Origin of the sequence: Sorangium sp. So ce406 (genome assembly GCF_051474675.1) — a bacterium.
Lineage (GTDB): Bacteria > Myxococcota_A > Polyangia > Polyangiales > Polyangiaceae > Sorangium > Sorangium cellulosum_G.
This window is the reverse complement of the sequence record NZ_CP150340.1, coordinates 2,825,001-2,882,671: the sequence shown is the minus strand read 5'-3', so window position 1 is coordinate 2,882,671 and position 57,671 is coordinate 2,825,001. Positions and strand designations below refer to the sequence as shown.

At 71.5% G+C, this 57,671-nt stretch carries 44 protein-coding genes and 1 rRNA gene (1 of these 45 only partly in view); 28 read left to right on the top strand and 17 right to left on the bottom strand.

Going from position 1 to position 57,671, the window contains the following annotated elements; all coding sequences use genetic code 11:
• Window positions 1-94 precede the first annotated feature (94 nt).
• Genes WME96_RS10830 through WME96_RS10820 form a run of 3 tightly spaced genes read left to right on the top strand, consistent with a single transcriptional unit; the run spans window position 95 to window position 3,478 of the window.
• Complete coding sequence (locus tag WME96_RS10830) at window positions 95-619, top strand: hypothetical protein (RefSeq protein WP_061617816.1); 525 nt, start codon at window positions 95-97, stop codon at window positions 617-619.
• A complete protein-coding gene (locus tag WME96_RS10825; RefSeq protein ID WP_433935323.1) occupies window positions 600-983 on the top strand; it encodes a hypothetical protein in 384 nt (127 codons plus the stop codon). Before WME96_RS10830 ends, WME96_RS10825 begins: the two co-directional genes overlap by 20 nt.
• An 11-nt stretch (window positions 984-994) precedes the next feature.
• Window positions 995-3,478 carry a SpoIIE family protein phosphatase gene (locus WME96_RS10820; protein WP_437290069.1) on the top strand — a complete coding sequence of 828 codons (2,484 nt, stop codon included), beginning with the start codon at window positions 995-997 and terminating at the stop codon, window positions 3,476-3,478.
• Between the two features lie 6 nt (window positions 3,479-3,484).
• On the opposite strand, the gene WME96_RS10815 is transcribed toward WME96_RS10820, so the two are convergent.
• Both WME96_RS10815 and WME96_RS10810 read right to left on the bottom strand, forming a co-directional pair.
• A complete protein-coding gene (locus WME96_RS10815) occupies window positions 3,485-4,132 on the bottom strand; it encodes a hypothetical protein (RefSeq protein WP_437290068.1) in 648 nt (215 codons plus the stop codon).
• Between the two features lie 33 nt (window positions 4,133-4,165).
• A complete protein-coding gene (locus WME96_RS10810) occupies window positions 4,166-6,337 on the bottom strand; it encodes a serine/threonine protein kinase (RefSeq protein WP_437290067.1) in 2,172 nt (723 codons plus the stop codon).
• Between the two features lie 144 nt (window positions 6,338-6,481).
• Here WME96_RS10810 and WME96_RS10805 point away from each other — a divergent pair, with 144 nt between their 5' ends.
• The 4 genes from WME96_RS10805 (at window position 6,482) to WME96_RS10790 (ending at window position 10,173) form a co-directional block, all read left to right on the top strand.
• Window positions 6,482-7,417: an SIMPL domain-containing protein gene (locus WME96_RS10805; RefSeq protein ID WP_437290066.1), complete on the top strand. Its 936-nt coding sequence runs from the start codon at window positions 6,482-6,484 to the stop codon at window positions 7,415-7,417.
• Window positions 7,418-7,603: 186 nt separating this feature from the next.
• Window positions 7,604-8,278: a hypothetical protein gene (locus WME96_RS10800; protein WP_437290065.1), complete on the top strand. Its 675-nt coding sequence runs from the start codon at window positions 7,604-7,606 to the stop codon at window positions 8,276-8,278.
• A gap of 29 nt (window positions 8,279-8,307) precedes the next feature.
• Window positions 8,308-9,204, top strand: a complete 897-nt coding sequence (locus WME96_RS10795) for a tRNA1(Val) (adenine(37)-N6)-methyltransferase (RefSeq protein ID WP_437290064.1) — start codon at window positions 8,308-8,310, stop codon at window positions 9,202-9,204.
• 105 nt (window positions 9,205-9,309) lie between these two features.
• Window positions 9,310-10,173 (top strand): PhzF family phenazine biosynthesis protein, encoded by an 864-nt coding sequence (locus tag WME96_RS10790; RefSeq protein ID WP_437290063.1) that lies wholly within the window; start codon window positions 9,310-9,312, stop codon window positions 10,171-10,173.
• Window positions 10,174-10,194: 21 nt separating this feature from the next.
• Here WME96_RS10790 and WME96_RS10785 read toward each other — a convergent pair whose 3' ends face one another.
• Window positions 10,195-10,890, bottom strand: a complete 696-nt coding sequence (locus WME96_RS10785) for a hypothetical protein (RefSeq protein ID WP_437290062.1) — start codon at window positions 10,888-10,890, stop codon at window positions 10,195-10,197.
• Window positions 10,891-11,070: 180 nt separating this feature from the next.
• Here WME96_RS10785 and WME96_RS10780 point away from each other — a divergent pair, with 180 nt between their 5' ends.
• From WME96_RS10780 to WME96_RS10765, 4 genes are all read left to right on the top strand, one after another.
• Entirely contained in the window at window positions 11,071-11,508 is a 438-nt protein-coding gene (locus WME96_RS10780) for a nucleotide triphosphate diphosphatase NUDT15 (protein WP_437290061.1), read from the top strand.
• Between the two features lie 218 nt (window positions 11,509-11,726).
• Entirely contained in the window at window positions 11,727-12,533 is an 807-nt protein-coding gene (locus WME96_RS10775; RefSeq protein WP_437290060.1) for a metal-dependent hydrolase, read from the top strand.
• 399 nt (window positions 12,534-12,932) lie between these two features.
• Window positions 12,933-14,429 carry a protein kinase domain-containing protein gene (locus tag WME96_RS10770; RefSeq protein WP_437290059.1) on the top strand — a complete coding sequence of 499 codons (1,497 nt, stop codon included), beginning with the start codon at window positions 12,933-12,935 and terminating at the stop codon, window positions 14,427-14,429.
• Between the two features lie 115 nt (window positions 14,430-14,544).
• Entirely contained in the window at window positions 14,545-15,795 is a 1,251-nt protein-coding gene (locus tag WME96_RS10765; protein ID WP_437290058.1) for an ATP-binding protein, read from the top strand.
• 58 nt (window positions 15,796-15,853) lie between these two features.
• Here WME96_RS10765 and WME96_RS10760 read toward each other — a convergent pair whose 3' ends face one another.
• The gene (locus tag WME96_RS10760; protein WP_437290057.1) at window positions 15,854-17,458 is read right to left on the bottom strand and encodes a glycoside hydrolase family 43 protein; all 1,605 of its coding nucleotides are present in this window, start codon (window positions 17,456-17,458) and stop codon (window positions 15,854-15,856) included.
• A 609-nt stretch (window positions 17,459-18,067) separates the two neighbouring features.
• Here WME96_RS10760 and WME96_RS10755 point away from each other — a divergent pair.
• Together WME96_RS10755 and WME96_RS10750 are read left to right on the top strand one after the other, a co-directional pair.
• Window positions 18,068-21,385, top strand: coding sequence for a beta-propeller domain-containing protein (locus WME96_RS10755; protein WP_437290056.1), 3,318 nt, complete (start codon window positions 18,068-18,070; stop codon window positions 21,383-21,385).
• Window positions 21,386-21,933: 548 nt separating this feature from the next.
• Window positions 21,934-22,998, top strand: a complete 1,065-nt coding sequence (locus tag WME96_RS10750) for an SUMF1/EgtB/PvdO family nonheme iron enzyme (RefSeq protein WP_437290055.1) — start codon at window positions 21,934-21,936, stop codon at window positions 22,996-22,998.
• A gap of 177 nt (window positions 22,999-23,175) precedes the next feature.
• Here WME96_RS10750 and WME96_RS10745 read toward each other — a convergent pair whose 3' ends face one another.
• Entirely contained in the window at window positions 23,176-23,862 is a 687-nt protein-coding gene (locus WME96_RS10745; RefSeq protein WP_437292300.1) for a TetR/AcrR family transcriptional regulator, read from the bottom strand.
• Between the two features lie 71 nt (window positions 23,863-23,933).
• On the opposite strand from WME96_RS10745, the gene WME96_RS10740 reads away from it, so the two are divergent.
• Window positions 23,934-24,716 (top strand): TVP38/TMEM64 family protein, encoded by a 783-nt coding sequence (locus WME96_RS10740; protein ID WP_437290054.1) that lies wholly within the window; start codon window positions 23,934-23,936, stop codon window positions 24,714-24,716.
• Window positions 24,713-25,753 (top strand): MBL fold metallo-hydrolase, encoded by a 1,041-nt coding sequence (locus WME96_RS10735; RefSeq protein WP_437290053.1) that lies wholly within the window; start codon window positions 24,713-24,715, stop codon window positions 25,751-25,753. The genes WME96_RS10740 and WME96_RS10735 overlap by 4 nt, the downstream gene beginning before the upstream one ends.
• Before the next feature lie 49 nt (window positions 25,754-25,802).
• On the opposite strand, the gene WME96_RS10730 is transcribed toward WME96_RS10735, so the two are convergent.
• Window positions 25,803-26,651, bottom strand: coding sequence for an SDR family NAD(P)-dependent oxidoreductase (locus WME96_RS10730; RefSeq protein ID WP_437290052.1), 849 nt, complete (start codon window positions 26,649-26,651; stop codon window positions 25,803-25,805).
• Window positions 26,652-26,986: 335 nt separating this feature from the next.
• Between WME96_RS10730 and WME96_RS10725 the strand changes: the two genes are divergently transcribed.
• From WME96_RS10725 to WME96_RS10715, 3 genes are all read left to right on the top strand, one after another.
• Window positions 26,987-27,595: an acyl-CoA-like ligand-binding transcription factor gene (locus WME96_RS10725; RefSeq protein WP_437290051.1), complete on the top strand. Its 609-nt coding sequence runs from the start codon at window positions 26,987-26,989 to the stop codon at window positions 27,593-27,595.
• 93 nt (window positions 27,596-27,688) lie between these two features.
• On the top strand, window positions 27,689-28,990 hold the full coding sequence (locus tag WME96_RS10720; protein WP_437290050.1) for a hypothetical protein: 1,302 nt from the start codon (window positions 27,689-27,691) through the stop codon (window positions 28,988-28,990).
• A gap of 201 nt (window positions 28,991-29,191) precedes the next feature.
• Window positions 29,192-29,671 (top strand): DUF2383 domain-containing protein, encoded by a 480-nt coding sequence (locus WME96_RS10715; RefSeq protein ID WP_437290049.1) that lies wholly within the window; start codon window positions 29,192-29,194, stop codon window positions 29,669-29,671.
• 68 nt (window positions 29,672-29,739) lie between these two features.
• Here WME96_RS10715 and WME96_RS10710 read toward each other — a convergent pair whose 3' ends face one another.
• The 3 genes from WME96_RS10710 to WME96_RS10700 form a co-directional block, all read right to left on the bottom strand.
• A complete protein-coding gene (locus WME96_RS10710; RefSeq protein WP_437290048.1) occupies window positions 29,740-31,110 on the bottom strand; it encodes a hypothetical protein in 1,371 nt (456 codons plus the stop codon).
• A gap of 168 nt (window positions 31,111-31,278) precedes the next feature.
• Window positions 31,279-31,752, bottom strand: a complete 474-nt coding sequence (locus tag WME96_RS10705; RefSeq protein WP_437290047.1) for a DUF6691 family protein — start codon at window positions 31,750-31,752, stop codon at window positions 31,279-31,281.
• Entirely contained in the window at window positions 31,749-32,189 is a 441-nt protein-coding gene (locus tag WME96_RS10700; protein ID WP_437290046.1) for a YeeE/YedE family protein, read from the bottom strand. Before WME96_RS10700 ends, WME96_RS10705 begins: the two co-directional genes overlap by 4 nt.
• 226 nt (window positions 32,190-32,415) lie before the next feature.
• Here WME96_RS10700 and WME96_RS10695 point away from each other — a divergent pair, with 226 nt between their 5' ends.
• Both WME96_RS10695 and WME96_RS10690 read left to right on the top strand, forming a co-directional pair.
• Window positions 32,416-34,218 (top strand): protein kinase domain-containing protein, encoded by a 1,803-nt coding sequence (locus WME96_RS10695; protein ID WP_437290045.1) that lies wholly within the window; start codon window positions 32,416-32,418, stop codon window positions 34,216-34,218.
• Between the two features lie 73 nt (window positions 34,219-34,291).
• Window positions 34,292-37,144: a TonB-dependent receptor domain-containing protein gene (locus WME96_RS10690; protein ID WP_437290044.1), complete on the top strand. Its 2,853-nt coding sequence runs from the start codon at window positions 34,292-34,294 to the stop codon at window positions 37,142-37,144.
• 119 nt (window positions 37,145-37,263) lie between these two features.
• Here WME96_RS10690 and WME96_RS10685 read toward each other — a convergent pair whose 3' ends face one another.
• Window positions 37,264-38,484: a methyltransferase gene (locus tag WME96_RS10685; protein WP_437290043.1), complete on the bottom strand. Its 1,221-nt coding sequence runs from the start codon at window positions 38,482-38,484 to the stop codon at window positions 37,264-37,266.
• Window positions 38,485-38,679: 195 nt separating this feature from the next.
• Between WME96_RS10685 and WME96_RS10680 the strand changes: the two genes are divergently transcribed.
• Together WME96_RS10680 and WME96_RS10675 are read left to right on the top strand one after the other, a co-directional pair.
• Window positions 38,680-39,516 (top strand): hypothetical protein, encoded by an 837-nt coding sequence (locus WME96_RS10680; RefSeq protein WP_437290042.1) that lies wholly within the window; start codon window positions 38,680-38,682, stop codon window positions 39,514-39,516.
• Between the two features lie 473 nt (window positions 39,517-39,989).
• On the top strand, window positions 39,990-41,438 hold the full coding sequence (locus WME96_RS10675; protein WP_437290041.1) for a PA14 domain-containing protein: 1,449 nt from the start codon (window positions 39,990-39,992) through the stop codon (window positions 41,436-41,438).
• Window positions 41,439-41,472: 34 nt separating this feature from the next.
• On the opposite strand, the gene WME96_RS10670 is transcribed toward WME96_RS10675, so the two are convergent.
• Window positions 41,473-42,339 (bottom strand): GNAT family N-acetyltransferase, encoded by an 867-nt coding sequence (locus tag WME96_RS10670; RefSeq protein WP_437290040.1) that lies wholly within the window; start codon window positions 42,337-42,339, stop codon window positions 41,473-41,475.
• Between the two features lie 258 nt (window positions 42,340-42,597).
• On the opposite strand from WME96_RS10670, the gene WME96_RS10665 reads away from it, so the two are divergent.
• Window positions 42,598-43,917, top strand: coding sequence for an ATP-dependent 6-phosphofructokinase (locus WME96_RS10665; RefSeq protein WP_437290039.1), 1,320 nt, complete (start codon window positions 42,598-42,600; stop codon window positions 43,915-43,917).
• On the opposite strand, the gene WME96_RS10660 is transcribed toward WME96_RS10665, so the two are convergent.
• Window positions 43,914-44,732 carry a TetR/AcrR family transcriptional regulator gene (locus WME96_RS10660; RefSeq protein WP_437290038.1) on the bottom strand — a complete coding sequence of 273 codons (819 nt, stop codon included), beginning with the start codon at window positions 44,730-44,732 and terminating at the stop codon, window positions 43,914-43,916. The genes WME96_RS10665 and WME96_RS10660 overlap by 4 nt on opposite strands.
• 71 nt (window positions 44,733-44,803) lie before the next feature.
• On the opposite strand from WME96_RS10660, the gene WME96_RS10655 reads away from it, so the two are divergent.
• From WME96_RS10655 to WME96_RS10635, 5 genes are all read left to right on the top strand, one after another.
• Entirely contained in the window at window positions 44,804-45,895 is a 1,092-nt protein-coding gene (locus tag WME96_RS10655; protein ID WP_437290037.1) for an alpha/beta fold hydrolase, read from the top strand.
• 92 nt (window positions 45,896-45,987) lie between these two features.
• Window positions 45,988-46,431, top strand: a complete 444-nt coding sequence (locus WME96_RS10650) for a hypothetical protein (protein ID WP_437290036.1) — start codon at window positions 45,988-45,990, stop codon at window positions 46,429-46,431.
• Between the two features lie 305 nt (window positions 46,432-46,736).
• A complete protein-coding gene (locus tag WME96_RS10645; RefSeq protein ID WP_437290035.1) occupies window positions 46,737-48,242 on the top strand; it encodes a glutamate-cysteine ligase family protein in 1,506 nt (501 codons plus the stop codon).
• 7 nt (window positions 48,243-48,249) lie between these two features.
• Complete coding sequence (locus tag WME96_RS10640) at window positions 48,250-49,632, top strand: hypothetical protein (protein ID WP_437290034.1); 1,383 nt, start codon at window positions 48,250-48,252, stop codon at window positions 49,630-49,632.
• Window positions 49,625-50,467, top strand: a complete 843-nt coding sequence (locus WME96_RS10635) for a class II glutamine amidotransferase (RefSeq protein WP_437290033.1) — start codon at window positions 49,625-49,627, stop codon at window positions 50,465-50,467. Before WME96_RS10640 ends, WME96_RS10635 begins: the two co-directional genes overlap by 8 nt.
• 62 nt (window positions 50,468-50,529) lie before the next feature.
• Here WME96_RS10635 and WME96_RS10630 read toward each other — a convergent pair whose 3' ends face one another.
• The 5 genes from WME96_RS10630 to WME96_RS10610 all read right to left on the bottom strand — a co-directional run.
• A complete protein-coding gene (locus WME96_RS10630; protein ID WP_437290032.1) occupies window positions 50,530-50,904 on the bottom strand; it encodes a zf-TFIIB domain-containing protein in 375 nt (124 codons plus the stop codon).
• A gap of 137 nt (window positions 50,905-51,041) precedes the next feature.
• Entirely contained in the window at window positions 51,042-51,821 is a 780-nt protein-coding gene (locus tag WME96_RS10625; RefSeq protein ID WP_437290031.1) for an N-acyl homoserine lactonase family protein, read from the bottom strand.
• A 49-nt stretch (window positions 51,822-51,870) separates the two neighbouring features.
• Window positions 51,871-52,701: a DUF1206 domain-containing protein gene (locus tag WME96_RS10620; RefSeq protein WP_437290030.1), complete on the bottom strand. Its 831-nt coding sequence runs from the start codon at window positions 52,699-52,701 to the stop codon at window positions 51,871-51,873.
• Between the two features lie 182 nt (window positions 52,702-52,883).
• On the bottom strand, window positions 52,884-54,665 hold the full coding sequence (locus WME96_RS10615) for a hypothetical protein (protein ID WP_437290029.1): 1,782 nt from the start codon (window positions 54,663-54,665) through the stop codon (window positions 52,884-52,886).
• A 622-nt stretch (window positions 54,666-55,287) separates the two neighbouring features.
• Window positions 55,288-57,671: ribosomal RNA gene (locus WME96_RS10610) — 23S ribosomal RNA — on the bottom strand (it continues 624 nt past the right edge of the window).

Genomic DNA, 57,671 nt, shown 5'->3' with positions numbered 1-57,671 from the left:
GTCGATGGACACCACCCTACATGAGCGCCGAGATCACGCCGCCCGCGGAAGTAGTGGTTGGATCCAGCGCGGGAGCAGCGTAGGATAACAGGTTGTGTCATCTCCCGAACCGACGCAGGGTGCCTCGCTGTTCCTCTGCATCACCTTCTTTCCGAGCGAGCGCCTGGCGACGGCGGTGCTGCGGCTGGTGTCCAGCTTCTGCGGCGCGGTCCTGGACGACGCGAACGTGAGCTCGCGGTTCTACATGGCCGCACACGAGCTCGCCGAGAACATCACCAAGTACTCCACCGGCCCTCGCGTGAGCCTCGAGCTCGCGCTCGAGGAGGACGAGCGGTCGCACATCATGAAGATCCGCGCGCGCAACGAGGCGTCCCCGGAGCGCCTGAGGGAGGTCGAGAAGCGCCTGCTCGACCTCAAGACCGCGAGCGATCCGCTGAAGCACTACGACGAGCTCATCACCGGGACGGCGATGATCGAGGGAGTCTCCGGCCTGGGGCTCGCCCGCGTCCGCGCCGAGGGGGGGCTCGACGTCGATTACAAGATCGAGGGCAACGAGCTCACGATCATCGCGCACGCGCCGCTCGAGCGGTGGAGGACGAATGAGCAGCTTAAGGGTTGATCACGTCGTCACGGACAGCTTCGGCATCGAGCCGGCGCTCCTCGGAGACCGCCTCAGCATCAAGCTGACCGGCACCGGCGATATGGCGGCGGCCGCGCCGCTCGGCGGCTATTGCAAGGAGGTCCAGGAGGAGGTGAGGCGCCTCTCCCTGGCCGCCGTCGAGTTCGACATACGGGCACTCTACTTCCTGAACTCGAGCTGCCTGAAGGCGTTCATCGCCTTCATCTGCGGCGTCGCCGCCCAGGGCCTCAAGTGCGAGATTCGCTTCGTCACGGACGCGCGGCTCGCGTGGCAGCGGCGGAGCCTGACGGCCCTCGAGCGCATGTCCCCGAGCCTCGTGTCGATCGACGAGAAGGTGCGCTGAGAGCGACGCGCATGGCGGCGAAGCGCCCAACGATCGCGCTCTTGGTCGATTATCTCACCGGCGAATACCAGTCCGAAGTGCGCTTCGGGGTCGAGCGGGCCGCCGAGGAGCACGACGTCAACCTGCTCGTCGTCTTCGGGGAGACGCACGCTCGCTCGGGCTACTCGATGATGCCGACAACCAGCATCTACCCGCTCATCAGCGCGGAGACGGTCGACGGCCTGGTGATCCTCTCGTCGGCGCTCACGAACCACTTCGGCACCGAGCGCACCCACGCGTTCTGCCGGTCGTACGCGCCCCTGCCCATGTGCAGCGTGGGGCTCGCGCTGGACGGCGTCCCGAGCGTCATCGTCGACAACGCGCGCGGGGCCGAGACGATCGTCGCGCACATGCTCGACGACCACGCCTGCCAGCGCGTCGCGTACATCAGCGGGCCGCCGAGCAACGAGGAGGCGACGCTGCGCGCCGACGCGTACAGGAGGGCGCTCGCGGCGCGCTCGATCCCCTACGACGAGCGGCTCTTCGTGTCCGGCGATTTCCTGATCGAGAGCGGCCGCCGCGCGATGCGCGAGCTCCTCGCGCGCAGGGTCGACTTCGACGGGGTCATCGCCGGGAACGACAACATGGCCCTCGGCGCGATGGACGAGATCAAGGCGCACGGCCTCGACGTCCCGGGCGACGTCCTCGTGTGCGGGTTCGACGACGTCGCCGTCTCGCGCGTCACGAAGCCGTCGCTCACGACCATCCGCCAGCCGATCAAGCAGCTCGGGGCGCTCGCGGTCGCGAAGGTCGTCCGCATGATCCGCGGCGAGCGCGTCCCGGAGTGCAGCCTCCTCCCGGTCGAGCTCACGCGCCGCGAGTCGTGCGGCTGCGGCTACTACGCGACGGTGCCGCGCACGTCGGCGCGCGCGTTCGCGGCGGCGCCGGCCGCGCACGGGCCCCCGTCGCTGGCCGATCAGCGCGACGCCGTCGAGCGCGCGCTCGCGAGCGCCGTGCTCTTCCCGGGCGCGCCGCGGAGGGCCTGGCCGGGCGAGCTGCTCTCGGCGCTCGAGGAGGAGCTCGCGGGGCAGGAGGGTCGCTTCCTGCAGGCGCTGAAGCGCGTGCTCGACGACGCGACGCGCGAGGGCGTCGCCCTCGACCAGTTCCAGGGCGTGGTCACGCTGCTCCGCGCGCGGCTCCGCCGGGCGTGCGCGGGCGCGCAGCACGAGGACGTCGAGCGGCTCTGGCACGCATGCCGCGCGCTGATCGCCCACGCCTCCACGCGCGCGGAGGCGGAGCGGCGGCTCCACCTGGAGCGCGCCTCGGTCCACCTGAGCTGGACGGGGAGGTGCCTGTCGACGTGCCTGAGCCTGCCCCTGCTCCGGCGCACGCTGGCGGCGGAGCTGCCCGGCCTGTCGCTCACGCGCGCCGCCGTGTCGCTCTACGACGATGCGGGGCGCGCCACCCTGAGGCCGCTCTTCCTGATGGAGGACGGCCGCGAGGTGGAGCCGCCGCGCGGGAGCTTCCCGGCGCGCCGCCTCGCCCCGCCCGGCTTCCTCGGCGCCGCCGAGCGCTGGAGCGTGTTCGCGATGCCGATCACCTTCGGGGAGGCGGAGCACTACGGCATCGTGGCGCTCGGCAGCGGCGCCAACGAGGTGGTCTACGACACCCTGCGCCTCCAGCTCGGCTCTGCGCTGAAGGCCGTGGCGATGCACCGGGAGATCGTCCGGGAGGTGGAGATACGCGAGCGGCTGGAGCAGGAGCAGCGCCGCCAGGAGAGCGTGGTCGCGCAGCACATCCAGACCAAGCTGGTGCCGCCGCGCCTCGCGATCGAGGGGCTCGATCTCTGCGCGTTCATGAGGCCCGCGGCCGAGGTGGGCGGCGACTACTACGACGTCATCGGGACGCCGGAGGGCGGCTGGATCGGGATCGGCGACGTCGCGGGGCACGGCCTCGCGGCCGGCCTGGTCATGCTGATGATCCAGAGCATGGTGGCGGCGATGGCGCGCAGGGCGGAGGTCGTGAGCCCCGCCGAGATCGTCTCGGCGCTCAACCAGGCGCTCCACGACAACATCCGCGGTCGCCTGAAGCGCGACGAGCACGCGACGCTGGTCCTGCTCCGCTACGAGCGCGGCGGGCGCGTGACGTTCGCGGGCGCGCACGACGACCTCATCGTGTGCCGCGCGAGCACGCGGCGCTGCACCTGCATCCCGAGCTCCGGCGTCTGGGTCGGCATCCTGCCCTCCATCGACGCGATGACGCGCGACGCCGAGCTCGTCCTCGAGGACGGCGACGTCCTCGTGCTCTACAGCGACGGGGTGACGGAGGCGCGCAACGTCCACCGCGAGCAGTTCGGGCTCGAGCGGCTCTGCGCCGCCATCGAGGCCACCCAGGCCGAGCCGGTGGACGCCATCCGCGACCGGATCCTGCGGGACGTCGACGGCTGGTGCCCGAGCCCGGACGACGACATCACGATCGTCGTCGCGCGCTACCACGCGCCTCCGGGCGACCGGTAAGCCGGCTCAGCGGCGCGCTGGGCCCCGGCGCACGGCGGCCCGCGCCTCGGCGACGGTGCTCTGCACCGCGGACACGAAGCGCGGCGGGAAGTGCTCGGGGTCGGTGAACCACGACGCCACGCTGCTCACGGCGCTGCGCATCCCGGAGCCCTCGTCCGCGACCGCGCCGGCGAGCAGCCACCCGGTGCCGAGGGCGAGCCGCGTCGGCGGCAGCCCCGCCTCGCGGACGAACGACCGGGAGAGCGCGCGGCAGGCCTCGTCGGGCAGGCGCGCGCGCCGCGCCTCGAGCAGCAGCCCGGCCGCCTCCACGAGACGCTCATAGGACGCGGCGCGCCTCGGGATCGCGCGGCACAGCGCACGGTGCAGCACCCGCAGGTGCTGCTCCAGGAGCACGCTGGGCATGCCGCGGTTGGAGAGCAGGCCAGCGAGCCAGAGGATCTGGCGCTCCACGACGGGGCGCGTATGCGTGGCGAGGGTCACGAGGAACGCGCTGTCGCTCCTCGTGAAGCGCCGCCCGCGCTCGCCGTAGCGAAACCCGTAGTAGGGCGTCAGCTCGAGGGAGAGCTCGCCGGCGCGCACCGCCGCGGCGACCTCGCGCGGATCGTCGGGGACCGGGGTCGATCCGGCCTCGGGGTTGAGGGGGTGTCCCGCCATCGGAGCACGAGGCGCAGCGGACGGGCGAGCCCGTCAGCCGGTGACGCGCCCCTCGATGATACCGCCGTCGGCCGTGATGGCGACGACGACCTCCGAGTCGACGAACAGCGACACGACCGGGCCGACCCAGGCGTCGTTCTCCCAGACGCACTCCCACGACCCGGCCATCGGCGGGACGCCGCCGCGCCGCACCCAGATGCGCCCGGCGCTGCCCGCCCAGGCGCGGCCCTCGCTGTCGATCGTCGCCGCCGACAGGGCGCGCCGCGGCTCGATGTTCTCCGTGAAGACGCTCTGCCCGTACCGCCAGACGACGCTCCCCTCCGCGCCGACCGCGATGCCGAGCCCCAGATCGGGCCGCCCCGCGCAGGCGACGAACGCGCGCGCCGGCGGCGCCGGGATGCGCTCCAGGTGCCAGTCGAGCGGGGCGTAGAGCGCGACCAGCCCCTCGCCCGTCGTCGACCGACCGACGAGCAGCCACCGCTCGTCCTCGACGCGCGCGACGGCCGCGAGGAGCGCGACGCCCTCGGCCGGCATCGGCCGCAGCCACCGCTTCGCGATGAACGCGTGCAGGAGCGGCCGCGGGTCGTTCTGGGTCGTCGAGACCAGGATGCCCATGTCCTCCAGGTCGCCGCTCAGCGCCACGTGGCTCTGCGGCTCGCCCGGGAGCTGGAACACGCCCGTGACGCCGCCGGTCGTGTACACCGCGAGCGTCGAGGCGTCGCCGCCGAGCAGCCAGCGGCCGGGCCCGATCCGGTGCACGAAGCGCACGCCCTGCGGGCTCGGCAGGCCTCCGGACGACGCCTCGCTCCAGCCCGTCCCGTTCCAGAACAGCAGCCCGCCCGTCCCCGCCGCGAGGCACCGGCCGTAGCCGTCCCAGGCCACGCTCCGGATGACCGAGTCGAGGCTCGGGTGGTGGAGCACGCTCCACGTCCACCGCTCGACGATCGTCGACACCCGCTGCGGCGCCTCCCGCAGCGCGCGCGGCGGCTGCACGCTGACGAGCTCGGCCTCGATCGCGCGGTCCGGGCTCGGGCGGTCGGCGCCCCTCGGCTGGCGCGGCGAGAGCATCGTCTGGCCGAGCTCCCCCGTGAGCTGCACCGGCGACTTCACGTGCGTGGACGGGATGGTCATGGGGGCCATCTCCTCCGGGGCGCGCGCGCGCTGCTCGCTCGCGTTGGCGACGAGCCGCTGCTCCAGCGCCGAGACCGGCGAGGCGGGGCGGAGGTACGGCGAGAGCATCGCGGCCACGGCCACGGCCTCCTGGAGGCGCTCCTGCGCCTCGCCCGCCGACGCCCAGCGGAGCGCGAAGTCGATCGACTTGCACGCCTGGTCGTTGCCGCGCAGCGCGGGGTGCAGCCACCTCGTATCGAGGATGCTCCGGCGCGTGCGCGCCATCGCCGCCATGAGCGCCTGCGCCTGCGACTCCGCGACGATGTACTCCTCGCCCGTGAGCACGAAGAAGATGACGCACGCGAGGTTGAAGATGTCGGTCCACGGGCCGATGGTGCTCGGATCGGCGGACAGCATCTCCGGCGGCACGACCCCGGCGTTGCCGACGACGCCGGCCATGATCGTCTCGCGGATGCCGCGCGGCCGCGCCAGGCCGAAGTCGCTGATCTTGAACAGCTCCTCGTCGCCCGACCCGCAGCACAGGATGCTCTCCGGCGTGAGCTGCCGGTGGACGACGCCCACGTCGTGCACCGCTGACAGCCCGCTCGAGATGCACTCGATCGCGCGCGTCGCGCGCGCCGGATCGAACGCATGGCCCGTGGCCTGGATGGTCCCCTGCACCCGCTGGCGGAGCGTCACGCCCTGGACGCCGCCGTGAACGTACTCGATCGTGATCCAGGGGAGATCCAGGGTCTTCGTGCCGCGCCGCACCGCGAACGTGCCGGTGTCGATGAGCCGGACCACGAACGGCGTCGGAGGGACCTGCTCGTTGAGGCGGCCGAGGGACACCGCCTCCTTCTTCACGATCACCGCCGCGGACGGACCTAGCTGCCTGAAGAGCGACGGCCGGAGGATCTTGACCACGACGGGGGTCTCGCCCTCGGGCGCCGTGCGGACCGCGTAGTACGAGACGAACATCGCCCCGGACCCGGCGCGCGACACGATCCGATAGCCGATGCTCGACGAGAGGTCGCTGCCGATCGTGGCCCCCTGCAGACCTCCGAGGGCCTCTTCATCGCTGGGTATTGTGAGCACGTGAACGACCATAGCGCACCCGGCGCGCCGTGGCGCAACTTGCCGAGGGCAGCGAGGCGCCCGCCGCGGGCGTCGCGCGGGTCGCCGCGCGCCGACCCGCGCCGCGCCCTGTAAGCCGGCGCGGGCGTCGCGCGTTGCACGGGCATGAAGAACCAGAGCTCTCTGTCACGCCGGCTATGTCTCGCCGGGTTTCTGCTGTCGACCGCGCCCCTGCTCGCCGCCTGCGCGCCTCAGGCGACGCCTCAGGCCGTGAGCCCGGAGGTCAACACCATCACGGTCGTCGGCCGGGGCGAGGTCAGCGCGAAGCCGGACGTCGCCCGCACGCAGCTCGGCATCGAGGTCATGGCGCCCACGGTCGCGGAGGCGACGAAGGCGGCCGCCGCGCGCATGAACGAGATCTTCGTGGCGCTGAGGAAGGCCGGGATCGCGGACAAGGACATCCAGACCAGCAACTACTCCATCCAGCTCGTGCGGCAGCCCGACGTGCCGCCGTGGGGGCCGGCCGCCTACGCGCAGCCCATGGCGGCCTCCGCGGCGGCGTCCGCGCCCGCCGCTCAGGCCGCCGCGCCCGCTGCGCCCGCCGCGCCCACCGCGCGCGGGCCCAAGCCGACGCCGCCGCCCGCGGCGAAGGCCCCGCCGCCGCCCGACCTCGCGCCGCCCCAGCCGGCTCCGCCGGCGCACTTCTACCGGGTGAGCAACACGGTGACGGCCGTCATCCGCAACCTCGACCAGGTCGGGGCGGTGCTCGATGCCGTCACAGCCGCTGGCGCGAACAACGTGTGGGGCGTCTCGTTCGACCTCGACAAGACCGACCCGCTCGAGGCGCAGGCGCGCGAGAAGGCGATCGCCGACGCGCGGGCGCGCGCCGAGGCGCTCGCCCGGCTGCAGGGCGTCGCGCTCGGCCGGGTCGTCGCGATCAGCGAGATCATCGATTCGGGCCCCGTCCACGGCCGCATGGCCATGGCCTCCGCTGCCTACGGCGACGCGGGCACCCCCGTCGCGCCCGGCGAGGTGCAGCTCAGCACGCAGGTGAAGGTCATCTACGCGCTGGACGGCGCGCCGGCCGGCACGCGCAAGTGACCTCGCGGCGCGACGGGGCCGCGCGTCCTCCGCACCGCGCGCCGCGGCCCCGCGCGCCGCGGCCTCGCGCGCCGCTTCCGCCGAGGCCGTCCAAATGCAGCTAGATGCACCGCGCGCCGCCCGAGCGGATACAGTTCCAGCGTCCGGCTCGGGCCCCGCGCCCTCGGCCCCCTGCACCGCGCCACCATGACCGTTCCGCCCTGCCATCCTCCCGTCCGCGCCGCCGCCCTCGCGGCGCGCCCGCGCTTCGCCGCCGCCCTCGCGCGCTCGCTCGCGACAGCGGCGCTCGCCGCGTCGGCCGCGGGCTGCCTCGTGATCTCGCCGCCGGAGTACGATCACCCCTCGAAGACCGCGCCGGTGCTCACCGAGCCCTTCCCGCCGCCGCACATCCCGATCCACATCGACGAACAGGACGTGCGCAAGTCTTTCAGCGCGTCGGTGCTGTCCGAGGACAACGGACAACCCGTGGAGGTCGCCCTCTACGTCGATTACGGCAGGCGCAGCCCTGACGGGAGCGCATATCGAAGGCTCCGCGCCCCGTGGTCGGTCGGGGCGGGGACGATCGCCGGCGGACAGCGCTCCTTCACCCTCGAGTGGAGTGTCGAAGGTATGAATCTCCCGAGCGACGGGGAGACGCCGGAGCGGGAGTGCCACACCATCACGATGATGGCGTCGCACGACTTCAACCAGTGTTATTGCCCGGCCGATCCGGAGGACATGGGCTCGATCACCTGGCAGCTCATCAAGTGTGACCCGAACGAGCCGGGGTGCCCCGGGTCGTGCCCTCCGCTGGACTGCGAGAAGACCCCGTGCCGATTCTGCGATGACCCCGATTTCCTGGAGGAGTGCAAGGACCCCTGACGCCGCGGCGGCGTGGTACATGGGGTCCGATGATCGCTCCGCCTGACGTGCAGCTCGACGCCCAGCCATCCCCCGCGCCGCGCGGCGGGGTCGTCCGGCCCGCGCGCCGGCCGCCTGGGTGGATCGCCCCCGGGCCGCGGCCCGCGACGCCGCCGGATCGCCCGGAGGTCTGGCCCGGCCCCGGCGAGGACCTCTGCTACCTCTCGGGCGATTTCCGCATCCTCCAGCGGCTCGACGGCCACCGCTGGTCGGCCGACGACCTCGTGACCGCGTGGTTCGCGGCGGAGCGGGTCGCGCACGCGCCCCCGCGCCGCGCGGTCGACCTCGGGTGCGGCATCGGCACGGTGCTGCTGTTCACCGCGTGGCGCTTCCCGGACGCGCGCTGCGCGGGCGTGGAGGCGCAGGAGGTGAGCGCCGCGATGGCGCGGCGCTCGGTCGGGTGGAACGGCCTCGACGCGCGCTGCGAGGTGCGGTGGGGGGACCTGCGCGATACGGCGTCGGTCGAGGGCCTCGGCCCCGCGGGTCTCGTGACGGGCACGCCGCCGTACCTGCCTGTCGGCACAGGCATCGAGTCCTCTCATCTCCAGCGCGGGCCGTGCCGCTTCGAGCACCGCGGCGGCGTCGAGGACTACTGCCTCACGGCGGCCCGGCTGCTCGCGCCCGGCGCGCCGTTCGTGGCCTGCGCGTCGGCGCGGCAGCGGGGGCGGGTCGAGGCGGCCGCGGCGGCCGCGGGGCTCGCGCTCGTGGCGTGGCGCGATGTCGTCCCGAAGGAGGGCAAGGCGGCGCTGTTCTCTGTCTATGCGCTGCGCCGCGCCGGGGAGGCGGCGCCGCCCAGCGACGAGCCGCCGCTCGTGCTGCGCGGCACGAACGGGCGCTTCACGGAGGAGTTCAACGCGCTCTGCCGGACGATGGGAATGCCCGTGTGACGTCTGCCCCCGTGCATCACCGTTCTCGGAGATCTCCAGGCTGCCCGTCGGAGGCCCGCCGCTTCCGCGTGGACGGTGGGGCAGGACCGCGGTAGTCGTTCGTCGATGGGCCTCCGGATCACCCAGGTGGATGCGTTCACGGGCAAGCCGTACCGCGGCAACCCGGCGGCCGTGTGCGTCCTGCCCGAGGCGCGCCCCGCGGCGTGGATGCAGGCCGTGGCGCGCGAGATGAACCTCTCGGAGACGGCCTTCCTGGTCGGCCGCGGCGACGGCGGCTACGATCTCCGCTGGTTCAGCCCGGCGGTGGAGATCGCGCTCTGCGGGCACGCCACGCTCGCGAGCGCGCACGTGCTCTGGGAGACAGGCCAGCTCGCGCCGGACGCGCAGGCACGCTTCTCGACGCAGAGCGGCCTGCTCACCGCATCTCGCCGCGACGACGGGTGGATCGAGCTCGATTTCCCGGCGAAGCGCCAGGAGCGATCGGAGCCGCCGCCGGGCCTCGAGCAGGCGCTGCGCGTGGAGCCGCTCTACATCGGCAGGAACGCGCTCGACTACCTCATCCTCGTGGGCTCGGAGGACGAGGTCCGCGCCGCCAGGCCCGATTTCGGCCAGCTCGCGACCGTGCCCGCGCGGGGCGTCATCATCACGAGCCGGAGCTCGTCCCGGGACTTCGATTTCGTGTCGCGCTTCTTCGCGCCCGCCGCCGGCGTCAACGAGGATCCGGTCACCGGCTCTGCCCATTGCTGCCTGACGCCGTTCTGGGCGGCGCGCCTCGGCAAGACCGAGATGGTGGCCTATCAGGCCTCTGCGCGAGGCGGCGTGGTGCGCGTGCGCCTGCGCGGCGATCGCGTCGATCTCGGCGGACAGGCCGTCACCATCCTGGAAGGCGAGCTCCGCGCGGAGCCGAACATCCGGCGCGAGAGCTCGCCCCCCTCCGACAGCCCCCCTCCCCGCCTGGGATCTGCCTGATTCGCCCGTTGTCGCCGGCCGTCAGCTCGGCTGGGACTGGAGCGGCAGGGGCACGGTCTGCGCCTGGAACAGCGGCCGTCCTTCGCGCGACGCGAGCGCGCCTTTCCCCGGAGCGCCCGAGGCCGCGCGCGGTCGAGCCGGGCGAGCGGGCTTGTCCCTGGGCTCGGGCGCCGGCGCGGTCGTCGACCCGTGCGCCGGCGCGTCGGAGAGGCGCTCGACCGGGGCCTCCCACGCGTTCCGGGTGCCGCCGGCCTCGTTGGCCTGGAAGAACACGGCGCGGAGCGCGCGCCCCTCGACGTCCGTCTCGATCGCCATCATCCAGAACCAGGGGCCGTCCGGCTCGACCTCGTGCCCCATGAACGAGAACGCCATCTGCCGCGGCTCCGAGCGGCGACTGTGCTCGCTGCGGGCGGCCTCGAGGTGCCTCTGCGAGGGCTTGTCGGCCGGGCCGCGGTACACGCGCACCGCCACCCCCTCGATGTGCGGCATCAGGTACAGCCCGTCGCGGTAGACCGTGAGCCAGGGGTGTTTGCCGCTCTCCGAGAGCCGGCAGAGGGCGTGACCGAACCGCTCGTGCGCCTTGCAGCCGATTCCCCAGCTCGTATCCCCCTCTTCCCGGTTCGCCTCGCTGAACGCCTTGTTGCGGACGTCGAAGGCGGTCTGCGCCAGGAGCAGGAGCCGGCTCTGGTCGAGGACTGGATTCAGCTCCCACGGCAAGGTCGCATCCATAGGGACTGGCACGGTACGCGCGTTCACTGAAAAGTCAATCGGATCCGGCCCTTGCGCGCGGATCTGCCGCCGGCGCCGCGCCGCGCGGGCGGGCGGCAGATCCGCGCGGCGCCGCCGTGGTAGAGGGCGCTCTCGCGCGCGCTTGTTCCGCCGCGCGGGAGGTGCCCTGTGGGAGGAGCGATCGTCGGAGGGAGCGCCGCGGAGCGGCCGCAGGTGGGCGTGGGCGTCATGCTGGTGCGCGACGGCCGCGTGCTGCTCGCGCGCCGGCGCGGCAGCCACGGCGACGGCAGCTACTCCTGGTGCGGAGGCCACCTCGAGCTCGGCGAGTCGTTCGAGGACTGCGCGATCCGCGAGGTGCGCGAGGAGAGCGGCCTTGTCGTCAAGAAGCTCTCCTTCCTGTGCCTCAGCAACATCGTCGCCTACGGCAAGCACTACGTGGACATCCAGCTCCTCGCCGACGAGTTCGAGGGCGAGCCGGAGGAGCGCGAGCCTCACAAGATCGCCGGCTGGGGCTGGTACCCGCTCGACGCCCTGCCCACACCCCTGTTCCGCCCGGTGGAGCTCGCCGTCGCGAGCTACCGCACCGGCCGCCGCTACAACCCCTGATCCTGCCCGCGCCGCGCCCGCGGCCCCGCCTCTCCCCTCCCCGCGACGCTATTGAACCAGGTTCAACACTATTGACTCTGGTTCAATAACTGCTATGGATGCGGCCGGCACCCGTGCCCTGGGCCGCGCTCCGACGCGCCCGGGAGGGGCTCCTCCCGCGTGGCGGATCGCCACGAAGGACGCCTCGGGAGCAAGCACCTCGGGAGAAGGAGAGCACGATGGTCACCGAGCAGCCGTCCCTCAGACCGCGCAAGCCGCCGGTGCAGTTCGAGCAGGGCCTCACGCGCTACTGGCTCGGCGGGGCGGCGGTGCCGACCCACATCGCCAACGCGGTCAACCTCCTGTTCCCCGCGGGCGAGCGCTTCTTCATCCGGAGCGTCGCCCGCTACGCCGACCGGGTCGACGACCCGGCGCTGCGCGCCCAGATGAAGGCGTTCTTCGGCCAGGAGAGCCACCACGCGAAGGCGCACGAGCGGTTCTTCGATCTGCTCCGCGGGCAGGGCTACGCGATCGACGGGTTCCTCCGCGCCTACGAGAAGGTCGCCTACGACGGCATCGAGCGCATCTGCTCTCACGAGCTGCGGCTCTCGGTCACCGCGGCGCTCGAGCACTACACCGCGATCCTCGCGGAGGACGCGCTCCAGGCGGGGACGCTCGACCTGGCCCACCCGACCGCGCGGGCGCTCCTGCTCTGGCACGCGGCCGAGGAGATCGAGCACAAGACCGTGGCCTTCGACGTGCTCAAGGTGGTCAACCCGAGCTACGGCCTCCGCATGCTCGGCTTCGCGGTCGCCACGATCACGCTCGCGATGTTCTGGCTCGCCGCCCTGCTCGTGCTGCTCTTCCAGGAGATCCCCCGCCGCGACGAGCCGGGGGAGCGCCTCCCCTTCCACAGGCCGCGGGCCATCGTGAAGGACGTGTTCCTCCGCGGAATCCGCGAGTATGTGCGCCGCGACTTCCACCCTTCCCAGAACGACAACATCCATCTCGCGAGGGCGTACCTCGCCGGGATCGGCGCGCCGTGAGCGATGGCGCTGTGACCGATGGAACGCCATGAGCGGCCACGAGCGCGAGCGCGCGCTCATCGGCGCTCCGCCAGGACGCGCGCCAGGTGCTCCGCGCGGCGCGCGTCGGCGAGCGGCGGCTGCCGAGGCTGCCACGGCTGGAGCCGCTCCCGTCGCAAGGGGCCGCGCAGCGCTCGCGAGCGCTGCGCAGCTCACAGAACCAGGCGCGCTGAGCCGCGCGTCCTCCCGACACAATCTCGACATCGCGCTTGACTCCGCGCGGTCGCGTGCTCAGCAGTGCCCGTTCACCGTGACGCTCCTGCGACACGCCCTCCGACAGCCGCGTGCACGATCCTTCGCATCGGCGATGCGTGTCGCTCGTCATTGATAGGCATGAGCAGGGCACGTATCATGCGCTCCATGGCAGACGCGGCGGGCGGCCCGCCTGGCTTCAATTCCGGAAGCGAGAACGGCGGTGATCCACCGGCGCCGCTCGTGCCCGACGTCGCGGATACGCTGCAAGGCGTGGACACGGTGGTGCGCGACCGGTCCCCCGTGCGCGTCGAGCCGCCGGTCGACCGCTACGCCGAGGGCTCGACGCTGAGCGACGAGGACCTGGCCTTGGCCGCCACGCGGTCGAGCATGCACGAGGGTGGAGGCCATGTTCAGGTGCCTCCCGACGGCACAATCCTTGGCGGGGTCTATCGCATTCTCGGACGCCTCGGAGAAGGCGCGATGGGCGTCATCCTGCTGGCGCGCGACGACCAGCTCCAGCGAGACGTGGCCATCAAGCTGCTCCGCCCCGAGCAGCTCGACAACGCGCAGATGCAGGCCCGGCTCCTCGCGGAGGCGCGGGCGATGGCGCGCGTGCACCACCCGAACGTGGTCGAGATCTACGCGTTCGGGGAGTACGAGAACGCGCCGTACTTCGTCATGCAGTACGTGCCCGGCGTCACGCTCGACACCTACGTCCACAGCAAGGGCGGCCGGCTCGGCCTCGACGAGGCGCTGAGCATCCTCGACCAGGCCTGCCTCGGCGTCTCGGCGATCCACGCCTCGGGCATCGCGCACCGCGACGTCAAGCCGAGCAACATCCTGGTCGGCCACGCCCTGCGCGTCGTGGTGGCCGATCTCGGCCTCGCGAAGCGGATCCCGCGCGGCGATCGGATCGAGCTCGCCTTCTCCGGCACCCCGGCGTACCTGGCGCCCGAGGTCGCGCTGGGCCGGCAGCTCGACCCGGCGCTCCTGCCGCGGATCGACGTCTACGCGCTCGGGGTGGTCGCCTACTACCTGCTCGCCGGCCGCCTGCCGTTCCAGAGCACGAGCACGGTCGACCTGGTCATGCAGCACGCCTATCAGCCGCCGATCCCGCCGAGCGAGCTCTGCCTCGACCTCCCGTCGTCGTTCGACGCGCCGGTGCTCGCGGCGCTGGCCAAGGAGCCGGACCAGCGCACGGCGAGCGCCGAGGCGCTGCGCGAGGCGCTGCTCGACGCGCGCAGCGCCATGCCGACGTACGCGCGCTCGACGCGCGTCATGGTCGCGGACGACAGCCCGTCCTTCCGGGCCTTCCTCGTCAGCGTCCTCGCGCAGGCGCTGCCGGGCGCGATCATCGAGACCGCGCCCGACGGCAGCGCGGCGCTGGCCGCGATCGAGGCGAACCCCCCGTCGCTCGGCGTGTTCGACCTCGACATGCCCGGCCTGGACGGCATCGCCCTCACCGCGGCGGTGAGGAAGCTGCCAAAGGGCGGAGACTTTCCGATCATCGTGGCGACAGGGACCGGGGGTGCGGCCGACTGGCAGTGCCTGTCGCGCCTCGGCGCCTCGGCGTTTCTCGTCAAGCCGTTCGACGCGGGGCAGCTCATCACCCTGGCGCGCGCGTTCGTGGGCGTCGCGGACGAGCAGAAGCGCCGGCAATGATTACTAGAGCGAGGACCATGACCACGGCCACGGCCCCGCGGCGGGCGGCGTGGCGCGGGGCGGCACGGCGCGAGGGCGACCGGGCTCCGCGGGGTCGGCGACGTCGAGGCTCCCGATGAGTGACAGCGAGATCAAGGTCCTTCTGGTGGATGACGACGAGGTCGATCATCTCGTCACGCGCCGGCTCCTCCGCGAGATATCCCGGACCCGCTATGACGTGACGTGGCTGAGCACCTCGGACGAGGCGATCGAGGCGCTGCTCGCCGGCGGCTACGACGTCTGCCTCCTCGACTTCCGGCTCGACGCCCGCACCGGGCTCGACGTCGTGCACGAGGCGAACCACCTCGGCTGCGCGATCCCGATCATCATGCTGACCGGCGTCGGCGACGAGGCGATCGACATGGCCGCGATGAGCGCGGGCGCGGCGGATTACCTGGTGAAGGGGCGGTTCGACGCGCAGATCCTCGAGCGCACGATCCGCTACGCCATCGAGCACAAGCGGAGCCAGCTCAAGCTCAAGCAGTACGCCGACACGCTCGAGGAGAGCAACCGGCAGCTCCTCCAGATGCACGAGGAGCTCGCGGCGAAGAACGCGGAGCTGGTGCGGCTGAACGAGGAGAAGAACCGCTTCGTCGGCATGGCGGCCCACGATCTCAGGAATCCGCTCGGCGTCATCCTGGGCTACAGCGACTTCATGCTGATGACGCAGCGGCGCGGGGAGCCGTCCTCGCTGCTCCGGGAGGGCGGCGTCGAGATCATCGAGATGATCCGGAGCTCGAGCAAGTTCATGCTCTCGCTCATCAACGATCTGCTCGACGTGTCGATGATCGAGCTCGGCAAGCTGAACCTCGACCGGAAGAGCACGGATATCGTCCAGCTCGTCGAGTCGAACGTGGCGCTCAACATGGTGCTCGCGGGGCAGAAGAGCATGAAGCTCGTCGTCGAGAGCGACGAGAGCGTCCCGCGGGTCGACGTGGACGTCCACAAGCTGGAGCAGGTGCTCAACAACCTCATCAGCAACGCGATCCACTACTCCCCTCCGGGCACGACCATCCGCGTCCGGGTCCAGAGCGCCAGCGCCCCGGACGGCGCGAACGGGGACGGCAGCGAGGTGATCGTGTCGGTCCAGGACGAGGGGCCCGGGATCGCGCCGGAGGACATCGGCAAGCTCTTCCGGCCGTTCGGTCGGGCCAGGACGGTCAGCACCGGCGGCGAGCGCTCGACCGGCCTCGGGCTCGCCATCGCGCAGCGCATCGTCGAGGGCCACGGCGGGCGCATCTGGGTGGAGAGCGTGCTCTCGAAGGGCGCCACGTTCTCCGTGGCGCTCCCGGCGCCGCCGTCGCCGGACGCCGAAGCGGCCTCCTGACGAGGGCGCCAGGCGAGACCGCGACGAGGGCGACGGCGGGTCGAGCAGAGGGCCGCGCTCAGCGGCCCTGCGGGAGCTCCTCGTAGTCGAGGTAATCGAAGTCGGCGGGCAGGCTCTGGCCCGTGAGGTCGTGCGCGCACAGCGCCGCGAAGGCGCCGGTGAAGCCGATGCCGAGCGAGGCGCGCTCGTCCGACAGGAGCGACGCGTCCAGCACCGGCCCGAGCGCGTCGAAGCGCGCGCCGTCCCGCGAGCACGAGAACTGGAGATCCTTGCCGGAGAGCTCGAAGCGGAGGTGGAGGCGCGGGCCCGAGAAGGCGAGCGGCCGCGCGAGCCATGTCAGCTTCCCGAGCTCGCTGCCCAGGAGCGCGACCGAGCGCCCGACGCGCTCATCGTGGCTCAGCAGCGCGTAGAAGAAGTTCTCGTCGTCATACATGCACATGAGCCCGGCCATCTGCTGGAACGAGGTCGGCTCGAACTCGAGGCAGGTCTCGACGCGACAGCGGATGGACTGGATGCGGCGCCCGACGACGCTCTGCCGGTGCAGCGACTGCGGCGACTCGCGGCCGCGGACGCGCAGGTGGCCGGGGCGCTCGCGCAGCGACACCCAGCTCTCGTCGGGCACGTCGCGCAGCGTCTGGTAGTGGACGCCGAGCGCCCCCCTGTCGAAGTCGTCCCGCACCGGCGGCGCCTCGATCGGGTCGGCCGGCAGCCTGGGCGCCGGCACGCGGACGGCGGGCGAGCGCGGGCTGCTCGCCCCATCGAGCGCGAGCCATCCGTCGTCGGTCCAGCGCAGCCGCTGGAGGGCCGTCTCGCGGCCGAGGATGCAGCGGCGCTCGCCCGGGAGCGGCCTCCCGCACAGGTGGGCGAGGTACCACTCCCCGGTCGACGTCTCGACGAGGCAGCCGTGACCAGCCTTCTGCAGCTCGAGGCTCGGGTCGTGGCGAGACGTCAGCAGCGGGGTGTTCGGGTCGACCTCATAGGGCCCCTCGATGTGGCGGGAGCGCGCCAGGGTCACGGCGTGCTCGTAGCTGGTGCCGCCCTGGGCGAGGAGGAGGTAGTAGTGGTCCCCGCGCCGGTAGAGGTGCGGCCCCTCGGTGAGGCCGAGCCCGCTGCCGCGGAAGATCCAGCGGCGCTCGCCGACGAGCCGGCGCTGCTGCAGGTCGAACTCCTGCATCACGATGCCGGGGAACTGGTCGTTGCCGGGACGGTGGTCCCACACCATGTTGACGAGCCACATCCGCCCGTCGTCGTCGTGGAACAGCGAGGGATCGAAGCCGCCGCGGTTCAGCGCGATGGACTCGGACCACGGCCCCTCGATGCGGCTGGCGGTGACGACGTAGTTGTGCGCGTCCACGAAGCCGCGGCCCCAGCATTTGACGTCGGTATAGACCAGATAGAACACGCCGCGCGCGTGCGTGAGGCAAGGCGCCCAGACCCCCCCTGAGCGCGGATTGCCGAGCAGATCGAGCTGGGAGCGGCGGTCCAGGGCATGGCCGATGGGCCTCCAGTGGCGGAGATCGCGGCTGTGGTGGAGCCGCACGCCCGGAAACCACTCGAAGGTGGAGGTGGCGAGATAGTAGTCCTCCCCCACCCGGAGGATCGAGGGGTCCGGATGAAAGCCCCGGAGCACGGGGTTTTCGATGAAGGTCGGTTCGTTGGTCATCGCTGTCGCCGCTGCCTCCAGAAGTGAAGTTGAACGTCGCGCGCGCTGCCCGGGTGGCGCCGGATGCTGCCTGGAAGGCCACGCCGGGCGGCGCGTGTGTCGTGCGTCGGGGCATCTTGCAGCGGACTGGCTGGCCCGCGCAACGAAACAGGTCCGTCCGGCGCAGGTGATGCCCCCGAGTCGTCTTCGCTTCGCGGCAGGCGGCCCCCGACGCCGCCCGCGCTGTAGGCAGACGGGTCCCCGTGTGAGCCCCCGGCGCTCCGCTCCGACCAGACGCGACGGCTGTATGTCGCGCGAAGAACCGCGTCTTCTCTCGTTCCTTCAGCGCGTTCCGCATTGAGCGGGCCATCCAGAAGGTGGATAATCCGCTCGATGCAACTTCACGGTCCATGGTAGCGCGATACCGCGAGGACCGACCCGATCGCGGGCTGCGCCGTGCCGGACGCGCCCTCGACCGCTCACCGGAGACTCGGGGCGCCGTCGTCCTTGGACCGGGACGTTCTGACCGCGGCTGAACCGTGTAGGACACATCGATGTGCGCAGGCTCCGTACCTCGCGCGAGGTACTAGGGAGGAGTAGGCAGTGGCGAAGAGAACGCTAGTGAGAGGCGTGCTGTCAGCGCAGGCCAGCGTGATGGCCGCGCTCCTGTTGCTGTTCGGACAGGGATGCGGGAGCGACGAGAACAAACCCGAGCCCCAGGAGGAGGAGCAGAACCCGCCAGATCCGGGACCAGACGACAACGAGAACCCGCCCGACCCCGACCCCGACCCCGACCCCGACCCCGACCCCGATCCCGACCCCGACCCCGACCCCGACCCCGAGACGCCCGAGGGGCCAACCGAGTTCGTCTCGGCCGACGATCCCTTCACCGAGGGCTACCTCGGCGAGGAGGAGGAAGAAGAAGAGGAAGAGGAGGAGGAAGAAGAGGAGGAGGAAGAGGCCCGCGAGCTCGAGGAGGGCGACATCTACCGCGTCCTCGGCAACGGGCAGCTCCTCAACCTCAACCCCTACCGCGGGCTCCAGGTCATCGACATCCAGGACCCGTCGAGCCCGCAGTTCCTCGGCCAGATGCAGATCGCCGGCACCCCGGTCGAGATGTACGTCGTCGGCGATCGCGCGGTCGTGCTCCTGAACGACTGGGCCGGCTACCAGCTCAAGGCCGACGGCCTCACCGTGGAGCGGCGGACGGGCGCAAACGTCCTGTTCATCGACATCACCGATCGCACCGCGCCCAAGCTCCTGTCGCAATACCCCGTCACGGGGGCCATCTCGACCAGCCGCCTCGCCCGCGGCGCGACCGCGACCTCGCTCTACGTCGCCTCGAACGGATCGGAGCTCGTCGAGATCTCCCCCGGCCATTTCCAGTGGGTCAACAAGACCCTGGTCAGGAGCTTCGATGTCGGCGTCGACGCGCTGATCGAGCGCAACGAGATCGAGCTCGGGGACACGGTGACCGCCATCCACGCCGAGGCGGACGTGCTCCTCGTGGCGCGCAACAACTTCGGCTGGTCCGGGGAGCCCAGCGAGATCTCGGTCATCGACATCTCGAACCGCGACGGGTCCATGGTGGAGCGCGGCAGCGTCAACGCGGCGGGCTACGTTCGCTCGCAGTTCCACATGGACTTCCGCGACAACATGCTGCGCGTCTTCTCCGGTCCGAGGTGGTCCGACGGAACGCCCAGCTACCTCGAGACGTGGGACGCGACCGACCCCGACAACATCGTTCCGATCGACAGCGAGGACTTCGGCGCCGAGCAGTCGCTCTACGGGGCCGTCTTCCTGGACGACAGGGCGTTCGCGGTCACTTACCGGCAGCAGGACCCGTTCCACGCCTTCTCCATCGATCCTGACGGGAACGTCACCGAGCAGAGCGAGTTCATCGTGTCCGGGTGGAACAACTTCTTCCGCCCCGTCCTCGGCGCGACCCGCCTCATCGGGATCGGCGTGGACGACGCGCACGGCCGCCAGCTCGCGGCCAGCCTCTACGACATCACCGACCTCACCAACGCGACGCCCCTGATCGCGCGCGCGAACGTCGACAGCGGCGCCGAGGGCTGGAGCTGGTCCGAGGCCGACTGGGACCACCGCGCGTTCACCGTGCTCGACAACGCGGTGGACGCGGTGGCGCCGACCGGAGAGGCAGAGACGGGCCTCGTGCTGCTCCCGTTCTCCGCGAGCAGGAACGTCGACAACTACTGGCGACCGTTCTCCGGCGTGCAGATCTTCACCTTCTCGGGCACCACGTTGACCCGCCGCGGCGTGATGGAGCATGGCACCCCCGTGCGCCGCACCTTCCGCGCGGGAGACGAGGCGACGGCGAACGTGTCCGACGAGGAGCTCACCCTCTACGATCAGGACGCGCTCGACACCCCGGACAAGCTCGGGCGGCTCGAGCTCGCGCCCGACTACGTGCGCGTCCTCGCCTTCGGCGATCACCGCGTGCGCATCAAGGTGCCTTACGATCTCTACTGGAACCCGCCCGAGAGCCGGAAGCTCAAGGCGGAGGTCGTCCCGGCCACGGGGCTCACCCAGCTCGTGGCGCCGGTGGCCAGCTTCGAGCTGCCGCTCAACGCCCAGATCCACCAGGTAGGGGACCTGCTCGTGTCCCTCACCACCACCTTCGAGAACTGGGTCGGCAAGGTGACGCACGTCGAGGTCATCGACCTGTCCGATCCGACGGCGCCGCGGCGCGCGGGCACGCTCGACACGAGCGATCTCCCCGCGATGTCCGCCTACTACAGCGGGTCCCGGTCGTTCCAGACCGTGCACCCCGCGCGCGACGCCCTCGCCTTCCTGCGCGTCATTGGCCACAGCGAGGACCTCGGGGTCGGCTGGGGCTGCCGGACGAGCGCGATCGGCCAGCCGGGCTGCTTCGGGCAGGAGGGCTGCACGTACGTCGCCGGAGAGCGGATGTGCCGCAAGATCGGCAGCGACGAGTACTGCAACGGCGGGTTCGCCGAGTGCACCGACCACCCCGGCGCCGACACGACCTGCACGCCGATCGAGATCGGTCGGGACGACATCCCGAACGTGACCTCGACGTACTGCTACGAGTACGTACCGCGCCGGAGCTGGGCGCAGATCGAGATCAACGTGGTCGATCTCTCCGACCCGGACAACCCGACGCTCGCGCCGACCGTCGCGCTGCCGGACGACAGCGAGACGGTCAACGTGCTCAACGACAACGGCGAGCTCTACTTCAACATCAAGCGCTCGATCGGGGCGCCGGACGACCCGCGCCCGCACACGCAGTACTTCCTCACGCACCTCAACCTGACCGATCCGTCGCAGCCCGCGATCGATCCGGGGATCAACGTGCCCGGCGAGATCCTCGCGATCCAGGGCACGTCGATCTACTCGAACGACCGGGTGTGGGGCGACCAGTTCATCGAGACGGCGATCGCGCGGCTCCAGCTGCACGAGGGGCTCGCGTACCTGAAGGAGTACCAGCGCTTCCCGAACCGCCGGGTCAACACGATCTCCATCGACGGGCGCGGGCTGCCCGTCCTGACCCACGGCCTGATCTGGCAGCCGGCGTACGGGTGGTACTACGGGTGGGATCCCAACCAGAAGCTGACGACGCTCGGGCCCTGGGCCGCGGGCGAGGCGCCGCCTCCGCCGCCGGAGACGGAGAACGAGGACCCCGCGGTCCCCGAGTTCGAGCTGCTCTCGACCGTCCGCATGGCGTCGTGGGCGTCGCTGCGCAACACCGCCGACATGCGCGCGTTCTTCGAGGTGCCTGGCGGCGCGCTGGCGATCTCCCTCGAGCAGCCCGAGGCGCCGAAGGCGCAGGCGTTCTTCCCCCTCTGGGGCTGGCCCGAGCGGTTCGTGGTCAGCGGGGAGGAGGTCATCTTCGCGGCCGGCCGCTACGGCATTCACCAGATCGACCGCGAGACCGTCAACCTCGTCCCGTACCTGGGCGAGTAACCGGATAGCGGGGCAAGCCGGCCAGGGCTGAGCGCCAGGCCGGATTGCCGGAACCCTGCCGCGACGTGGCCGACCGGCCACGCCGGCGCGGCAGGGCGATCACCTCCCGGTCGAGAACCCGACCCACAGCGTCTCAGTCCAGCCGTCGCTCGGTCCTCCGCGCCGCGCAGCGCGTCGAGCTCCGGCTCCCTCGCGCAGCGCATTGCTGCGCGCTGCGCGACGAGCTCCGGCCAGCCAACCGCGCAGAAAAGACGCAGGGCTCGCGAGCATTGCGCGCGCGGGGCGGTGCACCGAGGCGGCCACGCGCTGGCCGGCCATCCTGGCCAGTCGGCGGCCACACCGGCGGGCCCACGCCGCAGAAAGCAGCCTTATGTCCCGATATCACCGGGCACGGCAGTAGGCCGAGATCTTGCAATCTTTCCAGCCAGCTCCCGACGCTCGCGGGACGATCAAGGCGAGCTCGGTTCAGTTCTTGGCCCACGCATGTGTGCCGATGTAGGCAAACGTGGGAAGAGGTTAACGTGCGAACCCTGGGCTTCACAGTACTAATGACACTGTTTGGCGTCGCGGCCTCGAGCTGCGGCAGCCAGTCGGACACGGAAGAAGGCGACACCCGGACCGCCGAGATCCGCGAGGTTTCGGGCGAGATGGCCGGCCCCCGGCAGGTCGCGCCTCCGCAGACGGAGACGCAGACGGAGCCGCAGACGGAGACCGGCGGGCCCCTGGCCGATCCCACGCTGGACGATCCCACGGCAACCGAGGCGCCGGTCACCGTGCCCGGAGCGATCGACGCGCCTGTCGACTTGCCCGGCGCGACCGATGGGCTGGCCACCGCGCCCGGAGCGACCGAGGCGCCGGCCGACTTGCCCGGTGCGACCGAGGGCTGCCCCGGCGGCATGGTGCGGGTGGAGGGTGAGTATTGCCCCGCCGTGGTGCAAGAATGCCTCGAGTACCACCCCGAATGGACGAAGCGCCACGGCGAGCCGGGCGTGGCCGCGCGGTGCCTGCGCTTCCGTGAGCCGTCGCGGTGCGTCGCCAAGAAGACCGAGAGTCTCTCGTTCTGTATGGACCGGTACGAGTACCCGAACGTTCCGGGCGAGCTGCCGCGCACGCTGACCTCGTGGGAGCAGGCCGCCGACCTCTGTGAGGCGCAGGGCAAGCGGCTGTGCACCGAGGCCGAGTTCAACTTCGCCTGCGAGGGCCCCGAGATGTTGCCGTACGTGTACGGCTACGAGCGGAACGCCGAGACGTGCAATCAGGACCGTGACTACCGCTTTCCGGACCACTCGCAGCGGCTGCTCCACTACGAGGCGTGCCAGCAGAACGAGCGGTGCGCCGCCGAGCTCTCGCGCCTGGACGGCCGCGAGCCGGCCGGCTCACGCGCGGCGTGCGCCTCGTGGGCAGGCGTCTTCGATCTGAACGGCAACGCCAACGAATGGGTGGTGCGCACCGATCAGAAGGCCCCCTACCGCAGCGGGCTCAAGGGCGGCTGGTGGGGTCCGATCCGCAGCCAGTGCCGTCCGATGACGACCTTCCACAAGGAAGACGACTACGGCTACGAGGCCGGCTTCCGCTGCTGCGCGGACGCCGCCGAGGCGCAGGCCGCGGAGTGAGCGCGGCGGATCAGCGTCCGTCCTGCCAGAACATCGTTTGACCGGCCGTGGGTGAGGGCTGCGCTCCTCGCCGGCAGGCGCCGTGGGCCATCGGGGCCGTGATGGCGACCTCGGTCCTCATCCTGACCGCAGATGAGGACAGCAGTACGCAACCTCCGCAGAGCTCGCCGCCTCTCGTCATCGCGTGACGCCGCGCGCCTTACGAGGCCGCCCGCCCTCGGGGCGGAGGCCCGTCGACCTCTTCTTCGTCCGCTGCTCTCGCTCTTCCCGCAACGGCAGGCACATCACCCGCACGGCGACGGACATGGCCTCGACGAAGTCCTCGCGCGTCGCGGCGCTGTGCTTCAGGCCGCGCGCCGAGGCGTACAGGGTCTCCGCGAGCTGGCGCCCGGTGACGCCCGCGGGCGTGTAGGCGGCCACGAGCCCGGAGGCGCGCAGGGCGTCTGCCACGGCCTCGACGAACTGCCCCTCACGCTCGGCGGCCAGGGGGCCGACCAGATCCTTCGTGACGGCCGCGAGGTCCGCCGCGTCGGCCCCGAACGCGCCCACGAACCGGCCGGTCCACGTGTCGAACGCGGCCACGAGCCGCTCCTCCAGGGGGCGCTCCGCGTCGACGAGCGCGGTCGTCACCGCGGCCAGCGAGGAGTCGAGGAAGTACGCCACCGACGCGCGAAAGAGCTCCTCCTTCGTGGCGAAGTGGAGGTAGAGGCCCTGTCGCGAGACGTTCGCGGCGCGCGCGACCTCGTCCATCGACGTCTTCCGGAAGCCGAAGCGCAGGAACACCGTCAGCGCCGCGTCCATCAGCTTGCGGCGGCGCTCGTCGGCGGGCCTGTCGGCGGAGCTCGTTTCGCTCACGATGACCATATTTGACATGACCGGTCCATCTTGTCAACTCAGCACTTGACAAACTGGTCACCGGTCGTAAAGCTCGTGCTGTGCGACCGCCGGATCCTCCACCCGAACTCGCGCTCCCGCCAGGCGGCGCGGCCGCTTCCCCCGGCGAGCCGGCCGGGACCTCGCCGCCTGCGCCCCTGCCCGGTCATGCGGCGGCCGGCGGCGCCCTCCGGGGCGCGAAGATCGGCGCTGTCGCCGCGGTGATCGCGCTCCTCGCCGCCGCCCAGCGCGCGGGCCTGCTCGAGATCTTCGGCGAGCCCGCGCGGATCAAGCAGGCGCTCGTGGAGCTCGGGCCGTGGGGGTATGTCGCGTTCGTGGCGGCGTACGCCGCGCTCCAGCCGTTCGGCGTGCCGGGTACGGTGTTCATCCTGGCAGCGCCGCTCATCTGGCCCTGGCCGGTGGCGTTCGCGCTCTCGATGGCTGGCACCATGGCGGCGAGCGTCGTGGGCTTCTCCTTCGCTCGCTTCGTCGCCCGCGACTGGGTATCGAAGCGGGTGCCGGCGCGCTTCCGCGCCTACGACGAGGCGCTCAGGCGGCGGGCGTTCTTCACGGTGTTCATGCTCCGCCTCGTGCTCTGGATGCCGCCCATGCTCCACGTGTTCTTCGGCGTCTCCGGGGTGCGCTTCTCCACCCATTTCTGGGGCTCGCTGGCCGGCTATACCCTTCCCTTGCTGGCCACTGCGTACTTCGGTGAGCGGGTCTTCAACGCCCTGCGCGACGCCCCCCCGTCGGCGTGGGTCGGCATGGGCGCCGCTCTGGTCATTGTCACGTTCGGACTCTGGCTCGCCAGGCGCCGCGCCCGGCAGGAGGTCGTCCCCTCATGAACGATTCTCAGCGTCGCAAGGGGCTCCGGATCGAGCGGGCGCGCGCGTCCGCTCAGTTCAGGGGCGGCAGGTTCGAGAACCCGTCCGGCGCCAGCCCGGCGATGAAGGGCGGCGCGCTGCCCGTGATCGGCGAGTACTTCTTCCGTCGCGGCCGGCGGTCGCCGCCCGGTCCGCTGCCGCTCGCGCGGCCTCACGAGACCTGGGCGCGGCGGAGCACGACCGGCCTGCGGGTCACGTGGCTCGGCCACAGCACCGTGCTGCTCGAGATCGACGGCCGCCGCGTCCTCACCGATCCGGTGTTCGGCGAGCGCGCCTCCCCCGTCTCGTTCGCAGGGCCGGCGCGCTTCCACCCCGTCCCGGCGGCGCTCGGGGAGCTGCCGCCGCTCGATGCCGTCCTGCTGTCGCACGACCATTTCGATCACCTCTGCGCGCCCACCATCGAGGCGCTGGCCCGCACGCGCGTGCCCGTGGTCACGGGGCTCGGCGTGGGGGCGCACCTCGAGGCGCTCGGCGTCGACCCCGCGCGGATCACCGAGCTCGACTGGCACGAGCGCGCGGAGGTGGGCGGCCTTCGCTTCACCGCGACGCCGGCGCAGCACTTCTCGGGTCGCGGGCCGACGAGCGGCAACAAGACGCTCTGGGCCTCCTGGGTCATCGAGGCAGAGCGGCGCAAGGTCTTCTTCTCCGGCGACACCGGGCTGACCCCCGAGTTCGCGGACATCGGCCGGAGACACGGCCCCTTCGACCTGGTGATGCTCGAGGTGGGCGCGTACCACCCCGCGTGGGGGACGATCCACCTCGGCCCCGAGAACGCGCTGATCGCGTTCCAGATGCTCGGCGGCGGCACGCTGCTGCCGGTCCACTGGGGCACGTTCAACCTCGCCCTCCACGACTGGGACGAGCCGGCCGAGACGTTGCTCTCCGTGGCGGCCGAGCGCGGCGCGCGCGTCGTGACGCCGCAGATCGGGGCGGCCGTCGAGCCCGAGCACATCGACGCGCCGACCCCCTGGTGGCGCGCCGTCGCCGGCGCGCGCTGAAGGCCAAAGGCGGTCCTGGGCTCACTGTTGCTCACAGGAACGCGAGAGATCAGCGGGCGGCGAACTCCCGCTCGTGGATGGATCGCACCTTCTCCAGCACCCTCGGCCCGTGCTCTCGGAACGGGAGATCCACCGCGCGGTCCTTCCTCAGGTAGACGCCCGAGAGCTCCCGGCTCGCGCCGAACGCGCCCTCGTACAGCCGCGAAGCGCCCTGGCTCGGGGGTGGGAAGAAAAACCTCATCAGCGGCTTCACGTAAAACGGCAGCCCCGACCGCTTCCCCTTCCTCAGCGTGTTGTTGGCCCCTGGATCGACGCTCCGGATCTTGATCCCGTCCCCCTCGAGCAGCGGCGCCACCTCACGCGTCCAGAGGGAGAGCGCGAGCTTGGAGGTCGCGTACGGGCCGAAGAGCTGCTTGAACGACGCCGGGCGCTCCAGGGCGTCGGGGTCGAAGCGCCTCGTCGCATCGAACGCGCTGGTGGAGGTGTTCACGACCGTCTTCAGGGTCCCCCTCCGCAGCAGATCTCTGAGCTCCATCGCGATGATGTAGGGCACCACCGTCTGGACCTCGAAGTGCAGCTCGCGTCCTTGCATGGAGAAGGTCAGCTCCGGGACGCTGCCGCCGGCGTTGTTGAACAGGACATCGATCTTCTCTTCGGTCGCCTTGATCGCGCCGAGCGCGCGCCTGAGGCCCTCGAAATCGGACAGATCCGCCCTGTGGACACGGAGCCTCCGGCGCTCGAGGCGCTCCCGGATCAGCGGATCGTCCTCGGCGAACGCCGATCGGTTCAGCGCGATGACCTGAAAGCCCTCCGACAGCAAACGGCGCGTGAGCTCGAGGCCGATACCGTGGTTTGCGCCCGTGATGAGCGCGACCTTGTCGTGTTCCCTGGTGTTCATCATGGCTCCTGTGAGGCCGGATCCCCGCGCGTGTTCGGCGGACAACGGCCGTGGGCGCGCGGGACGCACGAGCCGACCGGCGCGCGCGGTGATGTCGGTATCCGCGGCAAAGCGGCCTCCGGCGATGCGCCCGCGCGCGAGGGCCCATGCTCGCGACGGCCGCGCCGAGGCCCCGGCCGCCGCCCGAGGCGACGGCCCTGGATGGACTCCGACCCTGTGAAGCCGCGCTCCCTCGCCCGAGATCGGCAGGAAGCAGCGACAGGGGGAAGAATGTGCCACTGAGTAGCATTTGTCAAGGAGGGGCACCCGGATCCTGCGCGTGGTAGCCTGGCCGCATGGCAGAGGGCCAGGCCCCCGGGCTCCGAGAGCGGAAGAAGGAGCGGACGCGCGCGCAGATCATCGAGACCGCGATCGACCTCTTCCTGAAGAATGGCTACGAGCAGACGACGCTCGACGAGGTGCTCGGAGCGGTCGAGATCTCGCGGAGGACGTTCTTCCGCTACTTCGAGTCGAAGGAAGACCTCCTCATCGCCTGGATGGATCAGCTCATCGAGGTGGCGCGCGCGTCGGTCGGCGCGCGCCCTCCGGGCGAGCCGCCGCTCGTCGCGCTGCGCAACGCGATCCGGGATACGCTCGGCCAGCTCCACGAGGGGAACCTGCCGCGGTTCGTCGCGGTCCAGCAGTTCGTCTCGAGGACGCCGGCGGTCCGCGCGAGGCAGAGCGAGCGGCTCGGCCACTGCGCGGAAGCCATCTGCGAGCCGCTCGCCGCGCGGATGAACCTGGATCCGCAGCGCGACCTCGCGCCGCGGGTGCTGGCAAACTGCGCGATCGCGGTCATGCAATGTGCGATCGACGCCTGGATCGCCCGCGGCGCGACGGAGGATCTGCTCGATCTCGTGGAGGAGAGCTTCCAGGCGCTCGCGCGCGAGCACGAGCGCCCGTGATGGTGGGGATGAGCCGAGGGCACCTCGGGCTCGAGCCGAGCGGGCGAGGGATCCGGTTTCGCGGAGCCCCGGACAACGCTATGGAGCAGGCCCATGGTCGAGCAAAACACAGCGGAGAACGAGGAGGGGCAGCCGGAGCGCGCGGAGCCCGGCGCCGAGCGCGCGCCGCACCAGAGGGCGACGGACGCCGCTGGTGAGGCGGCGGAGGGCGGCGCGGAGGCCTCGTCCAGCGACGCCACGGCGGCGTCCGGGGGCGCAGCGGCCGCGGCGACGCCGGCCGGCACGGCGGCTTCCGACGCGGCGCCTGCCGCCGCAGCGCCCGCTGGCACGGCGGCTGCTGACGCGGCGCCCGCCGCCGCAGCGCCCGCTGGCACGCGGCCGCGCAGGGTCATCGACATGAGGCGGCCGCGCACGCCGCCGCCCGCGCAGGAGGCCCCGGCGCGACGCCCGGCGAGCTCCGGGGAGCGCGGACCGGGCGACCGTGGGGCGCGCGAACGCGATCCCGCCGAGCGCGGAGCGAGCGAGCGCCGGACGCGCGACAGCGGCGCTGCCGAGCGCGGAGCGCGCGAGGGACGAGCTGCCGAGCGCGAGGCGCGCGACGGTGGAGCCGCCGAGCGGCGCCCGGCGGAACGGACCAGGGCGCCGCGGGAGGGGGCGGCGCAGCACGGCCGGGCAGGCGCCGAGGGCGCCGACGGCGCCTCCCAGGCCCGCGCGCCCGGACCGCGAGCCGCGCCGGGATCCGCCTCCCGGGAGCGCCGCGCGCCCGCCGCAGGGGCCCCCGCCCGGAGCGATGCACGAGGCACCGATGCGGCGCCCGCCGAGGCGAAGGCCGCCCCTGCCGCCGGAGCGCCCAGCGCCGCCCGCAAGGCGTCCCGACAGCCGCGCGCCGAGGCGCAAGGCGCGGCGCCGGCTCCGCCGCCTCCGCCGGAACCGGAGACGACGGCGGCCCCCGAGCCGCGCCGGCAGACAGCGTGGGTGCCTCCGCCGAGCGCCGCGTTCCCGAAAAAGAAGAAGCCGGCGCTCACCGCCAAGGAAGCGATGAAGGCCAAGGTCCAGGCGCGGTCCGGCAAGAAGGCAGCGAAGCCCGCGCCGGACGGGGCGGCGGAGCGCACCGCGAATCGAGCCGCAGACACGGCCCGCGACGCCGCGAACAACAGGCCTCGCGACGCCGCGAACAACAGGCCTCGCGACGCCGCGAACAACAAGCCTTCCGCCGCCGCGAGCAACAAGCCTTCCGCCGCCGCGAGCAAGCCCCGCGACGCTGCCGCGGCGGCGCCCGCCGACGCCGCGCCCAGGTCCGCGCGCCGCGGTCAGGAGCAGGCGACGGCGAGCGCTCCGGCCAAGAAACCCGGGCTGCTCCGCCGGCTGCTCAACCTGTTCCGGCGATCCGGATAGCCGCGCCGCCGTCAGCCCCCTCCAGATCACAGGCCTGTCGCGCCCTCGGCGCCTTCCGCCCGGCACACAACAGCTCGACTCCCGTGCACGCCGCTCACGACATCTGGTTGTGCTCGCTCCGCGGCGCCCGCGCAGATTCAGGAACTGCCCGGTAGGCCTCGTCTACGGCGTGCCTCATCCTGCCTCGCGGGAGGCGCCCGCATGAACAAGACTGCCGTCAACAAGCTGAACGACCTCATCCAGCTCGACGCCGACGCGGTGCTCGCGTACCAGCAGGCGCTCGACGCCTGCGAGGTCTCGGAGATCCGCCGGAAGCTCAAGGGCTTCCAGGACGATCACCAGCAGCACATCAACGATCTCGCCAAGATCGTCCGCGCGAGCGGCGAGGAGCCGAAGATCAAGCGCGATCTGAAGGGGTTCTTGATCGAGGGGTTCACCGCGATCGCGAGCCGAGGCGACCGGAGCGCGCTCCTCTCGATGCTCGGCAACGAGGAGCTGTCGAATCACATGTACGAAGCCGCGCTCAAGATGGAGCTCCCGGGCGAGGCGCGCGCCGTCGTCGAGCGCAATCGCGGAGACGAGGCGCGACACCTCGCGTGGATCAAGGAAGCCATCGCCGCGCGGCTCTGGGAGACGAAGGAGGGCGCGGCCGCCGTCGAGCAGGACGAGCGCCGCAAGTAGGGCGCGCCCGGGCGGCCGTCGCGCTGGCCAGGCACGGGGCTCCGAGCGCCCCGGCGGCCGCGGCGCGCTCAGAGCCGGCGCACCCGGATCGCGTGCGGATCGGCCCGCTCCACGCCGGAACCATCCTTGTTGGTGATCGGCGTGATGGCCTTGAGCTTGCCGCTGCGCCCGTTCGCGGTCACGTGGATGACGCCGACGCCGGGCGTGCTGCCCACCGAGGCGTGCGGGTCGCCGCTCAGCGGCGTCGGACCGCGCAAGGTCACGAAGATGCGGTTGCCCGAGGGCGACATGTCCATCAGGTCGGGCGCGGGATCGCTCGAGTACGGGCCCTTCAGATCGACCGTACCCGTATGCGCGTTCGTCGCGACGTCGAACACCTCGGCCACGCCCTGGATCCGGTCCAGCACCCAGACGGAGCGCGCGTGCTTCGTCAGCAGCGTGCCGTGGGCGTCGCGGTCCGGCGAGGGGTCGGTGAACACCACCTCGGGCGGCGGGGTGTTGGCCGCGTTGGTCGCCGCGTAGCCGGTGAGCGGGAACCGGTACAGGTCGAACTGATCCAGGTTCGCCGCCGTCCCCCCGCCGGAGTCGATGAACATCGAGCCTCCGGCCTCGACGCCGCCGCAGCCGTTGCCGTGCACCGTGGTCGCGTCGTACTCGCCCACGATCTGTATGGGCGTCGCCGTGGGGTCGACGACGAACAGGCCGCCTCCGCGCAGCGTGATGAAGCCGTACGTGCCGGTGGCGTCGATGATCGGGCAGATGGGCGCGTTGTCGGGCCGGATGTGCGGGAACTGGCAGGGATCCCCGCTGGGCGCGATGCACCTCGTCAGGTCGAGCGCCGCGTCCTGATCCCACGCGAAGGTGCCCGCGGCGTAGTCCGTCGCGATCCGCTCGAGCAGCTTGCCGTTCTGGTTGGCCACGAGGATGTACGAGTCGTCCGGCGCCGGCACCGCGGCGTGGGCCTGCCGCGCCCCGTCCGCGCCCGGCGAGGAGCGGAGGCACGCGACCGGCGCGCGGGTCTCGGCGTCGAAGATCGCGACGTGGCCGCTGGCCACGAAGGACAGCACCGCGTGGGTGTGCGCGGCGTTGAAGAACAGCATGTGCGGCCGCACCGGATTGGCGCCGGTCTGCGCGAAGCACAGCGCCGCGGTCGCGCCCCCGAGGTCGATGACCTCCGCGGCGGCCGGATTGACCCCGGAGGCGCCCACGAGGCCCTGACCATTGTAAATGTACACCGTGCCGCCGTACGCCAGTCCGTTCGTGTTGGACTGGTCGATGGCCCAGACCTCGAATGGCTGTTCCTCGGCGGCCGCCCCGAGCTCGCTCTCCGTGGCGGCCTCGCTGGCAGCGAGCCCGGTCGAGCCGACCGGCTCGACACAGGCAGATAGCAGACAAAGACCGACCGTCGCCCCCAGAAAGGGGCCGAGTGACATCCTCATGGCGCGCTCTCCCAGCATTGGTGAAGGCCGAGGCCTCTCGTCGACCAGACCGCATACGATCGCGGTCAGCATCGGGCACCGGGCGTCGAGCATTGCATGGCGCACAGTTGCGCCGCAAGGGCGACCTGTCGCTCCTCTCGCGCTGATTCATCGCGCTGTCGCGCTGGCTCATCGCGCTGATTCATCGCGCTGGGCCCTCGCCCTGGTGAAGTGCTCGATCGCCATGCCGGCCGCCATGGCCGCGACGAAGGCGACGACGGCGCGCGAGCCGGTCGCGAGCGAGACGAGCGCCGGCCCGGGGCAATACCCCGCGAGCCCCCAGCCGACGCCGAACAGCGCGGCCCCGGCGAAGAGGCGCGCGTCGAGGTCGGTGCGGGTCGGGACGTCCATGCGGTCGGCCAGCAGGGGAAAGCGCGGCGCGCGGGCGGCCCCGGCGCGCTCTCGACCCTCCTGCCAGCGAAGGACGCGGTAGGCGAGGAAGTGCACCGAGATCGCGCCCACCATCACGAACGCGAGGCTCGGGTCCCAGTCGCCGGCCACGTCGAGGAAGCCGATGACCCTGGACGGCTGGGTCATGCCGGAGACGCCGAGCCCCACGGCGAACAGCGCGCCGGCGAACAGCGCGAGCGCGACTTGCCTCATCGCGCCGCTCCGAGCACATGCAGGCTGACGTGGACGGTGATGGCCGCGGTCGCCATGAACGTCATCGTGGCGCAGAGCGACCGGACCGACAGGCGGCTCAGGCCGCAGACTCCATGGCCGCTCGTGCACCCGTTGCCGAGCCGCGCGCCGTAGCCGACGAGCAGCCCCGCGACGACCACGAGGCCGAGCGAGCGAGCGCCATCGACGGAGGGGAAGGCGCCGCGGTGCGCGGCCGCGAGCGCGAGGCCGCCGAGGAGGAGGCCAGCCAGGAACGCCGCGCGCCAGGCGGCGTCTCCAGGCCTCCGGGACGGGAACAGGAGCCCTCCGAGCACGCCGCTGACGCCGGCGACTCTCCCGTTGAAGAGGAGGAGCAGGGACGCGCTGAGTCCGATGAGGGCGCCGCCGACGAGCGGGCCAGTCGCGGTGAATTCATGCATGATGAGACCTCTCCGAGGGCGGCGCGCCAGCATAGCAACGCGCAGCGGCGCGCGGCGCCCGCCGCGCATCTCCCGTGAGCGCGCGGCGCAAAAGCTCGCCTGGCGCGCCGGCCGACAGCGCGGGTGGGGGTGAGAGCGGACATGTCGCACACGGCGCCGGCGCAGGTGGGATCGGGGGCGAGATTGTGCCGGAGGGCCGGGAGGGCTGGTGTATACTCATCGGTCGATGGCCCAAGCAGGCTGGGAAGCGGCGGAACCGGCTTCGTGGCGCAGGATTCCGCGCATCGGGGACATCATCGGCGGCAAGTACCGCGTCGAGCGGGTCATCGGGCGCGGCGGCATGGGCCTCGTCGTCGCGGCGCACCACGTCTCGCTGCGCCACCGGGTCGCGCTGAAGTTCCTGCTCCCCGAGGGGCGCACCACCCCCGGCGCCGTCGAGCGCTTCTTCCGCGAGGCGCAGGCCGCGGCCGCCATCGCCAGCGAGCACATCGCGCGCGTCATCGATGTGGGGCACACCGACGACGAGCTGCCGTACTTCGTGATGGAGTACCTGAACGGCATCGACCTCGAGGCGCTCCTGGAGACGCGCGGCCCCCTGCCCCCGGAGCAGGCGGTGAGTTACGTGATCGAGGCCTGCGAGGCCCTCGCCGAGGCGCACGCGCTCGGGATCGTCCACCGCGACCTCAAGCCCGGCAACCTCTTCCTCGCGAGCCGCAAGGACGGCTCGGCCCTGATCAAGGTGCTCGATTTCGGCATCTCGAAGGCGTCGGACGCGGGCGTCCTCGGCGCGAACGCCAAGCTGACCGCGTCGTCGGTGGTGCTCGGCTCGCCCCGCTACATGTCGCCGGAGCACATCCGCAGCACCCGGACGGTGGACGCCCGCAGCGACATCTGGGCGCTCGGCATGACGCTCTACCAGCTCCTGACCGGGCGGCTGCCGTTCGAGACCGAGTCCGTGTCGGCGCTCTTCGTGAGCATCGTGACCGACCCTCCCGTGCCGCCGCGCGCGCACCGGCCCGACATCCCGGTCGAGCTCGAGTGCGTCATCCTGATGTGCCTGGAGAAGAACCCGGACCGCCGGCCCCAGACGGTCGCGGAGCTCGTCGCGCTGCTCGAGCCGCTGGGGTCGGAGTCCGCGCGCCGGAAGGCGGCCCGCATCCTGCGCAGGGCCATGGGGGGCGAGACCGCGGACGCGCTGCCGGCGCCGGACCGCCCGAGGGCCGTCGACGAGGACGCCCAGACCTTGACCGGACCGCGCGACGCGGCGCCGGCCTCCCGATGCGTCGCGATCGAGCGGCCGAGCAGGCCCACGTCGTCGTCGCCGCCCACGCAGGCGTCCGCGGCCGACGTCGCGCCGGCGACGGCGCGGTCGCCGTCGCTGCCGCCCGCGCGGGCGGCCGTCCCTGCGCCGGCGGTGACGATCGCGCTGGTGACCGCGGCCGCTCCTGCGCCGGCAGCGACGAGCGCGCCAGGGGCGACGCGCGCGCTGGCGCCCGCGGCCGACCCGCTCTCCACGACGGCGACGCGCCCGGACGCGCCGCGAGCCTCGGTCGCCGCGCCGTCCGAGCCCTGCGAGCGCGGCCGCGGCGCAGATGCGCGCGGGCGGCATGGACCGCGGCGCGCGGTCGCGGCAGCGCTCCTCGTGATCCTCGGGGGCGCGGCGGCGCTCGCGTGGCTGGGACGCGCGTCGGCGCCGGTCGCGGGCGCGCCGCCCGCCGGCGAGGTGGCCTCGCCGGTCGCGCCGGCGCCGGACCGGCCTGCGGCGCCCGCGGGCGCCGACCCCGGGCCCTCGTTCCTCCCGCCGTCCGCGGCCGTCATGCCCCCCGCGGCCGTCGCGGCGAGCGGGTTCGGCGCGGCCGGCGCGGCGCTCGCGCCCGCGGGGTCGTCGAAACCGGCCCGCCCGCGCCCGGCGCTGCCTGCGGTCAGCGGCGAGCCCGCGGCCGCCAGCGAGCCCGCGGCCGCCGGCGAGCCCGCGGCCAGCGGTGAGCCGGCGCCGGCGAGGTCGGCGCGCCTGCGCGAGCGCCGCTAGCGGCATGCGTCGAGAGCCCTCGCGCACGCGCCCCGGCCGGCCCCCGCGCGCCCGCCGGTGGCGGATCGCCGCGGTGCCCCTGCTCGTGGGCGCCCTGCTGCAGGCCTCCGTCGCCCGCGCCGACGGCGAGGGCCAGGCCGACGAGGCCGATCTCCACTTCGACCTGGCCCGCGATCTCTTCAAGAAGGGGCAGTTCCACGCCGCCCTCGAGCATTTCCTCGCGTCGAACCGGCTCGTGCCGAACCGCAACGTGGTCTTCAACATCGCGCTCACGTACGAGGAGCTGGGCCGCTTCGCGGACGCGCACCGGTACTACGACGACGCGCTCGAGGGTGAGACCGACGCGCAGATCATCGCCGAGGTCCGGGCCGCGCTCGAGCGGATCGCGCCGCGCGTGGCCGTGCTGCACATCGTCACGTCGCCGCCGGACGCCCGGATCTACGTCGACCGCAAGGACCTCGGCGTGCGGGGCAAGACGCCGCGCCGGCTCGCCCTGGCCGAGGGGCGCTACCGGATCCTGGTCGAGCTCGCGGGCCACGAGACCATGACGGTGGACGACCTCGAGGTGAAGCTCGGGCAGACGAAGGAGGTGCTCGTCGTGCTCCGCCGCATCGTCGGCGCGGTGCGGGTGGACGTGCGCGGCGCGAGCGACGCCACGGTGCACGTCGACAGCGAGGGCGCGCCGCCCGCCTGCACCGCCCCCTGCGACATCGACCTTCCGCCGGGCCGCCACGTGCTCTACTTCGCGCGCCCGGGCTACCAGGCGGCGCCGCAGACGCTGACCGTCAACGCGCACGAGACCGTGCCCGTCACGGCGACGCTCAGCCCGCTCACGGGGTCGATCCTCGTGCGCGGCGGCGAGCCCAACGCGCTCGTCGAGATCGACGGCCGGCCCATGGGCTTCACGCCGTCCGTGATCCAGGGTGTCCCGGTGGGCCGGCGCCGCGTCCGCGTCAGCCTGCGGGGCTTCGCGCCCGTCGAGCGGACCATCGAGGTGGCGGCCGGCCAGCAGGCGGAGCTGCGCGACCTCACGATGGAGCCGCTCCGGGAAGTGTCGTCGGCCTCGCGCGTCCTCGAGCGCATGGAGGACGCGCCGGCCTCCGTCAGCGTCATCGATCAGGAGGAGCTACGGGCCTTCGGGTACCCGACCATCGCCGAGGCGCTGCGCGGCACGCGCGGCGTCTACCTCTCGAACGACCATGTCGTCTACTCGGCCGGGATCCGCGGGCTCGGCGAGCCGCTCGACTACGGCAACCGGCTCCTCGTGCTCTCGGACGGGCACTCGACGAACGACAACACCCTGAACGCCTCGTTCGTGGGCTCGGACGCGCGCGACGACCTGCACGACGTCGATCACATCGAGGTCGTCCGCGGCCCGGGCTCGCTGCTCTACGGTACGGGCGCGCTCTCCGGCATCGTCAACCTCGTCCCGCGCGGGCGCGACGAGCCCACCTCCGCGCACGCGTCGGCCGGCGCCTACTACGACAGCGTGGGGCACGCGCGCGCCGGGTTCCACTACAACGCCGGCAAGGACGCGGGCGTGCGGGCGAGCGTCTCCGCGGCCCGCTCCGACGGGTTCGACGTCCCGGTCGCGCTGCGGGAGCCCGGCGACGGCCCGCGCACGCAGATCGCCGAGTACACCGAGGCCTTCCGTGCCGGCGGCACGTACGGGCGCGCCTGGTACGGGCCGCTGACCGCGCAGTGGATGGCCCACACGCGCGAGCAGCTCGTGCCGATCGGCTACGTGGGCACGCGGCTCAACGATCTCCGGACGAGGTACGAGGACACGCACATGATGGCCGAGGTGCGCTTCGAGCCGCAGCTCACGCCCGATCTGCAGCTCATGGTGCGCGGCCACGTGAACCGCTTCGTCTGGCACGGCCATTACGCGTTCGACGAGGTGATCTCGGAGAACCAGTACGGCACCTGGATGGGCCTGGAGGCGCGGGCGGCGTGGACGCCGCTCTCCGGGCTCCGGATCACGGCGGGCGGCGAGGTGCAGACGCACCCGGAGGCGACGCTGCACAACGTCCGCCTGGATCCTCCCGCCGTGATCCTGGACAAGCGCGCGACCTACGCCTTCGCGGCCGGCTACCTGATCGCCGACGGCTCGCCCGCCCCGTGGCTGCGCCTGTCGGCGGGCGCGCGCGTGGACGCCTACAGCGACTTCGAGCCCATCGTCGTCCCGCGCGCGGCGATCATCATCCGGCCCGCGCCCGGAGGGGTGCTGAAGATCATGGGCGGGCGCGCCTTCCGCGCCCCGAGCATCTCCGAGCAGTTTTACGCGGACGGCGAGACGCAGGTGGCCGCCGTCGACCCCGATCGGGGCCTCAGGCTCTCCCCGGAGTCGATCCTCTCGGGCGAGATCGAGTACTCGCAGCGCCTCGGCGACGCGTGGGTCGCGCTCGGCGCGATCCACGCGAGCCGCGCCTCGGACCTCATCAGCTTCACCGAGGACAGCCCCGGGGTGGTGCGTTACGCGAACAGCAGGTCGGCGGCGATCGTGGCCGGGGCCGACGTCGAGCTGCGCCGCGAGTGGCGGCAGGGGTGGATGCTGTCGGCGAACTACGGCTACCAGCGCGCCCAGCGCGCGGGCAGGGAGCGGCTCATCAACGTCCCGGAGCACCTCGCGTCGTTCCGCGGCGTCATCCCGGCCGTCGACCGGCTCCTCTCGGCCGGCTTGCGGCTCAACGTGGAGGCCCCGCGGCAGATCCCCCGCGGCGGGGACGCCACGACGGGGACGGCGATCGTCGCGGATCTCACGATCTCCGGGGAGATCCGCCGCTTTCACACGCGCTACGTGTTCGGCCTCTACAACGCGATGGACGCGCGGTACGACTACCCGGCCGCCGAGACCTACCGCTCGTCCACGAGCCGCCAGAACGGCCGGACCTTCCTCGGCGAGATCACCGTCACCTACCCGTAGGCCGGGCGCCTCCGGGCGGTCATGGCCGAGGCGATCGGGACGAAATTTCGACGCGGGGGCGCGAAGAGGCAGGGGCGTAGACAGGAAATATTCTGTAATTTAGCGCAGTTGCGAGCACGTCAGCCCCCGAGCCCTCCCGGCCGCGCGCTCGCGAAGATCGCGATGTTGCGCGGCGTCACCTCGGGCTCGAAGACGACGGCCGCCTCGACCTCGTGGCCCCGCTCGAAGAGGGCCATCGCGCGATCGAGCGAGACCGCGACCTCGGTGAGCCGGGCCAGGAGGTAGCGCGGCAGCGTGAGCCGGCGCATGCGGCCGAACGCCGCGCGCGCCGCCGCCTCGCGCGCGCGGAGCTCGGCCTCGGTCGCCGGGGCCAGGCCGCGCAGCGCGAGCGCCCGCGCGGCGAGCTCGCGCAGGCCGCCGTGCGCGCGCCGTCGGTTGATCCCGCGCATCTCCTCGCCCTGGGCCACGTCGAGCCCGCGGCCGCGGAGCAGCGAGAGCAGCGCGTGCCGCCGCTCGCGCGCCGCGAGCTCCTCGTCCAGGCTGGCCTCGACCCCGGCGCGGCGCGCCGTGAGGTTGGTGAGGCCCAGCGCCTCGCGCCGCAGGGCGAGCCCCGCCGCCCTGCCCGCGGCCGAGAGCGGGGCGCGGGCCGGCGCCCCGATCTTCTGCAGGCAGCACGACACCAGCGCGAGGTCGCAGGGCGCCTCGGCCGCCGCGGTCACCATGCGGTCCCCGAGCTCGCCGCACGCGTGCAGGCCGACCGGCAGGTCGTCCGGCGCGAACGCGAGCGCCTCCTGGCAAGCGTCGAACGCGACGAAGCGCGCCCGGCCCCCCGCGGCGAGCGCGGAGGCGGTCGCCACGCGATCGGGCTCGCGCTCCAGGCCGATCGCGTCGCGGTCGAAGCGCGCGGCGGCCACGCGGGTGAAGTGCCCGTGCCCCGCGCCCACGTCCACGAGGCGCCGGGCCCGGGCGGCCATCGGCGCCACGGCGCCGAGCAGGGCCTCGAGCTGGAGCCGCTTGCGCGCCGGGACCGCCCTCAGCTCGTCCAGCGACGCCGGCGGGAGGGGCTGGACCGGGCGCCGGGGCAGCCGCGCGGCCTCGTCCGCGGCGCGCGCCAGGGCCACGAGGCTCGGCGGCGCGCCGTCGAGCCCGCCGATGCACGCCGCGAGCCCCTCGGCCTCGCAGCGGGCGAGATCGCCGTCGGACAGCGAGAGGAGGAAGCCCGTCCACCCCCGCGCCTCGCACCAGGCCGGCGGCGCGCCCTCGTCGACGCGCGCCGCGACGATGTCGAGCGCGGGCACCAGCACCTCGAGGGCGCGCTCGAGGCGCTCGGCGACGGACATAGACCTTGTCGAAAGGGACATACGCGGGCGGAGCCGGGGCCAGCACTACCGGATCGGCGCGGCGCCCGGAAGGCGCCTCGGCCGCGGCGCCGACCGGGGAAAGGCGGGGCTGATCCCGGCCGGCCGCTCGCCTCGCCGGGGGCATCCGGCGAGCGCGGCATTTCGCCCGGCGGCGCGTGGTAGCGTGGGGAAGCCATGCGCCTGCTCGCCTCCGCGCTCCTCGCCCTCTGGACGTGCGGCTGCGCGCCGGCCCTGTCCACGTTCCAGCCGGCCCACGTGGCCGAGAAGGGCCATGTCCAGGCCGAGCTCGGGCTCGACGTCTCGATCCCGACCGGCGCGATCGCCTCGATCATCGACGCCGGCCTCGTGCTGGCGGACGTCGCGGAGTCCCGGGAGCTGTCCGACCGCGAGCGGCAGACGCTCTTCGAGGCGGGCGGCGCGCTCGCGCTGAACCCGCCCTCGGTCACGCCGCACATCGGGGTCGGCTACACAGCGCTCGACCGCTGGGAGCTCAACCTCCGCTACACCGGCAGCGCGTTTCGCCTGGGCACCCGTTATCAGCTCCTGAAGCGCGACAAGGACGGCGTCGATCTGACGGCCGGCGTCGGGGTCGGGCGTTACGTGGTGGGGTTCCCGGTCGTGAGCATCCTGGGCATCGTCGAGCTCGAGGACTTCACACGATGGCAGATCGATCTGCCGATCCAGATCGGGACGGCGGGCACGTGGTACCGGGTCTGGGGCGGTCCTCGCCTGATGTTCACGACGTTCGACGCCGGCCTCACCGTGGACCTGCCCGCCTTCACCGGTTACCCGGGCGAGCATGAGATCGCCGCGTTCTCCGGGACCGGGCTCTACGTGGGCGGCCAGGCCGGCGTCGCGCTCGGCTACAAGCACGTGTTCTTCGGCTTCGAGCTGACGCTCGCGGAGATCTTCACGGGCGGCGAGCTCTCCGTGCTCGGGGAGCGGGCGGTCGCCGTGGATCTCGACAGCTTCATCATCTATCCGACCGTGGGGCTGATGGTCGAGTTCTAGCGTGGCGCGCTGAGCGACGCGCAGGTCGTCCCTGGTTCCTTGGTGGGGAAGATGATGAGAGAGAATTTGAACCACAGAGGCACAGAGGGCACAGAGGAGAGAGAGAGAGAGAGAGAGAGAGAGAGAGAGAGAGAGAAAGATTCTTTTTCTCTCCTCTGTGCCCTCTGTGCCTCTGTGGTTTTTTTTCTCTCACGAACGAGGAACGAGCCCGGTGACCGCGACAGGGCGCTTGACTCGACGCCATCGCGCATAGATGCATGCGCTGCATGAGGCGCATGCCGCCTATGCACTGGAAGACGCACACCCGTTCGCTAGATACCGGACGTCGAGCCACGCGAGAGCCCCGCGCGAGCACGCCCGGACGACGCGGCGGAGCGCTGGCCCTCTCGGCTGGCTCGGCGTGCTTCCTCCAACCTCACGCCCGCGTCGCCGCAGCTCGCGCGCGGCGCGGAGCGTCTCTCAGGGAAGGTTCGATGCCGAACGATAGCGCTTTTCCGACACACGCCAGCTCCTTCCGCGCGTCGCGCGCCGCCCGGCTGGGCGCCTCTGCCGCTCTCCTGCTCCTCGGGGCGCTCGGCACGAGCGGCTGCGTCGCCGGGGCGGACGAGGAGACCCTCGGTGTAGCGACCCTGCCGTGGGGCAGCTACGACCTCACGAGCAGCTACACGGGCAACATCGATGACACGCGCGGCTGGATCATCGAGTGGGAAGTGCCCGAGCTCCTGAACGAGAGCACCGCCTGGACCGCCGTGGGCCAGTGGTACTACAACATCGAGTCGGGCCTCTACCACACGCCGGAGGGCTGGTTCGTCTACTACTTCGGCGACGACAACGGCGTCGTGGGGAACCACCCGAACTGCAACACCCAGTGGGGCTCCGGGGGCACCTGCGGCGGGACCCTCGGCGGCAACCTCGGCTATCTGCAGCCAGGTCAGCAGGTCGTCTTCAAGTACGAGCGGTGCACGCCGGCGCACGTGGCGGACGTGAACGGCACCCGGATCTGCCTCCACGTCGACATGAAGGACGGCACCGGCTGGCAGTTCCTGGCCGAGGACGCGCCCGATACCGTCGAGATGTACACGCACGACGTCGAGCACTGGGGCACCGACGGCTACGTCACGCCGCAGATCTCGTGCGACGCGCCGATCAAGATGCTCCGCCAGGAGCGGAAGACGACGGCGGGCGTCTGGCAAACGATGTCGGGCGCGAGCACCTGGTCGTTCAACCAGATCGCGCCTTACGCCTACCAGAACCGCAACCTCGCCGCGTCGCCCTCGACCTGGGAGGCCTGCACCCCGCCGCCGGACGGCAACGGCAACGGCCTCCGCGGCGAGTACTTCGCGAACACGAGCCTCTCGGGCACGCCGGTCGTCCGCACCGACCCGGGGGTGAACTTCGACTGGGGTGAGGGCTCGCCCGCGAGCGGCATCCCGGCCGACAACTTCTCCGTGCGCTGGACCGGAGAGTTCGAGCCGCGCTATTCGGAGACCTACACGCTCACGACCCGGTCCGACGACGGGGTGCGCGTCTGGGTCGACGGCGTGCTGGTCATCGACAACTGGACGCCGCACAGCCCGACGGATGACAGCGTCAACCTCTCGCTCGTGGCGAGCCAGCGCTACGACCTGAAGGTCGAGTACTTCGACTCCGGCGGGGGCGCGCAGAGCAGGCTGTACTGGTCGAGCCCGAGCCAGGTCCGGGAGCCGATCCCCCAGGCCCGCCTCCATGCAGCAGGGGCCAATTGCAGCGGCGTGCCGGCGTGGGCGTCGGCGCAGGTGTACTCGCCCGGCGCCCAGGTGGTCCAGGGCGGCCATCTGTGGACGGCGACGCAGCAGATCTGGTGGTCCAACCCGGCCTGCCCGCCCAGCAATCCGGCGTCGTGGTGCCCGGCCGAGTGGGCCGATCTGGGATCGTGCAACTAGCGATCTCGCTCTGCGCGCCGGGTGCCTCGCCCGCTCAGGCTCCGCCGAACAGGAGGAGCCCGTATTCCCCGATCAGCCTGAAGCCGAGCGCCTCGTAAGCGGCGATGGCCGCGCGGTTCTCGGCGCCCGTGAAGAGGATCGCGCGCGCCACGCCCTCGCCCCGCGCCGAGAGCAGCGCGCCGGCGACCACCGCGCGCGCGTGGCCACGCCCGCGCAGCTCCGGCTGGGTCCACACGCCGCCCACCTGCACGATGTCGGGCAGGCGCGCGTTGAAGTACGCGCACGCCACCGGCTCCTCGCCGGCGAACAGCACGAAGGCGTTGCCGTCCTCGTGCTGGCGCGCGACGTCCTCGCGCGACGACGCGTCGAGCGCGGGGCCGGGCGTGCGCGCGAGCAGCTCGACCGAGTACGTGGCGCGCCAGCGGGCGAGCCGGTCGATGTCGGCAGGCGTGGAGGGGCGGCAGATCACCTGGCCGGAGGCGAGCGGGGCAGGCACCCGGAGCGCCGGAAGATCGAGGGCGAACAGCTTCTCGCGGCCGCCGCCGGCGACGTTCTCATGGCGATAGCCGAGCGCGTCGAGGGCGCGCGCGGCCTGCTCATAGGGGCCGGCGATGCCGAGCCGCCTGGCTCGGCCGGAGCGCTCGACGGCGGCGCGCGCGACGGCCTCCGTGTGGACGGGCGCCTGCACGATCAGGAGGCCGTTCCAGCAATGCGCGGCGACGGCGACGATGCGGTCCTGCTCGAAGGCGGCGACATAGGTGGCCTGGTACGGGCTGCCCTCGTCCACGAGGCCCGCAGCGCGCAGGTTGGAGCGCAGGAACATCGAGCTTTCGGCGCGCTGGACGAGGAACGCCTCGAGGGCGGCCTCGTCGCCGGGAACGAGGGTGCGGAGGTCCGACATGACCGCGAGAGGATAGCAAGGCCGACGGCCTCACCCGCAATGCCCCTCCCCGTCGAAGCACGAAGCTCACCCCCCGGCCACGCCGCATGGTTCGCGAAGAGCGGCGCCGACGTGCAGCGGGCCCCGGCGGGGCGGTCAGGGCGTTACGACAGCTTCTCGCCCCCGAAAAGCGGACGAAACCGGCGCCGGATGACAATGGCCAGGTCCCGCGGCGGCTCGCGCCGCGGGGCGGTGTCCTCTTCCACGGAGGCATTCCACGTGGTGACCTCTGCCGATCTCGCCATCAAGGATCTGGGCCCCTGCCGGTACCCCTCGCCCGTCGCCGAGAAGCTCGGCGAGAAGGCCACGGTCTACGTCGGGGAGGCCGACAAGGTGCTGTTCGACGACCGCCTGTCCGCCGTCCTGGCGGGCGCCTCCGGGCCGCGACCGCCGGCGTTCGAGCTGGCCGGGCCGCGCAACCGCGTGTTCTGGGATCCGCGGGAGATGCGCGCCGGCATCGTGACGTGCGGCGGGCTGTGCCCCGGCGTGAACAACGTCATCCGCGGGCTCGTGCTCACGATGGCGGACAGCTACGGCGTGCAGGAGATCTTCGGCTTTCGCTACGGCTACGAGGGGCTGGTCGCGCGCTTCGGGCACGCCCCGATGCGCCTCGACCCGCGCAGCGTCGAGGAGATCCACCGCATGGGCGGCACCGTCCTCGGCACGTCCCGCGGCAACCAGGACCCGCACCAGATGGTGGACACGCTCGAGGCCATGGGCATCAACGTGCTCTTCGTCGTCGGCGGAGACGGCACCATCCGGGGCGCGATGTCGCTCGTCCGGGCCATCGAGGAGCGCCGGCTGCCCATCGGGGTCATCGGCGTGCCGAAGACCATCGACAACGACATCCAGTTCATCGACCGCAGCTTCGGCTTCGAGAGCGCCTTCGCCGCCGCCGTGGACGTCATCCGCAGCGCGCACGTGGAGGCCTCGGGGGCGAAGAACGGCATCGGCCTCGTCAAGCTGATGGGCCGGCACTCGGGCTTCATCGCGTGCTCGGCGGCGCTCGCGTCGGCGGACGTGGACGTGGTCCTCATCCCCGAGGTCCACGCCGAGCTCGACGGCCCGTGCGGCCTGCTCGCGCACCTCGAGCGCCGGCTGGCCCGCCACGGCAACGCCGTGATCGTCGTGGCCGAGGGCGCCTTGCAAGAGCACTGCACCTCGAGCGCCGAGCCGATGGCGACGGATCTCAGCGGCAACGTCCGGCTGAAGGACATCGGCCTCTTCCTGCGCGATCGCATCAACGCCCATTTCAAGGCGCGCGGCGTCGAGGCGACGCTGAAGTACCTGGACCCGAGCTATCATATCCGCAGCGTCCCCGCGTCCCCCTCGGACAGCGTGTATTGCTGGAACATGGCCCGGAACGCCGTCCACGCCGCGATGGCGGGCAACACCGAGATGCTGATCGGAAGGTGGCACGGCCGCTTCGTGCACGTGCCGATGCCCCTCGCCGTCCGCATGCGCAAGCAGGTGGGGCCGACGGACGATCTGTGGATGGCGGTCGTGGAGGCCACGGGACAGCCGCTGTCGTTCTATTAGCCCGCGCACAGTGCGGCGCGCTCCGCGATGAGCACGCCGATGCCGTCGAGCACGCAGCGCAGGCCGAACTCCAGCCCGTCGCCCGCCGGCGGCCCGAAGGCGCCCGACGACATGGCCTCTCTCACCGCCGGGTAGCGGTCGCCGTGCCTCTGCGTCAGCTCCGTCATCACGGCCCCCCACGGCTCGCCCGGGACGCCTCCCTGCTGCCGCAGGCGCCTGTCCACAGCGTGGTGCGCCGCGGTCCGGACGTGGCCGAGGACGACGAGGAACGCCTCGAGCCGCTCCCCGCCGGAGAGGCCGGTCCCGGAGAGCGCGTCGAGCGCGGAGTTCAGCCACCCCAGCTCGTTCGGCCCCATGAGCCGGGGGTGACCGGTGGCCCCCAGCGCCCAGGGATGCCGGAGGAACACCGCCCAGACATGACGGGCCCACGCCTCCAGCTTGGGCCGCCACCCGCCTGACACGCCGTCCAGGGCCGGCGGCTCGCCGATCGCCATGTCGATCATGAGCTCGATCAGCTCGGCCTTTCCCGGCACGTAGCGGTACAGCGCCATCGTCGTGAAGCCGAACTCGCTCGCGACCCGCTGCATCGACACGGCCGAGAGCCCCTCGGCGTCCGCGATCCCGATCGCGGCGCTCGCGATGCCCTCCACGCTGAGGCCGGGCCTGGGCCCGCGGCTCGGCCGCTCGCGCTCCCCCCAGAGCAGCTCGGCGCTGCGCGGCCGGTCCCCGAGGATCTCGTCCTCCTTCGCCTCCGCCCGCGCGCGCGCTCCCCTCCCCCGCTCCCGCGACCGTTTCTGACGCCCGTTGACGGTCATCCCGGAATTGTGTATCGCATAAACAAAACAGTGTACGACACAAACAGTTTTTCGAACGAGGCGACGAAGTGATGCCCACCCTCCTGGCCAGCGTGGCTGGCGTCCTCGCAGCGCCCGTGCTCGGCGGGTTGGCCTACCGCGCGGTGCGCCAGCGCCGGATCGCGAGGGCGCTGGAGATCCGCGCCCCGGATGCGATCGTCGAGGACAGGTTCGTCCGGCTCGGCGGCATCGACCAGTGGATCGGGATCCGGGGCGAGCACCGGGACAACCCGGTCCTGCTCGTGCTGCACGGCGGGCCGGGCTCGCCGTACTCGATGTTCACGCCGATCCTGCGGCCGTGGGAGGAGCACTTCACGGTCGTCCAGTGGGACCGGCGCGGCGTGGGCAAGACCCTGGGCCGCAACGGCAAGGCGGGCAGCGGGGAGATGACCTTCGACCGCATGGTCGAGGACGGGATCGAGCTCGCGGAGCTGCTGCGCGCGCACCTCGGGCAGGACAAGGTGATCCTGCTGGCCAGCTCGATGGGCACGGTGGTGGGCGTGTCCATGGTCCAGCGCCGGCCCGACCTGTTCTCCGCCTATGTCGGCACCGATCAGAACGTGAACATGGCGCGCAGCGAGGCCATGTCCTACGAGGTGACGCTCGAGCGGCTGCGCGCGGCGGGCAACACCGAGGGAGCCGAGGCGCTCGAGGCGATCGGCGCCGACCCGTTGCGATGGGACGTGCGCGGCTGGAACCGGAAGCAGCGGTGGGTCATGAAGATGGATCCAGTGATACGCGACCTGGACAGCAGGCTGCTGCTCCCGCTGATCCTGTCGTCGCCGACCTACACGCTCCGCGACATCGTTCACGTGATCGCCGGCCTCGATTTCGCCGCGGCCAGGCTGTTCGATGAGTTCATGTCCCACGACGCCCGGCGGCTGGGCACCCGCTTCGAGGTGCCGTTCTTCCTCTTCCAGGGCGAGGCTGACGTGTTCACCCCCGCCTCCCTGGCCGAGGAGTACTTCGCCGAGGTCGAGGCGCCGCACAAGGCGTTCGCGCTCATCAGGAACGCAGGGCACTTCGCCGCCTTCACGCAGCCAGACCAGTTCCTCACCGAGCTCCTCACCCGGGTACGCCCGATGGTCACCGCGCCGGGGCAGCGCTCGCTCCAGACGGCCTGACATTCGCCACCTCGTCTCGCCGGGGGCAAGAAGCCCCTGTTGCGCACCGACCAGGAGCTGGCCCACGGCGCGCCTGTGCCATGATGGCCGGCATGAAGACCCCGTCGCTCTCTCCCTCCCTCGTGCTCGTCGCCCTCTCCGTTCTCGCCGGCTGTCGCAACGAAGCCCCGGCGCAGGCGCCGGCGCCCACGACCACCACGCCGCCCACCTCCATCGCGCCCACGTCCGGCGCCCCCGCGCCGACCGGCTCCGCGGCCCTGGACGGCAGCGGCGCGGCGTCGGAGCCTCGATGCACCACCGACGCCGACTGCGTGGTGTCCTGCGCCCGCCCCGAGCAGTGCTGCGACCAGCTCTGCCCGCCGTGCAACCAGGCGTTCCACCGCGACGCGCTCGCCGCGCACGAGCAGTGGCGCGCCCGGAGCTGCGCGGCCGAGAGCTGCCCGGTCGCGAAGTGCATGGCGCCGAAGGAGGACACGATCGCCCGCTGCTCGGCGGGGCAATGCACCGTCGAGCGCGTCCCGCGCGCCGAGCAGTGAGCCCGCGCCGCTTCGCCGGCCCGAAATAGCGGCGACACCGGCCAGCGGCGACCCACGCGGCGTTCTGCCACAGGCCGCCAGCACGCCACACCGATCGAGCTCGACGGACGCGGGGAACCGCACCACCAGGAACCAACCTCCTCCGCAGCGCGCCCCCTCGACGAGCTCGCCGCTCATGGCCCTGCCTTTGCAGTGCGCGAGCCCTGGCAGGAAGATCACGATCACGGCGCGCGCGCTCCAGCCCACGGCCGGAGCCCGGCTCGAACAGCGGCTCAGCTCTCGCCGGGATCGCAGCGGGAGGTCCCTTGGGCATCGAGATCCAGCAAGATCATTTCAGGACCGTCGATTACGGGCTGTTCAAAGCGCGCCTCCAGCAGAACCTCACGGCGCTCGAGATGGTGCTCAGCCGGCCGGGGTTCGGCCTGGGAGAGACGACGATCGGCACCGAGCTCGAGATGTTCCTCGTCGACCGCGAGTCGCGCCCGGTGCCGATCGGGCCGGAGATCGCCAGCGCGGCGGCGAGCCCGATGATCACGCCCGAGATGGGCGCGTTCGACATCGAGCTCAGCACGCAGGCGGTGCCGCTCGCGGGCCGGCCGTTCTCGGCGCTGCGCGAGCAGATGCGCGCGACGGCCGAGTCGATCCGCCAGCGCGCCGCGGCGCGGGGGGCGCGCGTGGTCCCGGTCAGCATCCTGCCGACGTTCCGGCGGCAGGACTTCAACCCGGGGACGATCACGAACCTGCCCCGGTATCGCGCGCTCGCCGCGGGGCTCACGCGGCTGCGCAAGGCGCCGTTCCACATCCGGATCGACGGGGCCGAGCCGCTCGAGCTGATGTCGGACGACCCCGCGATGGAAGCGGCGAACACCGCGTTCCAGGTCCACCTCCGGGCAGCCCCCGACGCCTTCGCGCGGCTGTTCAACGCGGCCATGATGATGACCGCGCCCGTGCTGGCGGCGTCCGGCAACTCGCCCATCTTCCTCGGCCACCGGCTGTGGCACGAGACGCGGGTCGCGGTGTTCAAGCAGGCCGGCGACGACCGCCCGCCGGACCCCGACACGGACTGGAAGAAGCCGGCCCGCATCGGCTTCGGCACCGGCTGGGTGCGCGACGGCGCCGCGGAGCTGTTCATGGAGAGCGTCGCGCTGCACGAGCCCATCCTCCCCGTGTGCAGCGACGAGGACGTCCTCGCGTGCGCGCGGGCCGGCGGCGTGCCCCAGCTCCACGAGCTCCGCCTGCACCACGGCACGGTCTGGAACTGGAATCGACCGGTCTACGACCCGGCGGGGGACGGCCACCTGCGGATCGAGCTCCGCGCCCTGCCGTCGGGCCCGACCCTCGACGACATGCTCGCGAACGGCAGCTTCCTCCTCGGGGGCATCCTCGCGCTCGCGCCCTCCGTCTCCGAGCTCCTGCCGTCGTTCCCCTTCGGCCTGGCCGCCAGGAACTTCTACCATGCAGCGCAGTTCGGCCTCGACGCCGAGCTTGTCTGGCCGACCGCGCCGGGGGCCCCGCCCAGGGGGATCCGCGCGCGCGATCTCCTGCTCTCGCTCCTGCCGCAGGTCGAGGAGGGGCTGCTCACCGCCGGGGTGGACGGGGCAGAGGCCCGCCAGCTCCTGGAGGTCTTCGAGCGGCGCGTCGCCAGGGGCGTCACCGGGGCCGTATGGCAGCTCCGCACGCTGGAGGCGATGGAGGCGCGCGGAGCGCCGCGAGACGAGGCGCTCCGGAGGATGCTGGAGCGGTACATGGCCGAGGTCGACTCCGGACAACCCGTGCACGCCTGGGCGATCCCCGGCGCGGGCGCGGCGTGAGGTGGTCATGAACCGGGACACGACAGCGGCCCTCGCGGCGCAGCTCGACGCGCAGCTCGCCGCGCCCGGCGCGATGGATGCGGCGCGGTTCGCGTCGTTCCTCGAGGGGCAGCGGGAGCTCGGGCTCGTGCACGGGACGCGCGCGCTGTGCCGCCACCTGCGGCCCTACCTCATCACGGAGCAGGACTACGCCGCGGTCGCCAGCGCCGCCGAGCGGGTCGCCGCCGCGCTCGAGCGCGTCGCGCGGCGCGCGCTCGTGGATCCCGCCCTGGCCGACGAGCTGGGGATGTCGGCGGACGAGCGCGCCCTCGCGGCCCTGGATCCCGGCGACGGGCCATTCCTCACCGTCGGCCGCCTCGACATGCTGGTGACCGAGGGCGGCTTTTCCTTCATCGAGCTCAACGCCGACTCCCCCGCTGGCATCGCCGATCAGCTCCTCATCGAGCAGACGCTGATGGCCCTCCCCCACATGGCGCCCTTCCGGGGCCGGCCGGGCCTGCGCACGCCCGCGCCGCACCGCGGGCTCATCCGCGCGCTGCGCGAGGGGTACGCCGCGTGGGGCGGGCGCGAGCCGCGGCCCACCGTGGCGATCGTCGACTGGGCCACCGCCGACACGGCGGCCGAGTTCAAGGTGCTCGCGGACCTGCTCTCGGCCGACGGGCACCGGACGATGATCGTCGATCCGGACCAGCTCGAGTACGACGGCGTCCGGCTGTCCGCCGGTGGAGAGCCGATCGATCTCGTCTACCGCCGGGTGATCACGCAGGAGCTCATCGGGCGGCGCGGCGTCGATCACCCGCTCGTCCGCGCGTACCGGGACCGCGCGGTCCACGTCGCGAACTCGTTCCGCACGAAGCCCCTCAACAAGAAGGCGGCGTTCGCGGTCCTCAGCGACCCCGAGTTCTCGGGCCTGCTCTCGCCCGAGCAGCGCGCGGCCATCGCGGCGCACGTCCCCTGGACGCGCCGGGTGAAGGCAGGTCGGATCGTATGGAGGGGCCGCGAGGCGGATCTCGTCGAGCTCGTCCTGGGCGAACAGGAGAGCTTCGTGCTGAAGCCGAACGACGAGTACGGCGGCAAGGGCGTCCTGCTCGGGTGGCAGACGCCGCCCGACGCGTGGAGGGAGGCCGTCCGCGACGGCGAGGCGCAGCGCGCGATCGTGCAGGAGCGCAGCGCCTCGCGCACCGCGCGCATGCCGACGTTCCGCGACGGCATCGTCGAGGAAGATGTCTATTTCGATCTCTGCCCCTTCGTGTTCGCCGGCCGCATGGAAGGCGCGATGGTGCGGCTCTCGGCCTCGGCGGTGAGCAACGTCTCCGCGGGAGGCGGCGTCACCGGGCTCTTGATCGTTGACGATGCGCTCGCGCGGCGGGAGGATTCAGGTCATGTGTGAGCTCCTTGGCATGGTCTCGAACGTGCCGACGGACATCGTGTTCTCGTTCACGGGGCTCGCGCTCCGGGGCGGGCAGACGGGGCCGCACGCGGACGGCTGGGGCGTCTCGCTGTATGACGGGCTGTTCGCGCGGACGTTCCTCGAGCCTGACCCCGCGTTCTCGAGCCCCCTCGCCCGGTTCATCCGCGAGAACCCGATCCACACGGCGCTCTCCATCGCCCACGTGCGCAAGATGACGCGCGGGGGCGCGGCGCTGAAGAACACGCACCCTTTCATGCGGGTGCTCCACCGGCGCCACATCGTCTTCGCGCACAACGGCACCCTGCCCACGGTCAGGGATCGACAGCTCCACCTCGAGACGCCCATCGGCGACACCGACAGCGAACATGCCTTCTGCGTCATCCTGGAGGAGCTCCGGAGCGCCTACGGCGCGCAGTACCCGACCGACGGGCGGGAGCTCGGGAGAACGCTCTACGAGCTCGGGAACGAGCTCGGCAGCGATGGAGTCTTCAACTTCCTGTTCGCGGACGGCGAGCACCTCTTCGCCCGCTGCGGCGACAACCTGTCCTGCATCCTCCGCCAGGCCCCCTTCGGCGAGGCGACGCTCGTGGACGCGGACCTCAAGGTGAACTTCAACGACGTCCACGGCATGGGCCCCGACGCGCGCATGGCCGTCGTGGCCACCGAGCCGCTCACGCGCGACGAGCTCTGGAACAAGGCGACGCCCGGCACGCTGTGGGTCTTCCGCGCCGGCGAGCTCCTGGCGACGTTCCCCGAGGCCCCCGCCGGACACGGCTCCTTCGCGGAGATCGCCGAGCGGGCGCCTCCCGGCTGAGCTTCGCCGGCCGGCGTGGGTGCCAGTCCGCAGCGCGGCTGACAGCGCGCGGCGGCGCCCCGTCAGCCGCGCGGCCGCACGAACAGGCTGCGGAAGAAGTCGCCGAGCGTGTGTTCCTTGTAATCGCGGAACTCGCCGGCATCGAGGTAGACGCCGCCGCACACGCTACAGGTCTCGTACCAGATGTGCGACTGCTGCGGGTCGACCATGCGCACCATCGGCGTGGTGCAGCGGGGGCACGGCACGCGCCGGATATCGTTGTTCTTCCGCCCCACCGCGGGGTCGCCGGTGTCGATCTGCTGGGAGCCCTCGATCGTCTTGAGCGACTCCTTCTCGTGGCTGTCGAACCAGATACCGCCGCACGCGGTGCATCGGTCGACGTCGATCCCGCCGAAGGTGATGACATCCATCGAGGCGGTGCATTTCGGGCAGTTCACGTCGCGCTCCAGTGCGGCCGGCGCCGCGGTCTGGGGCGAGGCTACCAGAGGCTGAGGATCGCGTGAAGCGCGCAGCGGCCGGGGCGCGCGCGCCGGGCGCCGCCCGCGGGCCGGGCGCCCCGGGCGACGCTCCCCCGTCAAGCGTACGACGCCGGCAGCAGCCGCACCTGCTGGATGAGCTGCGGATCGTGGCCGAGGAGGAGCCTCGCGCCGCGCTCTCGCGCGATCTGCTTGAGGCGGCGGATGCTGGCGAGCGCGGCCTCGTCATCGACGCTCTCCCCGGGGAGGATCTCGTCGGCGAAGTTCTCGACGAGGTCGCCCGCGTCGCCGACGAGCACGACGCTGCCGGTCTCCTCCAGCGCGACGATGACGGACTGGTGGCCGGGCGTGTGGCCGCGCGTGAGGACGACCTCGACGCCGGGCAGCGCCTCCCAGTCGCCCTCGACGAGGTCCCAGCGCAGGCCAGGAAGGTCGTAGTCGCGCTCGAACCAGGCGGGCCCGTGCGCCGGGCTGAACGCAAACGCGTGCTCCGCGCGCTGCACCGAGATGCGCGCGTGGCGGAACATCCCGAGATTCCCGGCGTGGTCGAGGTGCATGTGCGTCAGGATGACGTGATGGACGTCCTCGGGTCGCACCCCGATCTGCGCGAGCTGGTGGGCGAGCTCGTGCTCCGGGAGGATGACCGGCGGGCGGATCCCCTGCTCCGTGTAGTGCTCCTCGCGCAGCGCCGGGTCGTGGACGATCGCGCTGTTCAGCCCCGCGTCGATGAGCACGTGCCCCCGCGCCGTCTCGAGCAGGTAAGCCGAGACCGGCTCGGCGAGGACGAAGCGCCCACCGCGGTCGCGCGTCGAGACCGTCTTCTCGAGGATCTCGTAGCCGCAGAGCAGGACATAGAGCCTTCTGACCTCGGTGCTCATGGCGCGACCTCCGCGGGACAGGCCGTCTTCGGGGCTCGCGCCCGCGGCGCTACGCCGCGGGGTGTGCCAGCTTCGAGTACTTCGTGCAAAAGAACATGTACACGCCGTACGCGCACAGACCCGCGGCGACGAGCACGAGCAGCGCCGTCCCGAAGGGCGAGTCGGCCACGGTCGAGAGCGCCTCGCGGACGCCCTTCGACTCGCCCGGATCGTGGGCGAGCGCGGCCTTGATCAGCGCGGCGCCGATGATGCTGAAGACGACGCCGCGGGAGACGAGCCCGACGCGGGCCATCCGGAACACCCAGGTGCGCTCGGGGGGGCTCATGCCCTGCGTGCTGAGATCCTTCGCGAAGCGGGATTTCATCGCCTTGCGGAACTGCTGGACGGCGACGCCGATCACCGCGAGCCCCGCGGCGCCGACGAGGACGCCCCCGAACGGCTGCTCCATCACCTTGCCGACCCAGGTCCGGGCGCCGTCGCCGCCGGTGTCCTGGCCCAGCGCGAGCTGGAACGCCGTCAGCGCGAGCCCCGCCGAGATGACGCCGCTCACGGCCCATCCCACGCGCTCGGCCGTGCCCTTCGCGTCGTTCCCGACGTGGCCCGGGTCCTTGAGGGCGAGGACCTCTCGCCACAGCGCATACCCGAGCAGCCCTATCCCCACGAGGAACAGCAACGCTTGCCCGAACGGCTGCTCGCCGAGGAGCCCGACCGCCTCGCGCCCGCCGGCCGTCCCGCCGCCGCTGAAGGCAGCCTGGAGCGACAGCGCGCCGATCAACACGTAGACGACGCCCTTGGCTGCAAACCCAAACCTGGCCAGGGTGCGCACCCACCCGTTGTTTTCGGGCTGAGTGAACATTTCTCGCTGCACCGGAAATTCCATGGTTTCAGCTCTCCTGGGAGAGGCTGGTGCAGCGCGCATGCCATCGGGCGGGCGCGGCGTCTCGGGCGCGCGGGGCGCGATCGCGCCTGCGCGTTGGGGCGCGCCGCCACGCCTCGTCCCAAGACTGCCTCACCCGCGGGCGTCGCTCGGCCTCGGCGCGATCGACCTCGCGCCGCGGGGCGTCACTTCGACTTCGAGCTCGTCTTCTCCTTCACGATCTGCTGTAGCTGCGCGAAGTACGGGCTCTCGCGCCGGATGGCGATGCCGAACTGCGATGTCCCGAGCTTCTTCTTCGTGTGGACGACATAGCGGGACATCTCCGGGTGGGCCTCCAGGTCCTCGATCATCTTCACGTAATGAGGGTGAGGCATGTAGATGAGATCGGGCTTGTAGGCCGCGAAGAACCTGTCCGCGGAGAACGGCTCGAGCGCGAAGCGCCGGTCGTTCAGGCCGGCCATGTCGATGATCGTCTTCTCGAGGTTCATCGCGCCGAGCATCCCGACCTCGGTCGTGGCGATGACGAGGTCGTCGGGGAGCGTCGAGACGCGATCGATCGCGAACCAGTAACTCTGCGGTCCCGAGGTGTTGCCGTGCTTGACGATGTTGAAGTGTCCGAGCCGGTTCCCCGCAGCGGCGCCCGCGAGGTCCTTGCCTGCCGTGGCGAGCGGCGTGGCGAGGTGAAGCCAGAGGATCGCCAGCGCGGCGACGCCGGCCACGGGCAGCGCGGCCGGCGCGGGCTGCCCGAGCGCGTCGGAGAGCGTCCGCGCGAGCCGGACAGCGCTCCGGCAAGCGAGGTAGATGAGACCTGGCAGCGGCGCGTAATAGAAGCGCTGCGCAAACCCCATGATCGGAACGACGAACAACCACGAGTAGGCGAGGCACAGGAGCGTCGCGGCGAGGACCCCTTTGTCGAACGCCGACGACGCCGCCCACCACGCCCGGGGGCCGGTCCTCTGCCCCTCCCCCGCCGGCGCGCCGGGGGCCGCCTGGCGCGCGCCGAGGCCCACGAGCAGGTCGAGGGCGATGACAGCGAAGAGCGGCCAGAAGAAGTCGAGCCAGTCGAGGAGATCGATGGTCGGCCGGCCGCGGTAGGCGCGGAGGATCCCTGATCCGTAGAGGTTCGTCGACTTGGCGTAGAACGGGAGCGGGAGGGGCGAGCCGAAGTACAGCTTGGCGGCCCCGAGATGGAGGGCGAGGACGCCCGCCGTCGCGGCGAGGGCGGCGAGCCCGAAGCGCCGGCGGGCGCGGTCGCGCTCGAGCACGACGAGCGCGAGCGGGACGAGGACGGCGTAGGCCGTGAGCTCCGGCCGCACCGAGAAGGCGAGCCCGCCGAAGGCGCCGAGCGCCACCCCGCCGGTGACCCGGGCCGGGCCGAGCAGCCGCAGCGCGAGGAGCAGGTAGGCGGCGAGGAAGCAGAGGCCGAACGACGTGTCCATGCCGCTCACGAAGTGGTCGGCCAGCGTGGAGCGGGCCACGCAGAAGGCGACCAGCGAGAAGCAGGACAGCCGCGCGACCTTCCCGTCGCCTGCCGCGCGCAGGACGAGCAGGACGAGCAGGACGAGCAGCACCGGGCCCCAGATGAAGCTCTGGAGCATCGCGGCGAGGCTCGTGTTGCCGCCGGTGATGAGGTGGAGCGGCACGGCGGCGACGATGAAGGCGAGCGAGGTGAGCCCGTAGGCCGGCGGCCCGCCCGGGTTCCACGAGACGCCGTGCCCGGCGAGGATGTTGTGCGCGTAGCGCTGGAACATGTACGCGTCGTCCCAGAGCGTGGTCAGGTCGAAGCGCGCCGCCGTCTTGCACGCCATCAGCGCGAGGCAGAGCGCCATCGTGATCCAGAAGCACGCCGAGACGAGCCTGCGCACCGCCGTGCGCGGCACAGAAGGGAGGCGCTCCGCCGTGTGCGCCGCCGCGCCCTGCCCTGCGGATGCGTCCGCGGGCAGCTCGGCGGGTTCCCCGCCGGGCAACGTGGTTTCTATGTGCGTTGTCATCGTGCCCGGCGCGGTGCCTGGCGCGCCCGATTCGCCGAAAGGTTCGCGCCGTCGAGGCGAGCCGCGTGCAGAGGCTCGAGGCGCTCGGATACTCCACGCCGATAGACGCACTGCGCCGTCCGCGTGGGCCGCTTCATCAGAGGCCGCATGCGGCGAACATAATCGCAACCGCAGCGCGCCGTACATCTGGAACCGGCGTGGTAAAGCTGCCCAGCGACAGCCCCCCGAAGGCGGAGCCCTCATGGGAGCGCGGCGTCCCGGTAAGGTCGAGGCCGCTGATCTCGACGCCCGCCGGCCGCGGCAGCGCGACCGGACGCGTCGTCAGGCGCAGCCTGGCGAGCGCGGTCTCAGGCGAGCCCGACGGGCCCTCGCGCCGCGCGGAGAACAGGGCCTCCTCGGGCCGGGCAAGTCCTCGGGTCCAGCTGGGCTGGCTCCGCGAGCGCGGACAAAAGCAAAAGAGCCCGCATGACATCCGCCATGCAGGCTCTCTGTTCGCGGTGATCCTCACCGCGTCGTCGTTCTGAAGCGTCTCTCGCTCGCTGCGTAGCGCTGCTCACACCCGAGCTCCGGGCGCGATGCTCGTCACGTTCCATGGTGTATGGTCAAGCCGCACGACCTATTAGTACCGGTTAGCTCCTCCGATTGCTCGGCTTCCACACCCGGCCTATCAACCTCGTGGTCTACGAGGGGTCTTTAGGGGCCTTGCGGCCCGGGACACCTGGTCTTGAGGCCGGCTTCCCGCTTAGATGCTTTCAGCGGTTATCCGTTCCGTACATGGCTACCCGGCTATGCCCTTGGCAGGACAACCGGAGCACCAGAGGTACGTCCACCCAGGTCCTCTCGTACTATGGGCAGCTCCTCTCAAGTGTCCTACGCCCACGGCAGATAGGGACCAAACTGTCTCACGACGTTTTAAACCCAGCTCGCGTACCGCTTTAATCGGCGAACAGCCGAACCCTTGGGACCTGCTCCAGCCCCAGGATGCGATGGGCCGACATCGAGGTGCCAAACCGCGCCGCCGATATGAACTCTCAGGCGCGATCAGCCTGTTATCCCCAGAGTACCTTTTATCCGATGAGCGATGGCCCTTCCATACAGAACCACCGGATCACTAACGCCTGCTTTCGCACCTGTTCGACCTGTCGGTCTCACAGTTAAGCTCCCTTGTGCGTTTGCACTCTACGCCTGGTTTCCAATCAGGCTGAGGGAACCTTCGCACGCCTCCGTTACTTTTTAGGAGGCGACCGCCCCAGTCAAACTGCCCACCAGGCAGTGTCCCCGACCCAGTTCATGGGCCCAGGTTAGATTTCCAGAATACCCAGGGTGGTATTTCAACGTTGGCTCTGCCGAACCCAGAAGCCCGGCTTCATAGCCTCCCACCTATCCTACGCAGAATATCCCGAAAATCACTGCCAAGTTGCAGTAAAGGTTCATGGGGTCTTTCCGTCTTGCCGCGGGTAGAGGGTATCTTCACCCCCGATACAATTTCGCTGAGTCCCTGGTCGAGACAGCGGGGATGTTGTTATGCCATTCGTGCAGGTCGGAACTTACCCGACAAGGAATTTCGCTACCTTAGGACCGTTATAGTTACGGCCGCCGTTTACTGGGGCTTCGGTTCAGAGCTTCGCTTGCGCTGACTCGTCCCCTTAACCTTCCAGCACCGGGCAGGCATCAGACCCTATACGTCGTCTTACGACTTCGCAGAGTCCTGTGTTTTTAGTAAACAGTCACAACCCCCATTTCTCTGCAACCACCTCACGCTCCAGGCGTTCACCCTTCACGCAAAGCGGCACACCTTCTCCCGAAGTTACGGTGTCATTTTGCCGAGTTCCTTAACCAGGGTTCTCTCACGCGCCTTGGGATACTCACCCCGCCCACCTGAGTCGGTTTGCGGTACGGACACCAAAGAAACTCTGTACGCGGCTTTTCTTGGAAGTTTGGGATCACCGAGTATCCCGGGCCGAAGCCCAGACCTCATCACCTCTCGGGCTTACGAACCGTCGTTTGTCCCTATCGGGTCCTGACAGCTCACCCTACCGGCTTGAACACGGAAGCCATCTACCGTGCTCGGCCTACCCTTCTCCGTCCCCGCTTACTTCAACGTCACCCTTGGTGGTGCAGGAATATTAACCTGCTTCCCATCACCTACGCCTCTCGGCCTCGGCTTAGGATCCGACTAACCCATGGGAGGATTATCCTTCCCCAGGAAACCTTGGGCTTACGGCGACCGAGTTTCTCGCTCGGTTTATCGCTACTCATGCCTGCATAAGCTCTTCTCAAGGCCGTTACCGGTCGTCACCGTCCGGCGTGTATCTCCTTGAGAATACTCCCCTACCGCTTCCGTTAGAAAGCCCGTGGCTTCGGTGCTGAGCTTGAGCCCCGTTATATTTTCGGCGCGGGTTCGCTTGACCAGTGAGCTATTACGCTTTCTTTGAAGGATGGCTGCTTCTAAGCCAACCTCCTGGTTGTCTGTGCGCTCCCACATCCTTTGACACTTAGCTCAGACTTGGGGACCTTAGCCGACGATCTGGGCTCTTTCCCTCTCGGCTACGGAACTTATCTCCCGCAGCCTGACTCCCGGATACTTGTCGACGGCATTCGGAGTTTGATTGGGTTTGGTAATCTGGTAGGACCCCTAGCCCATTCAGTGCTCTACCTCCGTCGCAATTCGTCCGAGGCTATACCTCAATATATTTCGGGGAGAACCAGCTATATCCCAGCTTGATTAGCCTTTCACTCCTATCCACACCTCATCCCCCACATTTTCAACTGTGGTGAGTTCGGTCCTCCAAGCGGTGTTACCCGCTCTTCAACCTGGACATGGATAGATCGCTAAGGTTTCGGGTCTACGTCACGCGACTCAACGCCCTGTTAGGACTCGCTTTCGCTTCGGCTTCACCTCGCGGCTTAACCTCGCCACGTAACGTAACTCGCAGGCCCATTATGCAAAAGGTACGTGGTCACGCATTGCCTTGCGGCCAT

Coding starts and splice junctions, on each gene's coding strand:
- WME96_RS10700 (WP_437290046.1), bottom strand. CDS start 32,189: ATGCATGAATTCACCGCGACTGGCCCGCTCGTCGGCGGCGCCCTCATC.
- WME96_RS10770 (WP_437290059.1), top strand. CDS start 12,933: ATGGCAGACGCGGCGGGCGGCCCGCCTGGCTTCAATTCCGGAAGCGAG.
- WME96_RS10800 (WP_437290065.1), top strand. CDS start 7,604: ATGACCGTTCCGCCCTGCCATCCTCCCGTCCGCGCCGCCGCCCTCGCG.
- WME96_RS10825 (WP_433935323.1), top strand. CDS start 600: ATGAGCAGCTTAAGGGTTGATCACGTCGTCACGGACAGCTTCGGCATC.
- WME96_RS10660 (WP_437290038.1), bottom strand. CDS start 44,732: ATGACCGTCAACGGGCGTCAGAAACGGTCGCGGGAGCGGGGGAGGGGA.
- WME96_RS10720 (WP_437290050.1), top strand. CDS start 27,689: ATGGTCGAGCAAAACACAGCGGAGAACGAGGAGGGGCAGCCGGAGCGC.
- WME96_RS10730 (WP_437290052.1), bottom strand. CDS start 26,651: ATGAACACCAGGGAACACGACAAGGTCGCGCTCATCACGGGCGCAAAC.
- WME96_RS10820 (WP_437290069.1), top strand. CDS start 995: ATGGCGGCGAAGCGCCCAACGATCGCGCTCTTGGTCGATTATCTCACC.
- WME96_RS10815 (WP_437290068.1), bottom strand. CDS start 4,132: ATGGCGGGACACCCCCTCAACCCCGAGGCCGGATCGACCCCGGTCCCC.
- WME96_RS10655 (WP_437290037.1), top strand. CDS start 44,804: ATGCCCACCCTCCTGGCCAGCGTGGCTGGCGTCCTCGCAGCGCCCGTG.
- WME96_RS10695 (WP_437290045.1), top strand. CDS start 32,416: ATGGCCCAAGCAGGCTGGGAAGCGGCGGAACCGGCTTCGTGGCGCAGG.
- WME96_RS10710 (WP_437290048.1), bottom strand. CDS start 31,110: ATGAGGATGTCACTCGGCCCCTTTCTGGGGGCGACGGTCGGTCTTTGT.
- WME96_RS10795 (WP_437290064.1), top strand. CDS start 8,308: ATGATCGCTCCGCCTGACGTGCAGCTCGACGCCCAGCCATCCCCCGCG.
- WME96_RS10805 (WP_437290066.1), top strand. CDS start 6,482: ATGAAGAACCAGAGCTCTCTGTCACGCCGGCTATGTCTCGCCGGGTTT.
- WME96_RS10685 (WP_437290043.1), bottom strand. CDS start 38,484: ATGTCCGTCGCCGAGCGCCTCGAGCGCGCCCTCGAGGTGCTGGTGCCC.
- WME96_RS10745 (WP_437292300.1), bottom strand. CDS start 23,862: ATGGTCATCGTGAGCGAAACGAGCTCCGCCGACAGGCCCGCCGACGAG.
- WME96_RS10775 (WP_437290060.1), top strand. CDS start 11,727: ATGGTCACCGAGCAGCCGTCCCTCAGACCGCGCAAGCCGCCGGTGCAG.
- WME96_RS10670 (WP_437290040.1), bottom strand. CDS start 42,339: ATGTCGGACCTCCGCACCCTCGTTCCCGGCGACGAGGCCGCCCTCGAG.
- WME96_RS10790 (WP_437290063.1), top strand. CDS start 9,310: ATGGGCCTCCGGATCACCCAGGTGGATGCGTTCACGGGCAAGCCGTAC.
- WME96_RS10725 (WP_437290051.1), top strand. CDS start 26,987: ATGGCAGAGGGCCAGGCCCCCGGGCTCCGAGAGCGGAAGAAGGAGCGG.
- WME96_RS10760 (WP_437290057.1), bottom strand. CDS start 17,458: ATGACCAACGAACCGACCTTCATCGAAAACCCCGTGCTCCGGGGCTTT.
- WME96_RS10735 (WP_437290053.1), top strand. CDS start 24,713: ATGAACGATTCTCAGCGTCGCAAGGGGCTCCGGATCGAGCGGGCGCGC.
- WME96_RS10675 (WP_437290041.1), top strand. CDS start 39,990: ATGCCGAACGATAGCGCTTTTCCGACACACGCCAGCTCCTTCCGCGCG.
- WME96_RS10705 (WP_437290047.1), bottom strand. CDS start 31,752: ATGAGGCAAGTCGCGCTCGCGCTGTTCGCCGGCGCGCTGTTCGCCGTG.
- WME96_RS10625 (WP_437290031.1), bottom strand. CDS start 51,821: ATGAGCACCGAGGTCAGAAGGCTCTATGTCCTGCTCTGCGGCTACGAG.
- WME96_RS10635 (WP_437290033.1), top strand. CDS start 49,625: ATGTGTGAGCTCCTTGGCATGGTCTCGAACGTGCCGACGGACATCGTG.
- WME96_RS10750 (WP_437290055.1), top strand. CDS start 21,934: ATGACACTGTTTGGCGTCGCGGCCTCGAGCTGCGGCAGCCAGTCGGAC.
- WME96_RS10640 (WP_437290034.1), top strand. CDS start 48,250: ATGAACCGGGACACGACAGCGGCCCTCGCGGCGCAGCTCGACGCGCAG.
- WME96_RS10715 (WP_437290049.1), top strand. CDS start 29,192: ATGAACAAGACTGCCGTCAACAAGCTGAACGACCTCATCCAGCTCGAC.
- WME96_RS10680 (WP_437290042.1), top strand. CDS start 38,680: ATGCGCCTGCTCGCCTCCGCGCTCCTCGCCCTCTGGACGTGCGGCTGC.
- WME96_RS10620 (WP_437290030.1), bottom strand. CDS start 52,701: ATGGAATTTCCGGTGCAGCGAGAAATGTTCACTCAGCCCGAAAACAAC.
- WME96_RS10650 (WP_437290036.1), top strand. CDS start 45,988: ATGAAGACCCCGTCGCTCTCTCCCTCCCTCGTGCTCGTCGCCCTCTCC.
- WME96_RS10765 (WP_437290058.1), top strand. CDS start 14,545: ATGAGTGACAGCGAGATCAAGGTCCTTCTGGTGGATGACGACGAGGTC.